At 67.3% G+C, this 45,390-nt stretch carries 41 protein-coding genes and 1 pseudogene (1 of these 42 running past the window's edge); 20 read left to right on the top strand and 22 right to left on the bottom strand.

Annotated features, from left to right (window positions below; all coding sequences use genetic code 11):
- Position 1: 1 nt before the first annotated feature.
- Positions 2-88 (top strand): IS3 family transposase, encoded by an 87-nt coding sequence (locus tag MHN80_RS25880; RefSeq protein WP_374206312.1) that lies wholly within the window; start codon positions 2-4, stop codon positions 86-88.
- Positions 89-168: 80 nt separating this feature from the next.
- Here MHN80_RS25880 and MHN80_RS06340 read toward each other — a convergent pair whose 3' ends face one another.
- Together MHN80_RS06340 and MHN80_RS06335 are read right to left on the bottom strand one after the other, a co-directional pair.
- Positions 169-1,092, bottom strand: a complete 924-nt coding sequence (locus MHN80_RS06340) for a hypothetical protein (protein WP_239400324.1) — start codon at positions 1,090-1,092, stop codon at positions 169-171.
- A 126-nt stretch (positions 1,093-1,218) separates the two neighbouring features.
- The gene (locus tag MHN80_RS06335) at positions 1,219-1,989 is read right to left on the bottom strand and encodes an SDR family oxidoreductase (RefSeq protein WP_239400322.1); all 771 of its coding nucleotides are present in this window, start codon (positions 1,987-1,989) and stop codon (positions 1,219-1,221) included.
- A 189-nt stretch (positions 1,990-2,178) separates the two neighbouring features.
- On the opposite strand from MHN80_RS06335, the gene MHN80_RS06330 reads away from it, so the two are divergent.
- From MHN80_RS06330 to MHN80_RS06300, 7 genes and pseudogenes are all read left to right on the top strand, one after another.
- On the top strand, positions 2,179-3,102 hold the full coding sequence (locus MHN80_RS06330) for a diiron oxygenase (protein WP_004020056.1): 924 nt from the start codon (positions 2,179-2,181) through the stop codon (positions 3,100-3,102).
- On the top strand, positions 3,102-4,721 hold the full coding sequence (locus MHN80_RS06325; protein WP_101820373.1) for an FAD-dependent oxidoreductase: 1,620 nt from the start codon (positions 3,102-3,104) through the stop codon (positions 4,719-4,721). The genes MHN80_RS06330 and MHN80_RS06325 overlap by 1 nt, the downstream gene beginning before the upstream one ends.
- 83 nt (positions 4,722-4,804) lie before the next feature.
- A complete protein-coding gene (locus MHN80_RS06320; protein ID WP_239400320.1) occupies positions 4,805-5,158 on the top strand; it encodes a DUF2834 domain-containing protein in 354 nt (117 codons plus the stop codon).
- Between the two features lie 110 nt (positions 5,159-5,268).
- Positions 5,269-5,616, top strand: coding sequence for a hypothetical protein (locus MHN80_RS06315; RefSeq protein WP_033203836.1), 348 nt, complete (start codon positions 5,269-5,271; stop codon positions 5,614-5,616).
- Positions 5,616-8,126: a nitrite reductase large subunit NirB gene (nirB, locus tag MHN80_RS06310; protein ID WP_239400318.1), complete on the top strand. Its 2,511-nt coding sequence runs from the start codon at positions 5,616-5,618 to the stop codon at positions 8,124-8,126. Before MHN80_RS06315 ends, nirB begins: the two co-directional genes overlap by 1 nt.
- On the top strand, positions 8,123-8,458 hold the full coding sequence (locus tag MHN80_RS06305) for a Rieske (2Fe-2S) protein (RefSeq protein WP_239400316.1): 336 nt from the start codon (positions 8,123-8,125) through the stop codon (positions 8,456-8,458). Before nirB ends, MHN80_RS06305 begins: the two co-directional genes overlap by 4 nt.
- A gap of 343 nt (positions 8,459-8,801) precedes the next feature.
- Positions 8,802-10,020, top strand: a pseudogene (locus MHN80_RS06300) (IS110 family transposase).
- A 121-nt stretch (positions 10,021-10,141) separates the two neighbouring features.
- Here the strand turns inward: MHN80_RS06300 and MHN80_RS06295 are convergent.
- Positions 10,142-10,432, bottom strand: coding sequence for a SelT/SelW/SelH family protein (locus MHN80_RS06295; RefSeq protein ID WP_239400314.1), 291 nt, complete (start codon positions 10,430-10,432; stop codon positions 10,142-10,144).
- Positions 10,433-10,493: 61 nt separating this feature from the next.
- Between MHN80_RS06295 and MHN80_RS06290 the strand changes: the two genes are divergently transcribed.
- Positions 10,494-11,390: a phosphoribosylaminoimidazolesuccinocarboxamide synthase gene (locus MHN80_RS06290; RefSeq protein ID WP_239400312.1), complete on the top strand. Its 897-nt coding sequence runs from the start codon at positions 10,494-10,496 to the stop codon at positions 11,388-11,390.
- Entirely contained in the window at positions 11,390-13,573 is a 2,184-nt protein-coding gene (locus MHN80_RS06285) for a S9 family peptidase (RefSeq protein ID WP_064569216.1), read from the top strand. The genes MHN80_RS06290 and MHN80_RS06285 overlap by 1 nt, the downstream gene beginning before the upstream one ends.
- 69 nt (positions 13,574-13,642) lie before the next feature.
- Here the strand turns inward: MHN80_RS06285 and MHN80_RS06280 are convergent, their stop codons facing one another.
- Together MHN80_RS06280 and MHN80_RS06275 are read right to left on the bottom strand one after the other, a co-directional pair.
- Complete coding sequence (locus MHN80_RS06280) at positions 13,643-15,190, bottom strand: DHA2 family efflux MFS transporter permease subunit (protein ID WP_239400310.1); 1,548 nt, start codon at positions 15,188-15,190, stop codon at positions 13,643-13,645.
- A gap of 139 nt (positions 15,191-15,329) precedes the next feature.
- Positions 15,330-15,836 (bottom strand): MarR family winged helix-turn-helix transcriptional regulator, encoded by a 507-nt coding sequence (locus tag MHN80_RS06275; protein WP_239400308.1) that lies wholly within the window; start codon positions 15,834-15,836, stop codon positions 15,330-15,332.
- Between the two features lie 126 nt (positions 15,837-15,962).
- On the opposite strand from MHN80_RS06275, the gene MHN80_RS06270 reads away from it, so the two are divergent.
- The 4 genes from MHN80_RS06270 to MHN80_RS06255 all read left to right on the top strand — a co-directional run bounded on the left by MHN80_RS06270 (position 15,963) and on the right by MHN80_RS06255 (position 18,777).
- On the top strand, positions 15,963-16,445 hold the full coding sequence (locus tag MHN80_RS06270; RefSeq protein WP_004020747.1) for a glutathione peroxidase: 483 nt from the start codon (positions 15,963-15,965) through the stop codon (positions 16,443-16,445).
- A 95-nt stretch (positions 16,446-16,540) separates the two neighbouring features.
- Positions 16,541-16,780, top strand: a complete 240-nt coding sequence (gene purS, locus MHN80_RS06265; protein WP_004020746.1) for a phosphoribosylformylglycinamidine synthase subunit PurS — start codon at positions 16,541-16,543, stop codon at positions 16,778-16,780.
- Between the two features lie 9 nt (positions 16,781-16,789).
- The gene (purQ, locus tag MHN80_RS06260) at positions 16,790-17,470 is read left to right on the top strand and encodes a phosphoribosylformylglycinamidine synthase subunit PurQ (RefSeq protein ID WP_004020745.1); all 681 of its coding nucleotides are present in this window, start codon (positions 16,790-16,792) and stop codon (positions 17,468-17,470) included.
- Between the two features lie 14 nt (positions 17,471-17,484).
- On the top strand, positions 17,485-18,777 hold the full coding sequence (locus tag MHN80_RS06255; RefSeq protein ID WP_239400306.1) for a M18 family aminopeptidase: 1,293 nt from the start codon (positions 17,485-17,487) through the stop codon (positions 18,775-18,777).
- A 300-nt stretch (positions 18,778-19,077) separates the two neighbouring features.
- Here the strand turns inward: MHN80_RS06255 and MHN80_RS06250 are convergent, their stop codons facing one another.
- Both MHN80_RS06250 and MHN80_RS06245 read right to left on the bottom strand, forming a co-directional pair.
- Positions 19,078-19,842, bottom strand: a complete 765-nt coding sequence (locus MHN80_RS06250; protein ID WP_239400304.1) for a lytic transglycosylase domain-containing protein — start codon at positions 19,840-19,842, stop codon at positions 19,078-19,080.
- Between the two features lie 215 nt (positions 19,843-20,057).
- A complete protein-coding gene (locus tag MHN80_RS06245; RefSeq protein ID WP_004020742.1) occupies positions 20,058-21,368 on the bottom strand; it encodes a hypothetical protein in 1,311 nt (436 codons plus the stop codon).
- Between the two features lie 117 nt (positions 21,369-21,485).
- Here MHN80_RS06245 and MHN80_RS06240 point away from each other — a divergent pair, with 117 nt between their 5' ends.
- Positions 21,486-21,959, top strand: coding sequence for a DUF1772 domain-containing protein (locus MHN80_RS06240; RefSeq protein ID WP_239400302.1), 474 nt, complete (start codon positions 21,486-21,488; stop codon positions 21,957-21,959).
- 238 nt (positions 21,960-22,197) lie between these two features.
- Here MHN80_RS06240 and MHN80_RS06235 read toward each other — a convergent pair whose 3' ends face one another.
- The 3 genes from MHN80_RS06235 to MHN80_RS06225 all read right to left on the bottom strand — a co-directional run bounded on the left by MHN80_RS06235 (position 22,198) and on the right by MHN80_RS06225 (position 25,037).
- A complete protein-coding gene (locus tag MHN80_RS06235; RefSeq protein ID WP_239400300.1) occupies positions 22,198-23,529 on the bottom strand; it encodes a VOC family protein in 1,332 nt (443 codons plus the stop codon).
- On the bottom strand, positions 23,526-24,020 hold the full coding sequence (locus MHN80_RS06230; RefSeq protein WP_275447472.1) for an RNA polymerase sigma factor: 495 nt from the start codon (positions 24,018-24,020) through the stop codon (positions 23,526-23,528). Before MHN80_RS06230 ends, MHN80_RS06235 begins: the two co-directional genes overlap by 4 nt.
- 132 nt (positions 24,021-24,152) lie before the next feature.
- Complete coding sequence (locus tag MHN80_RS06225; RefSeq protein WP_239400296.1) at positions 24,153-25,037, bottom strand: alpha/beta fold hydrolase; 885 nt, start codon at positions 25,035-25,037, stop codon at positions 24,153-24,155.
- Positions 25,038-25,105: 68 nt separating this feature from the next.
- On the opposite strand from MHN80_RS06225, the gene MHN80_RS06220 reads away from it, so the two are divergent.
- Positions 25,106-25,708 carry a TetR/AcrR family transcriptional regulator gene (locus MHN80_RS06220; RefSeq protein ID WP_239400294.1) on the top strand — a complete coding sequence of 201 codons (603 nt, stop codon included), beginning with the start codon at positions 25,106-25,108 and terminating at the stop codon, positions 25,706-25,708.
- Here MHN80_RS06220 and MHN80_RS06215 read toward each other — a convergent pair.
- The 5 genes from MHN80_RS06215 to MHN80_RS06195 form a co-directional block, all read right to left on the bottom strand.
- Positions 25,705-27,276 carry a GMC family oxidoreductase gene (locus tag MHN80_RS06215; RefSeq protein ID WP_239400292.1) on the bottom strand — a complete coding sequence of 524 codons (1,572 nt, stop codon included), beginning with the start codon at positions 27,274-27,276 and terminating at the stop codon, positions 25,705-25,707. The two genes, MHN80_RS06220 and MHN80_RS06215, sit on opposite strands and share 4 nt — an antisense overlap.
- Positions 27,273-28,796, bottom strand: coding sequence for an aldehyde dehydrogenase family protein (locus MHN80_RS06210; protein ID WP_239400290.1), 1,524 nt, complete (start codon positions 28,794-28,796; stop codon positions 27,273-27,275). The genes MHN80_RS06215 and MHN80_RS06210 overlap by 4 nt, the downstream gene beginning before the upstream one ends.
- Positions 28,793-30,934, bottom strand: coding sequence for a choline BCCT transporter BetT (betT, locus tag MHN80_RS06205; protein ID WP_239400288.1), 2,142 nt, complete (start codon positions 30,932-30,934; stop codon positions 28,793-28,795). The genes MHN80_RS06210 and betT overlap by 4 nt, the downstream gene beginning before the upstream one ends.
- Before the next feature lie 71 nt (positions 30,935-31,005).
- Positions 31,006-31,758 carry an enoyl-CoA hydratase/isomerase family protein gene (locus MHN80_RS06200; protein WP_239400286.1) on the bottom strand — a complete coding sequence of 251 codons (753 nt, stop codon included), beginning with the start codon at positions 31,756-31,758 and terminating at the stop codon, positions 31,006-31,008.
- Positions 31,755-33,209, bottom strand: a complete 1,455-nt coding sequence (locus MHN80_RS06195; protein WP_239400284.1) for a 4-hydroxyphenylacetate 3-hydroxylase N-terminal domain-containing protein — start codon at positions 33,207-33,209, stop codon at positions 31,755-31,757. The genes MHN80_RS06200 and MHN80_RS06195 overlap by 4 nt, the downstream gene beginning before the upstream one ends.
- Positions 33,210-33,633: 424 nt before the next feature.
- On the opposite strand from MHN80_RS06195, the gene MHN80_RS06190 reads away from it, so the two are divergent.
- A complete protein-coding gene (locus MHN80_RS06190; RefSeq protein WP_064569247.1) occupies positions 33,634-34,488 on the top strand; it encodes an NAD(P)-dependent oxidoreductase in 855 nt (284 codons plus the stop codon).
- 77 nt (positions 34,489-34,565) lie between these two features.
- Here MHN80_RS06190 and MHN80_RS06185 read toward each other — a convergent pair whose 3' ends face one another.
- The 3 genes from MHN80_RS06185 to MHN80_RS06175 form a co-directional block, all read right to left on the bottom strand.
- Complete coding sequence (locus MHN80_RS06185; protein ID WP_239400282.1) at positions 34,566-35,936, bottom strand: MFS transporter; 1,371 nt, start codon at positions 35,934-35,936, stop codon at positions 34,566-34,568.
- A 220-nt stretch (positions 35,937-36,156) separates the two neighbouring features.
- Positions 36,157-36,813 (bottom strand): TetR/AcrR family transcriptional regulator, encoded by a 657-nt coding sequence (locus MHN80_RS06180; RefSeq protein ID WP_239400280.1) that lies wholly within the window; start codon positions 36,811-36,813, stop codon positions 36,157-36,159.
- A 28-nt stretch (positions 36,814-36,841) separates the two neighbouring features.
- Positions 36,842-37,723: a TetR family transcriptional regulator gene (locus tag MHN80_RS06175; RefSeq protein WP_239400278.1), complete on the bottom strand. Its 882-nt coding sequence runs from the start codon at positions 37,721-37,723 to the stop codon at positions 36,842-36,844.
- Positions 37,724-38,021: 298 nt separating this feature from the next.
- On the opposite strand from MHN80_RS06175, the gene MHN80_RS06170 reads away from it, so the two are divergent.
- Positions 38,022-40,562, top strand: coding sequence for an ATP-dependent Clp protease ATP-binding subunit (locus MHN80_RS06170; RefSeq protein WP_004020727.1), 2,541 nt, complete (start codon positions 38,022-38,024; stop codon positions 40,560-40,562).
- Between the two features lie 137 nt (positions 40,563-40,699).
- Entirely contained in the window at positions 40,700-41,566 is an 867-nt protein-coding gene (locus MHN80_RS06165) for an enoyl-CoA hydratase-related protein (RefSeq protein ID WP_064569226.1), read from the top strand.
- A 4-nt stretch (positions 41,567-41,570) separates the two neighbouring features.
- Here the strand turns inward: MHN80_RS06165 and MHN80_RS06160 are convergent, their stop codons facing one another.
- Positions 41,571-41,945 (bottom strand): hypothetical protein, encoded by a 375-nt coding sequence (locus tag MHN80_RS06160; RefSeq protein ID WP_064569227.1) that lies wholly within the window; start codon positions 41,943-41,945, stop codon positions 41,571-41,573.
- Between the two features lie 356 nt (positions 41,946-42,301).
- On the opposite strand from MHN80_RS06160, the gene MHN80_RS06155 reads away from it, so the two are divergent.
- Entirely contained in the window at positions 42,302-42,799 is a 498-nt protein-coding gene (locus tag MHN80_RS06155; protein WP_004020724.1) for an HNH endonuclease, read from the top strand.
- Between the two features lie 30 nt (positions 42,800-42,829).
- On the opposite strand, the gene MHN80_RS06150 is transcribed toward MHN80_RS06155, so the two are convergent.
- The 3 genes from MHN80_RS06150 to MHN80_RS06140 all read right to left on the bottom strand — a co-directional run.
- Positions 42,830-43,489, bottom strand: coding sequence for a DUF305 domain-containing protein (locus tag MHN80_RS06150; RefSeq protein ID WP_239400276.1), 660 nt, complete (start codon positions 43,487-43,489; stop codon positions 42,830-42,832).
- The gene (locus tag MHN80_RS06145) at positions 43,486-44,961 is read right to left on the bottom strand and encodes an LVIVD repeat-containing protein (RefSeq protein WP_239400348.1); all 1,476 of its coding nucleotides are present in this window, start codon (positions 44,959-44,961) and stop codon (positions 43,486-43,488) included. The genes MHN80_RS06150 and MHN80_RS06145 overlap by 4 nt, the downstream gene beginning before the upstream one ends.
- Before the next feature lie 247 nt (positions 44,962-45,208).
- Positions 45,209-45,390: the 3' portion of a hypothetical protein gene (locus MHN80_RS06140; RefSeq protein ID WP_239400275.1), read on the bottom strand. 145 nt of this gene lie beyond the right edge of the window; the window shows 182 of its 327 coding nt (coding positions 146-327); its start codon lies off the right edge, out of view; its stop codon occupies positions 45,209-45,211.

Below are 45,390 nucleotides of genomic sequence, written 5' to 3'. Positions count from 1 at the left end.
CATCCAGTGGTACAACCACAACCGCACCTCCGAACGCCTCGAGGGTCTAAGCCCGGTGCAATACCGGACTCAGACCCTCGTGGCGTAACCTCCCGAATTACCAGTCCAACTCCTGGGGACCAGTCCACCGAGTGCGGTGGGTTTGCGGAAAACGGGTGGGTCTGCCGGTCACTCGAATCCGCCGAGTCGAAGCGCCTTCGTGATCTGCTCGTAGAAGCGGGCCTTGTCGGCGAGGTCCGGCCAGGTCCACCGGACGACGATGTACCCCTGCGCGCGGAGCTTGTCCTCACGCGCCTTCTCTTTGACCACCGTCTGCCAGGCGGGCTCGTTGCCCACGCCGCCGCTGTACTTGATCATGCCGTCGAACTCGCCGATCACCCTGGTGGTCAGCAAGAAGTCGACGCGAGCGATGAACCTGCCGTGGTCGTCGACGATCTCCACCTGTTGTCGCGGTACCGGTAGGTCGGGGAACTCGAGCATGACTGCACGACTGAGGGACTCGCCGACGCTTTCCGACGACGCGTTCGCGTGCGCCATCGCTCGGCGAAGCATCTCGACCCCCTTGAATCCTCGGCACGAGTCGAGGATCTGTCTCATCCGGTCCGGATCGGCGTCGCGTCGAAGGGCGGCATCGAGCACCGCGAGGGCCTGCCGGTTGGTTCCCAGTCGGGCGACATCGCACGCCGTGCGCTCGATGGACGTCACCGTGACCCCGTCGATGACCTCGATGTCCTGGGGGTCGACGGCGGCCTGATGTCTGACGATGTTCCTGGCCCGTTTCCCGACTCTCGGCGACGTCACATGAACCTGCGACAGGTCGGGCCACAGCATCGGCAACCGGTGCATGGCAGCGGCGGAAGCGTGACTCACGACCCGACCGGGTCGTCCCGCCCTGGCCGCAGCGATGACGGTCAAGCGGTATTTCTCGATGGCGTGGAGTTCGCTCACCGCGGTGAAGTCGGCCATCGCACCCGGCCAGAGCCGCGTTAGAGCTTTGGTACTGACCATGCGCTGCAGCTGTTCATCGCTGATGTGGGTGCCGGCAGTCTCGCTGCGGAGGATCAGGCCGTACGGGTCGGTGGGTGGGTCCATACGTGTCAGACGCACGAACGCCCCGTCCGGACCCAACTTCCGACAAACCCACCCCTTTTCCGTGAACCCACCAGGTTTAAGCGCGGTGGGTTTCTGGAAAAGGGGTGGGTTTGCGGGGGTGCGGGACTACTGGGCGATGTACTTGTTGACGGTCCGGTTGAGGAAGTTCGGGATGAACTTGGCGGCGTTCTGGAGGACGAGGGTCTGCGTGCCGACGGAGTAGCTGGTGCGATGCAGCAGCTTGTCCTGGCGGGTCGGGTGCACCGACTCCCAGATCTTGTCGGCGACCTGCTCGGGGGTGATACGGATGCCCAGCGTCTTCGTCGACTTCGCGCCGCCGGTCGCGAGCGCGGTCTTGGCCCAGAGCGGCCAGATGCTGACGACGCGGATGTCGTCGTGCTCCCACTCGAGCTCGAGTGCCTCGGTGAGGCCGGCGACGAAGAACTTGGTGGCCGAGTAGACCGCGATGCCGGGCTGGCCGTAGATGGCCGACGCCGATCCGATGTTCACCAGATGCGCGCCCGGCGTCTTCTTCAGGTACGGGTACGCGGCCTGAGCGCCGAGCGCGACGCCGAGGGCGTCGATGTCGATCTGACGCTTGATCTGATCCGGCGAGATGTGGTCGATCTGGCCCTCGTGGAGGATGCCGGCGTTGTTGTCGAGGACGTCGAGTGTGCCGCCGGTGTGCGAGGTGAACTCGGCGAGGGCCTCGGCCCACTGCTCCGGTTCCCGGACGTCGATGGTGCCGGTGATGAAGTCGGGATGGTCTGCCTTCACCTTCGCCAGCGCGTCGACGTCGACGTCGTAGACGCCGACGGTCCATCCTTCGCGGCCGAAACGTTCCGCGGTGGCGAGACCGATTCCGGCGGCGCCGCCGGTGATGAAGATGGAAGGCATGCGAACTCCTAGTCGGTGAACAGAACAGTTGGACGTCGATGACCTGCGACGATTGTGCTCGGTGTCGAACTTACCGGTGAGTATATTCGTCGATTCGTTTACTCGGTCACACGGCGGTGCTATCTTGACAACACGCATTGTCATTACATCGATCATTGTCACGATCGACGACCGGGAAGCGAGTGCTCCATGACCGCCGCGATGGAACGATCCGAGAACGTCATCAGTCTGCGTGACCAGGGAACCGAAGAGGTCTCGGCACGGTTGCTGGCATCGGCCGCCCGGTTGTCACGCAACGCGATGACCGAGATCGACTGGTCCAAGCCGATGGACCCCACCAAGTACGGGTGTAGCCCGGAGTGGTCCTCGCTGTACGGAACCGCGTACTGGGACGAGTTGACCGAGGAGCAGCGCATCTCGGTGACGCGCCACGAGTTCGCGTCGATCATGAACATCGGGATCTGGTTCGAGATGATCCTGCAGGAGATGGTCATCCGCGATCAGTACCTCGGCGACTACCACGGGTCGGAGTTCCAGTTCGCGCTCACCGAGGTCGCCGACGAGTGCCGGCACTCGCTGATGTTCGCCAAGGCGTCGGAGAAGATGGTCGGCGCCTCTTACCACCCGTCGAAGAAGGTCTCGCGCCTCGGCAAGATCTTCATGCAGACCGCGAAGAACGAGGTCGCCTACGCCGGCATCCTGGTCGCCGAAGAGGTCTTGGACGTCTTCCAGCGCGGCTGCATGCGCGACGACAGGGTGCTCGACTTCATCCGCACCGTGAACGAGATCCACGTCCTCGAAGAGTCGCGCCACATGAAGTTCGCGCGCGAAGAGGTCCGTGACTCCCTGGAGGGCGTCAGCTGGGCGCGCCGCCAGTTCAGCGCATTCGCGGTCGCCGTCGGGGCCTACTTCATCGTGACGAGTCTGGTGCAGCCCAAGGCCTTTGCCGACGCCGGACTCGACGTCGACCGTGCTGTCCGGGAGATGCGCAGCAATTCGCACTTCCACTCGATGATCCGCAGCAGCTGCGCCCACCTCATGGAATTCCTCGACGAGGTGGGACTGCTCACCAAGCCGGCCATGCGGTACTACCGGAAAGCGCACATGCTCTGATGTTCGTCATCACCCAATCATGTTGTAGCGACGCGGCATGCGTCGCCGTGTGCCCGGTCAACTGCATCCATCCGACGCCGGAGGAGCGCGGCTTCGGCAGCTCCGACATCCTGCACATCGATCCCGAGGCGTGCATCGACTGCGGCGCCTGCGCCGACGCCTGCCCGGTCGACGCGATCTATCCCGCCGACAAGCTCGGCACCCGGGACAAGGTCTTCATCGACATCAACGCGGACTTCTACAAAAACAACCCGGATGTCCGGTCGGGCTGGGCGCCCATCGGCGAGGACTCGGAGTCGACGGTCACCTATCCGGACGTGCCGAAACTGCCTGCGGGACTCCGCGTCGCGCTGGTCGGCACCGGGCCCTCCGGCGGTTACGCGCTGCGCACGCTGCTCGATCGGACCGAGGCGCGGGTCACCGTGATCGACAAACTCCCGACGCCGGGCGGGCTCGTGCGCGCCGGGGTCGCCCCGGATCACCCGGGCACCAAGGGCGTGCTCCGCGGCTTCGACCTGCTCTACCGCGATCCCCGGGTCACGATGCTCACCAACGTGACCATCGGCGACGGTCGAGACCAGATCACGCCCGCCGAACTGGCCGAGCACTTCGACGCCGTGTTCTACGCGGTTGGCGCGAGTGAGTCACGGCGACTGGGCATTCCGGGCGAGGACCTTCCGGGCTCGACCTCGGCCACCGATCTGGTGGCCTGGTACAACGGGGTGCCCGGCGTCGACGCCGGGCCGCCGTTGCGTCGCGGAACCTCCGACGACCCGGCGATGGGCCGCGCGGTCGTCGTCGGTACCGGCAACGTCGCTCTCGACGTCGCGCGCATCCTGGTGTCGCCGCCGGAGCTGTTGGCCACCACCGACATCGCCGACCGTGCGCTGGACCTGCTGGCCGAGCAGAACGTGCACGAAGTGGTTCTGCTGGGTCGTCGCGATCAGGCCTCGGCGGCCTACACCGCGGCCGAATACCGTGCGCTGTCGGAGATCCCGGGCGTCGAGGTCGAGGTCATCGACGAGGTCGACGGTGCCGACCTCTCCAGGTTCCGTGAGCCGGCCGATCCGAATCGCCGCCGAATCGTGTTCCTGTTCCACAGCAGCCCCGAAGAGATCACCGGTGATTCGCAGGTCGAGTCCGTCACGGTCCGCACCGGCGAGGGACGTCACCACATCGCGACCGATCTCGTGGTGCGCTCGATCGGCTATCGTTCGACCCCGATTCCCGGGCTCACCTTCGACGATGCGCGTGGAGTCTTCAGCAACGTCGACGGCCGCCTCGTCGACGAGACGGGCGCGATCATCCCGGGCGGTTATGTGCTCGGCTGGGCCAAGCGCGGACCCAGCGGCGGGATCGGCGCCAACAAGATGTGTGCCACGCGAACCGTCGAGGACTTCCTCGCCGATGCCGCGGCGGGACGTCTCCGACGCACCGAACGCGAACCCGGTGCGTTCGGCGCCCTGGTCCGCAAGCGCGTCGCGACGGTGATCGGCTACCGCGGAATGCGTGCCATCGATCGACGTGAACGGCGTCGGGGCCTCGAGCAGGGGCGGCCGCGGGTGAAGTTCACCCAGGTCGCCGAGATGGTCGGCGCCGCCGGGTGGCGCCGGACCTGAGGTCCATCGTCGGCGCGGAATCCCTCCGCGCCGACGCTCGACCGTGGCACGATCGGGGTTCGGTGCATGTCGAGGGAGGCGCGATGACGACGACCGATACCGACCAGAAGTGGCGCGAGCGATCGTTGCTCGTGGTCTTCGTGGCTGCGCTGGTGACCCAGAACGCCATCGCGATTCCCTACGTACGAAGTAACGGTCCCGAGTCGGTGAAGGACTTCTTCGTCGGCGACATCCTGAGGACGACTCCGGGCCGGTTCGCGATGGTGGACCTCACCTTCGTCGTCATCGGCTTTCACCTGTGGGCCTTCGCCGAAGCCCGCCGGCTCCGCATACTGCCGTGGTGGGCCGCGTCGGTGGTGCTGACCTTCGGGGTGGGTATCGCCACCGCGATCCCGTTCTTCTTCCTCGCGCGGGAGCGTGCACTGGTTTCGCGGTAACGCCCGTCCCGTCGACGCTCTCCTCGTCGGTCCGGCTCGGTGAGAACCAGACAACGTCGCCGTAACACCGAGGCAAGTCGCATTTCATGCGCCTCGCGGATAGTGGCGACATGTCGAGCACTCCACGTTTTTTGCAGGGTGTCCATGCGTTCGCCGGCTCGGGTCTGTCCAAGCCGGGGCCGATCGACGCGTCACTGACCTTCGTCGTGCCGTCGGGAATGACGGCTCAGCCGTTGTACTTTCGCGGCGGTAACAGCTCCGACGAACTCATCTGCGTGACCCTCGTGCGCGACGGCACCCCGATGCGGATGTTCCCCATGGGGGCGAAGTCGTCGGTCAATGTGCCGTTGCGGGTCGTCGAGGACGTGGAACCCGACAGCACACTGGAACTCCTGCTCGCCGCGCCCGAGGGGGCGAGCGGCGAGGTCGTCGTCGACTTCGGGATGGTCGTCTTCTGATGGGCGGCGAGAACGCGACGCCTGACCGGGAGGCGGTCCGCAGGCTGGTGGTGGTCGGCAACGGCATGGCCGGCGCGCGCACCGTGGAGGAGATCATCTCCCGGGGAGGCCGGGATCAGTTCGACATCACCATGATCGGCGATGAGCCGTACGGCAACTACAACCGGATCATGCTCAGTCACGTGCTGGCCGGTGAGGCCGCGGTCGACGACGACGATCTGATGCTCAACCCGATGGCGTGGTACCGGGAGAACGACGTCACTCTCCACTCCGGTGATCGTGCCGAGTCGATCGACCGGTTCGCCAAGACGGTGACCTGCGCGAGCGGACGGATCATCGGATTCGACGTGCTGATCGTCGCCACCGGGTCACACACGTTCTTCCCGAACATGGACGGGCTGCGCGAGTCCGACGGACGGCTCGCGCGCGGGGTGTTCGGCTTCCGCACCATCGAGGACACCAACGGCATGATGCAGATGGCGGCGTCTCGTGACGACGTGCGCGCGGTGGTGATCGGCGGTGGACTGCTGGGACTCGAAGCCGCTTATGGCCTTCGGACGCAGGGGCTGGCCGTCGACGTCGTCCACTCGCCCGGGCATCTGATGAACCAGCAACTCGACGAGCGCGGCGGCAAGGTGCTGCGCAACCAGATCGAAGCGCTCGGGGTCGGTGTCCACACCGGCAAGCGGACCACCGCGGTACTGCGCAACGACGACGGGACCGTTGCCGGCGTCGGTTTCACCGACGGGGATTCGCTGCCCGCCGACATGATCGTCGTGACCGCCGGCATCCGCCCCAACGTCGAGATCGCCCGCGGCGCGGGCCTGGTCGTCGAACGCGGAATCGTCGTCGACGATCAGATGCGTTGCGAGGACGAGGCGTTCATCTACGCGGTCGGCGAATGCGCGCAGCACCGCAGCGAGGTGTACGGACTGGTCGCGCCGCTGTGGGAGCAGGCGGTGGTGCTCGCCGACGTGCTGACGGGCGCGAATCCGGCTGCGGAGTACCATGGTTCGCGCCTGACCACCAAGCTCAAGGTCGCCGGCGTCGACGTCGCGGCCATGGGTGTCAAGGGCCCCGAACGCGAAGACGATGAGTTCGTCCAGTTCTACGAACCGCGCAACGGCGTCTACAAGAGTGTCGTGGTCCGCGACAACAAGCTCATCGGAGCGATGCTGCTGGGGGACATCTCGAAGGTCAATTTCCTCACCCAGGCATTCGACGACAAGGTCCCGCTGCCGGACGAGCGCATCTCGATGCTGTTCGACCTGGGCACGCCCAGCGCCGAGACCGGGGCGGCCGAACTCGCCGACGACGTGCAGGTGTGCAACTGCAACGGGGTCACCAAAGGTGACATCGTGGCCTGCGTCGCGTCGGGGTGCACGAGCGTGGGGGATGTGTGTGCGAAGACCCGCGCCGGCAAGGGTTGTGGGTCCTGTAAGGGTCTCGTCGCCGACATCGTCGAACTGGCCGCGGGCGACGCGCTCACCGCCGACGCTTCGGCCGACTGGTACGTACCGGCGATCCCGTTGACGAAACCCGAACTCATCGCCGCCATCCGACGGCAGAACCTCCGGTCGGTCAGCGAGGTGTTCGACAAACTCGCACCCGATGGTGAGGACGCGACGGCCAAGATGCCGCTCGCATCGCTGTTGCGGATCATCTGGGGCTCGGACTGGAAGCGCGAACCCGGTGCACTGTTCGTCAACGACCGTGTGCACGCCAACATCCAGCGCGACGGCACGTTCTCGGTGGTTCCCCAGATGAAGGGCGGGGTGACCTCGCCCGATCAGTTGCGCAAGATCGCCGACGTCGCCGAGAAGTACTCGATACCGATGATCAAGGCGACCGGTGGACAACGACTGGACCTGCTCGGCGTGAAGAAGGAAGACCTGCCGAAGGTCTGGGAAGATCTCGGCATGCCGTCGGGGTACGCCTACGGCAAGAGTTTCCGAACCGTGAAAACCTGTGTCGGAACCGATTACTGCCGATTCGGACTCGGCGATTCGACGCAACTCGGCATCGACATCGAGACCCGGTACCAGGGGCTGGAGTCGCCGGCGAAGCTCAAGCTGGCGGTGACCGGCTGTCCGCGCAACTGCGCGGAAGCGCTGTGCAAGGACTTCGGTGTGGTCGCGATCGGTGACGGCAAGTGGGAGATCTACGTCGGTGGCGCTGCCGGCGCGCACATCCGCAAGGGCGACCTCCTTGCGACGGTGGAGTCTGCCGCCGAGGTGATCCGCCTGTGCGGCCTCTTCATCCAGTACTACCGCGAGCAGGGCAAGTGGCTGGAGCGCACATACGCATTCGTGCCGCGCATCGGCATCGACGAACTCCGCGCGATCATCGTCGACGACCGTGACGGACTGGTGGCGGGGTTGCAGGAGGGGATCGACGCCGCAGTCGAGGCCTACGTCGATCCCTGGCTCGATCGCGCCGAGCCGAAATCACCCGCGCAGTTCACGTCGGCGCTGCCGCTGCTTCCGCTGCCCCAGGTGCCGGTCCGATGACCAGCGTGTCGGTGGACGCCGGCGTCGTCGTCGGTCCCATCGCGGATCTGCAGATCGGCGAGGGTCGGGCATATGCGCTGCAGGACAGACAGGTCGCGGTGTTCCGGCTGACCGACGGGTCCCTGCGCGCCACCGACGCCGTCTGTCCTCACCGGGGCGGACCGCTCGCCGATGGCCAGTTCGATCTGGGCAGGGTCGTCTGCCCGTTGCACCAGTACGCCTTCGGCCTCGCCGACGGTCGATGTATCACGGACGGAATCGGTTCCGTCGGCGCGTACCGGGTCGAGGAGCGGGACGGGGACATCGTTCTGTGGTTGGATAGCGCTCCCTGACCCCACTGCTCCCTGAGGTGCGAGGAGCGATAGCGACGAGCCTCGAAGGGTCTGGCGACTCATCTCACCAAGACCCTAATGGGGGTGGATCGGTGTCCTGGAGGGGATGCTGGTCGTGTGAGCCTTCCTGGTCGGTGACCACTGCCAGGCCCTGAAACGGTGTCGGATTTCTACTCGAAGACCGTGGCCCGGCCGGGAGGGATCACCCGCTCGAACGCTTCTGGGATGTCGTGCCCCCGAAACATCTGGGTGAGCACTGATCCATTAGGCCGCGTCCAGGGTGACTCCCGCAAGGTTCACATCGAGATCGTCGAGACGACCGAAGACGAGGTGAACGACTGTCATGATCTTTGTGGGCAACGACTGGGCCTCAGATCATCACGACGTGTGCGTGATGGATGAGCACGGCACCACCCTGGCCACCCGCCGAATACCCGAAACCGCTGCCGGTGCCACCGCGATGCACGAACTACTCGCCCGGTATGTGCAGGATCCTGCCGAGGTGGTGGTGGGTATCGAAACCGATCACGGCATGTGGGTCACCGCCCTGGCCGCCGCGGGCTATCAGGTGTTCGCGATCAACCCGTTGTCAGTGTCGCGCTACCGCGACCGCCACCACGTCGGGGGCACCAAATCCGACAAGGCCGATGCGAAAACCCTTGCTGATCTGGTGCGCACCGACCGACACAACCATCGCCTCGTCGCCGCCGACACCGTCGCCGCCGACGCGATCACGGTGATGGCCCGCACCCACCAGAACCTGGTGTGGGCGCGTTCAGCGCAACAGAATGTGTTGCGCTCCCAACTCGGCGCCTACTACCCGGCCGCGGTCGATGCCTTCGGCGACGACCTCGCCCACAAAGACTGCCTGGCGGTGTTGCGGCGCGCACCAACGCCCCGACAGGGCGCGGCACTGTCGGTCGCAGCGATCCGATCGGCTCTGAAAAAGGGCGGCCGCCAACGCAATATCGACACCCGTGCCCGCGACATCCAGCACGCCCTACGCGGTAGCGGCCACCTGGGTGCACCCGAGGCGCTCACCGCAGCCTATGCCGCGACCGTGACAGCGACCGTGGAAATGCTGGCCGCGCTCAACACCCAAATCGGTCAACTCGAAACCAGTCTGTCCCAGTCTTTTAGAGCGCATCGCCGACGCCGCGATCTACCTGTCCATGCCCGGAGTCGGTGACATCACCGGCGCCCGGATGCTCGGCGAGTTCGGGGACGACCCCGAACGCTATGCCACTGCCAAGTCTCGCAGAAACTACGCCGGCACCTCACCACGCACCATCGCCTCGGGCAAAGGACACGTCGTGTTGGCCCGCCATATCCGCAACACCCGACTCAACGACGCCGCCCTACGGATGGCGCAAAGTGCCCTGACCGGTAGTCCTGGCGCCCGCTCCTACTACGACAGCCTCCGCGACCAGAAGAAGTCCCACAGCCAGGCACTGCGTGCAGTCGCCAACCGGCTCATCGGCATCCTCCACGGCTGCCTCACCCACCGCACCCTCTACAACGAACACACCGCCTGGAACCACCGCACCACCCTCGCCGCTTGACACCATGCACCCCTGGGATGTCTTCGAGGCTCGTCGCTTGCGCTCCTCGCACCTCAGGGAGCAGAGGGGGGGCCGCTTCTTTCGGATCAGGGAGCAGTGGGGCGTTTCTGTCGACTGCGGGTCACTCGGGGGCGGCGGCGGCGTCGGAGTGGCCGAGATTCCAGTCCGGGAGCGCGGTGTCGCGGACCCGTCGCTTGAGTTCGGGAGCGCCGGGGAAGCCGCCGTCGCGCTTGCGTTCCCAGATCTGGGTGCCGTCGACCTCGATGACGAACACGCCGCCGGTGCCGGGGACGAGTGTCACCGAGCCGATCTCGGTGCCGAAGGTGTTCAGCAGTTCCGAGGCCATCCACGACGCCCGCAACAGCCAATTGCACTGTGTGCAGTAGGTGATGGTGATGTGGGGTGCAGTCATCGGTCCAGAATGTCAGAGCCTGCCGCCGCAGGCGCCCCGGTGACCCTCTAGGGTCGAGTCCATGCGTCCTGAACTGCAGACCTACCGTCATCTGGCGTCGGGGAAGGTCCGCGAGATCTACGAGATCGACGCCGACACCCTGCTGCTGGTGGCGTCCGACCGGATCTCGGCCTACGACCACATCCTCAGTCCCGCGATCCCAGATAAGGGGCGCATCCTGACGGCGATGAGCTTCTACTGGTTCGACGAGCTCGGGGTACCCAACCACCTGGCCGGCGGTCCCACCGACGACCGCATCCCGGCACCGGTCGTGGGTCGTTCGATGGTGGTCCGCCGTCTGCCCATGGTGCAGGTCGAATGTGTGGCCCGCGGCTATCTGACCGGGTCGGGCCTGCTCGACTATCAGTCGACCGGATCTGTGTGCGGCGTCGAACTGCCCGCGGGTCTGTCGGAGGCGAGCAAGCTTCCCGAGCCGATCTTCACCCCGGCGACCAAGGCCGAGCAGGGCGAACACGACGAGAACATCAGTTTCGAGCGGGTCGTCGAACAGGAGGGGGAGGAGCTGGCGCAGGCACTGCGGTCGGCAACCCTCGACATCTACGCGCGGGGCGCGGCGGTCGCCGCCGAGCGCGGGATCATCCTCGCCGACACCAAGTTCGAGTTCGGCCGCGGGACCGACGGCGAGCTCGTGCTCGCCGACGAGGTGCTCACCCCCGACTCGTCCCGGTACTGGGAGGCCGCCACCTATGAGGCGGGCAGGGTGCAGCCGAGCTTCGACAAGCAGATCGTGCGGAACTGGCTGACGAGCGCGGAATCCGGATGGGACCGGGCGTCCGACATCGCGCCGCCGACGCTGCCCGACGACGTCGTGGAGCGTACGAGACAACGGTATATCGATGCCTACGAATGGATTTCGCAGAAGTCCTTCGCCGACTGGCCCGACGCAGAGGTGATCTGATGACCGACGAGAAGCAGGACGCGACCGCTCCGGTGGTGACCCCGCCGGTCGCCAAGAAGGTGCCCGCCGAGCGCACCCACCATGGTGACACCTTCGTCGACGACTACGAATGGTTGCGCGACAAGGACGATCCCGAGGTGATCGCCTACCTCGAGGCACAGAACGCCTTCACCGAATCGCAGACCGCCCAGCTGGCGGACCTGCGCACCCAGATCTTCGGCGAGATCAAGAGTCGTACCAAGGAAACCGACATGTCGGTGCCCAACCGGCGCGGCCGATACTGGTACTACGGGCGAACCCATGAGGGCAAACAGTATTCGACGTCCTGCCGGTGTCCGATCCGGTCCGACGACGACTGGACCCCGCCGGAGGTCGGCGACGACCCGCTGCCCGGCGAGGAGATCCTGCTCGACGCCAACGTCGAGGCGGAGGGCCATGACTTCTTCAGCCTCGGCGCGCTGACCGTCAGCGACGACGGGAACTGGCTCGCCTACAGCATCGACGTCGTCGGAGACGAGCGATACACGCTGCGGGTGAAAGACCTTCGGAGTGGCGAGTTGCTTCCCGACGAGGTGCGCGACACCTCGGGCGGGGCGGTCTGGTCGGCGGACGCCCGGCACGTCTTCTATTCGACGGTCGACGCCGCGTGGCGTCCGGACACGGTGTGGCGCCACGACATCGGCGCCGGGACATCGGACGTCAAGGTCTTCCACGAGCCGGACGAACGGTTCTGGGTCGGGATGGGCACCACGCGGAGTGACAAGTTCCTGGTCATCGGCGTCGGTTCGAAGATCACGTCGGAGAGCTACCTGCTCGCCGCCGACGATCCCACCGGCGAATTCCGCAGCGTCGCACCACGAGTGGAAGGCGTCGAGTACAGCGTCGAGCATGCCGTCATCGACGGTGCCGACTACCTGGTCATCGTCCACAACGGAGTCGGGGCCGGGGAGGACCGCGACGGCGCGAAGGCGGAGAACTTCGCCATCGATCTCGCGCCGGTTGCCGACCCGTCGGACCGGCGACCGCTCATCGCGCACGATCCGCAGCGCCGGATCGAGGACCTCGACGCCTTCGCGGACTACCTGGTCCTGTCCTACCGCCGGGATGCGCTGCCGCGGTTGGCGATCGCCGACCTCAGACAGATCGACGGCATCCCGGCCGAGTCGGACTTCCGGGAGGTCACCTTCGATCAGGAGCTGAGTTCGGCGGGCCTCGGGGCCAACCCGGAATGGCGTGCCCCCAAGCTGCGCATCGGGTACGGCAGTTTCATCGAGCCGGCCGAACTGTTCGAACTCGACGTCGCCTCCGGTGAGCGGACCCTGCTCAAGCGGCAGCCGGTGCTGGGCGGTTACGACCCGGCCGATTACGTCCAGTCCCGGGAGTGGGCCGTCGCCGACGACGGCACCCGGATCCCGCTGTCGGTGGTGCGCCGCAAGGAGACCGACGCCGCCACACCCGCGCCGTTGCTGCTGTACGGCTACGGCTCCTACGAGGCGAGCATCGACCCGTACTTCTCGGTGGCGCGACTGTCGATGCTCGACCGCGGCATGGTGTTCGTCCTGGCCCACATCCGTGGCGGTGGCGAGATGGGTCGCCACTGGTACGAGAACGGCAAGGAGCTCAGCAAGCGCAACACCTTCACCGACTTCGTCGCGGCGGCCCGCCATCTCGTCGACGCCGGGTGGACGACGCCGCAGCAGATGGTCGCCGAGGGCGGGTCCGCGGGTGGGTTGCTGATGGGCGCGGTGGCCAACCTGGCGCCCGAGCTGTTCAACGGGATCCTGGCGTCGGTGCCGTTCGTCGACGCACTCAACTCGATCCTCGATCCGTCGCTGCCCCTCACGGTGATCGAGTGGGACGAATGGGGTGACCCGTTGCACGACCCCGAGGTCTACCGGTACATGAAGACCTACACCCCCTACGAGAACGTCGACGCCAAGCCGTACCCGCCCATCCTCGCGCAGACGTCGCTGAACGACACCCGGGTGCTGTTCACCGAGGCGGCGAAATGGGTTGCGCGGCTCCAGGAGAAGACGACCTCCGACAATCCGGTCCTGCTCAAGACCGAGATGTCGGCCGGTCACGGCGGCGTCAGCGGACGCTACAAGCAGTGGGAAGAGGTCGCGTTCGAGCTGGCGTGGATCCTCCAGCAGTCGGGTGCGCTCGACACCTCCGCTGGTTGAGCTTGTCGAAACCACACAAAGCCCCGTTCGACTTCACGTCGGACGGGGCTTTGTGATGTCAACCAGAGATCAGTGCATCATGATCGGCCCGCGGTCCAAGTCCTCTTCGGTCAGCTGGGAGGCGATCTTCTTGCGGGGCAGGAAGAACGCGGGGATCAGCGTGAGCACGATCAGGACAACCGAGATGGTGAACGTGTTGGAGAACACGTCTGCGGCTGTCTCGAAGAACGACTGCGGCAGCGGGTCCGGCACTCCCGGCGGCAACGGTGCGTCGGAGGTGTTGGCCATGATCGCCAGTCCCGCCTCGGGGCGGCTCGCGAGGCTGCTGGCCAGGATCACCGAGATCACCGCGGTACCGATCGAGGTCGCCGACTGCTGGATCACGTTGAGCAGCGTCGAGCCGTCGGGAACCTGGGAGTTCTTCAGGGTGGCCAGCGCCGAGGACATGATCGGCATCATCGTCATGCCCATGCCGAGACCCTGCACGAACAGCGACCCGCAGATCAGCCAATAGGACGTGTCCGCGCCGAGGAACATGAACGTACTCAGGCCCAGCACGATCAGGACGATGCCGGCGAGTACGAACTTGCCCGGCCCCATCTTGTCGGTGAGGCGGCCGGCGATCGGCATGGTGAGCATGGCGCCGATTCCCTGCGGTGCCAGCAGCAGGCCGGCGGCCAGCGTGGACTCGCCGCGCACGCCGATGAAGTACTGCGGGAACAGCAGCGCCGCACCGAAGAACGCGATCATGAACAGCACCATGGTGACGACCGAGATGCTGAGTGTGCGGTTGGCGAACAACCGCAGGTCGAGCAGCGGGTTCTTCTTGCGCAGGGCGTGGAAGATGAAGGCGCCGATGAGGATCGCGCCGACGATGGTCGGCACGAGGACCGAGGCCGTCACGAAGGTCCGGTGCTCGGCGCTCGAGGAGATGCCGAACAGGAAGAGTGCGAGGCCCGGCGACAGCAGGAGCAGGCCGACGACGTCGATCGAGGAGCGCTTGGTCTCGGCGTCGTCGCGCAGGACGATCCAGGAGAAGATCAGGGCGCCGATGCCGATCGGGACGTTGATCAGGAAGATCCAGTGCCAGCTGAGCTGCTCGATGAGGACGCCGCCCAGGATCGGGCCCGAGATCGGGCCGAGGAGCATCGGGATACCGAGGACGGCCATGACCGAGCCGACCCGTTCGGGTCCGGCGGCCTTGGTCAGCATCATCATGCCGATGGGCATCAGCATGCCGCCGCCGAGGCCCTGGATCACGCGGAACGCGACGAGCATCCCGATGTTCGGTGCCAGCGCGCACAGCACCGATCCCAGGGTGAACAGGACCAGGGAGACGAGGTAGACCTTCTTGGTGCCGAAACGCGAAGCGGCCCAGCTCGACAGCGGGATCACCGCGGCCAGCGCCAGGGTGTAGCCGGTCGCCGTCCAGGCGGCGCCCGCGGCATCGGTGCCGAATTCCTGCTGGAAGGTGTTCTGCGCGACGGCCACCACGGTGACGTCGAGGATCGACATGATCGCACCGAGCACGACCACGCCGGCGACCATGAGGACGTGTCGGTCCAGCTTGGTGTCCGGTGGGCCCTCGTGCAGGTGGCCACCTATGGATGAAGTCATTCGGGTGTTCCTATCGGTCGGACGAGAGATGAGCGTGCCGCGGTCACCCGCGGGGTGATCGTCTGTCGGGCTCGATCGACCCGTGCGGGGGTCGAGTGAGGCGGTCAGGGGATCAGTGGGTCGATGTCGAGGCGAGGGGTCATGAGGCCTGCCGTCCATCGGAGGGCAGACAGAAATGGTCGACGGCGTCGTCGACGATCGGACGCAGGGCCGTGCAGAGGTTGTCCCGCATGTCTGTCGGCAGGTTGGCGACGAAGTGCCGGATGGTCCCGCGCTTCACGGCCAGGTGGGTCTCGAGGTAGCGCCGCCCCGCGTCGGTGAGGGAGATGCGCTTGACCCGTCGGTCGGATGGGTCCTCGCGACGGTCGACCAGATCGCAGCCGACCAGTTTGTCCACTGTGCGGCCCGCGGCTGCGAGGGACAGCTGTACCTGATCGGCGATGGCGTTCACCGACAACGGGCCGGGCTGGCAGGCGAGTGCGGAGAGGATGCGCAACTGAGAGAACGTGATGTCGGTGGCTGCCAGGCTCTCCAGTGTCTCCGGCCGGCCCAGGTCGATGAGCCGCTCGAGAAAGGCGTTGAGCGCCGTCGATGCAGCGTTCACCGACTCGTCGGCACCGCTGTACGACCTGCAATCTCCGGACACCCGAAGATGCTAACCCGAATGCAACTATTGCAGAAACGCAATTAAGCGTGACCTTGCGCATACGTCACGACGTCCTGTGACCCACGTCTCCGGATGAACCGGCGGGCGCCGTCTAATCTGGCGTCTATGGCCAACATCAAGGACATCCCGGTTTCCGCCCTCGACGGCTCCGACGTCTCGCTGAACGACTTCGGCGGACCGCTTCTCGTTGTGAACGTCGCCAGCAAGTGCGGACTCACCCCGCAGTACGCCGGCCTCGAAGAGCTCGCGAAGACGTACGGCGACAAGGGCCTCACCGTCGTCGGAGTGCCCTGCAACCAGTTCATGGGACAGGAGCCCGGCACCGCCGAGGAGATCGCCACCTTCTGCTCGGCGACCTACGGTGTGACGTTCCCGCTGCTGGAGAAGACCGACGTGAACGGCGACGACCGCCACCCGCTGTACGCCGAACTCACCCGGCACGCCGACGCCGACGGCGAGGCGGGTGACATCCAATGGAATTTCGAGAAGTTTCTCGTCAACGCCGACGGGGAGGTCGTCAACCGCTTCCGTCCGCGCACCGAGCCCACCGACCCGACGGTCATCGCCGCCATCGAATCCGTGCTCTGAGGCGATTTGGCGCACCCGGTAAGCTGACCGGCGTGAACTGATCGGAAATCACCGATCAGGCGACAACCGACCAGCAGACATTTGAGGAGCGGTCCATGGCGCGAGTGGTGGTCGACGTGATGCCCAAAGCCGAGATTCTCGACCCCCAGGGCCAGGCCATCGTCGGCGCCCTGGGCCGGCTCGGGTTCAGCGGTATCGGCGACGTCCGTCAGGGCAAGCGATTCGAACTCGAGGTCGACGACTCGGTGGATGACACGACACTCGAGCGCATCGCCGAAGAACTCCTGACCAACACGGTCATCGAGAACTTCAACGTCTCGCGCGTCGCGGAGTAGAGGACAGCCATGACAGCTCGTATCGGGGTCATCACCTTCCCCGGAACCCTCGACGACGTCGACGCGGCCCGCGCGGTCCGGCTCGCCGGTGCCGAGCCGGTGTCGTTGTGGCACGGCGACGCCGACCTCAAGGGAGTCGACGCGATCATCGTGCCCGGCGGCTTCTCCTACGGCGACTACCTGCGTGCGGGTGCCATCGCGCGGTTCGCGCCGGTCATGGGTTCGGTCGTCGAGGCAGCGGGCAAGGGGATGCCGATTCTCGGTATCTGCAACGGTTTCCAGGTGCTCTGTGAGGCCGGGCTGCTGCCGGGTGCCCTCACCCGCAACGAGGGGCTGCACTTCATCTGTCGCGACGAGTGGCTGCGCGTCGAGTCGAACACCACCGCGTGGACGACCCGCTTCGAGCAGGGCGCGGAGATCCTGATCCCGCTCAAGTCGGGCGAGGGTCGTTACGTGGCCTCGCAGCGCAAGCTCGAGGAGCTCGAAGGGGAGGGCCTGGTCGTGTTCCGGTTCCCGGAGCGCAACCCCAACGGCTCGGCCCTCGAGATCGCCGGGATCTCCAGCCCCAACGGACGGATCGTCGGCCTGATGCCGCACCCCGAGCACGCCACCGAGCCGCTCACCGGTCCGAGCGACGACGGTCTCGGACTCTTCTACTCGGTGATCGACTCGGTTCTCGCCTCGGTGTGAGCGCAGCTTCGCCGATGAGTGCGTCCGCCCGGATCCCGACCAGCGCGACCGCGCGTGGGCTCGGAGAATTCGTCGATGCGTCCCCGTCGCCGTTCCACGTCTGCGCGACGGTGGCTCGGGAACTCGAGAACGCCGGCTACACAAGGCTTTTCGAGGACCAGGAGTGGGCGGAAGCCGACCTGAGCGCGCCGTCGTCGCGGCATTACGTGATCCGCGGCGGCTCCATCATCGCGTGGGAGACCGGGCAGGCCGGAGCCTTCCGCATCGTCGGCGGGCACACCGACAGCCCCAACCTGCGGCTCAAGCAGCATCCGGACCGTTCGTCGGCCGGGGTTGCGATGATCGCGCTCGAGCCCTACGGCGGCGCCTGGCTCAACTCGTGGCTGGACCGCGATCTGGGCCTGTCCGGCCGCCTCGCATACCGGTCGGGAAACTCGGTGGCGCACACGCTGGTTCACGTGACCGAGCCGATCGTGCGGGTGCCCCAGCTCGCGATCCATCTGTCCGAGGATCGCAAGGGTGTCTCGCTCGATCCGCAGCGGCACGTCGACGCCGTGTGGGGGATCGGCGACGAGGTGCCCGACGTCCTGGGCTGGGTGTCGGAGTATGCGGGGATCGATCCCGATGCGCTCCTCGGCTGGGAACTCATGACCCACGACGTGGCACCGTCGGCGATCATCGGTGCCGACGGAAACCTGCTCAGCGCACCCCGATTGGACAACCAGGGCACCTGCTACGCGGGTATGCGGGCCCTGCTCGACGCCAGGTCGTCGACGAATACGAAGATGCTGGTGCTGTTCGACCACGAAGAGGTCGGCAGCGGTTCCGAGCGCGGCGCGGCGTCGGACTTCCTGGGTTCGATCTGCGAGCGAATCATCCTGGCGCGGGGCGGATCACGTGCGGACTTCCTTCGGGCGATGGCGGCGAGCGTCTGCCTGTCCGGGGACATGGCCCACGCGACCCACCCGAACTATCCCGAACGGCACGAACCCGGCCACCGCATCTCGATCGGCGGCGGCCCGGTGCTCAAGGTGAACCAGAATCTGCGCTACGCGTCGGATGCGATGGGCGAAGCCATCTTCGCGCTCGCCTGCGATGCAGCGGGGGTGCCGATGCAGCGGTACGTCCACCGGGCGGATCTGCCGTGCGGCTCGACGATCGGGCCGATCACGGCATCACGCACGGGCCTCACGACGATCGACGTCGGCGCGCCGCAACTCGCGATGCACTCCGCGCGCGAGCTCATGGGCGCCGACGACGTGCCGATGTATTCGGCTGCGCTGCAGGCGTTCCTGACACAGGACTGACGGGCGAAGGCTGTACCTGCGGCCTGGCGGCCGTCGTGGTACACGAACGAACCGCCAGCTGGCGCCGAGTTATTCTGCTCCCTGAGGTGCGAGCGGAGCGAGCCACGAAGGGTTCCGCAAGGTATCTCACCAGGCCCTTCGTGGCTCGTCGCTTACGCTCCTCGCACCTCAGGGAGCAGTGGGGGCGTCGGTCACGCTCCTCGCACCTCAGGGAGCAGTGGGGGCGTCGCTATCGCTCCTCGCACCTCAGGGAGCAGTGGGGGCGTCGGTTACGCTCCTCGCACGTCCGGGGTGGCGCGATCAGTATTCGCGGGCGAACCCGAGGACCTTGTTCACGTAGTCCATCGAGTTGTTGTACCGCAGCACGGCAGTCACCAGCGAGGACGAGTCCCGCAGGTCGAGGTCTTCGTCGCACAGGTAGTTCGCGGTGGTCAGCGCGGCGTCGAAGATGTTCTGCGGGTCGGACTTTCCGTCGCCGTTGCCGTCGGCGGCGTACATCTTCCACGTCGACGGCAGGAATTGCATCGGGCCGACCGCGCGGTCATAGACCGGGTCGCCGTCGAGCTCGCCGCGGTCGGTGTCCCCGATGACCTGGTTGCCGGCGAGGGAACCGTCGAGGCGCGGGCCGAAGATCGCGCTGCGCAGCACCCCGTCGGGGTTCACGTTGCCCTGATCGGCGTGATGGGACTCGACGCGACCGATTCCGGCGATGACCTTCCAGTCGATCCCGCAGCGCGGATGAGTGCTCGTGACGGCCTTCGCAGCGGACTCATAGGCGTCGTAGTTGGTCACCGGGACCGCACCGGTCGTCACGCTGGCCGGGCGGACCGGTGGCGGCGGGGGAGTCGGAGCGATCGGGTGCGCTCGGACGGCCGGCGTCACCGACGGGGGCGCGGTGGTGGCCTCGGGCGCGGGCTGGGGTGCCGACACCGGCGTCGGCGCCAACGTGTGACCGGAGAGCTCGGCCCCGGCCGTGGCCGCGCCGGCGAGAACGCCCACCGGCAGGAGGGCGGTGGCCCACAACGGTGTGCGTGACCTCTTCCGTGGCTTGGAGTGCTTACCCAAAACTGATCGACCTCGCGTGTACATCTCGTGGTTCGTGCTTGCGGAACCGAGCCGACCGTACACGCGGCCGTGAGCAAAGCGTTACCTTGTCGTGATCAATTCAGGTCTGGACTCGTCGGCACGTTTGTGTCGTTGCAGGTGAGCGATGGGCCGAAAGTCCTCTGTGAGACGGCCCACAGAGACGGTTGACGATGCAACGATCGGGGCAAAAGCGGTCAGTTCGGCCGCAGCACCGACAACGTGCTGCCCTCGCTGACGGCGATGTATCCGTCGACGACCCGGACGAGACCGGGAGACGACAGACCGCGCTCCCAGGCGGCGGTGTTGGCCGGGGTGAGGCCGGTCAGTACTCCCTGATTGACGAGGACCATGGTGGTGCCGCTGGAACCGACGCACCGCGGGTTGGCGAGGATCGGTTGTTGCGGACCGGGCGGCGGCCCGCTGCCGACGTGTGTGCCGTCGGCGAGTGCATACGTCGTGCGCGAACCGTCGAGGCGGCCGAAGTTGACGAGGGAGCCGCACGCGACGGCATTGGCCTTGGACAGTTCGCCGTCGCGGATCTGCCACAGCGCGCCCGGGCGCGCCGGATCGCGGACCTCGTACTGGCCTTCCGCGGCGAACACCCGGTTCGCGGCGTTGAGGACGGGCAGGGTCGACGGCCCCGGCAGCACGCGCAGGCCGTCGGCCTCGGCGACCGGATCGGCGTCGACCCGCCCGTTCACGGTCGCGTAGGTGACGACCTTCTCCTCGCCGTACGCCTGATGGTCGACGGTCACCCCATTCGGGTAGAGCCTGATGGAGCACTGGTCGCAGCCGATGCGGTCCTCCCCGGTGGCCGGGTTGACCAGATGCTGACTGGCGTCGGCGGTCTTGATGATCACGATGTCGCCGGTGACGTCGATGCCGACGATCGGCGCCGCGAACGTCCGCGCCCAGATGCTCTTGCCGGCCGGGGTGTTGAGCGTGACCTGGTGCCCGACCCGGTTGACACGCAGGAAGTTGGTGCCGAGACCCTCGACGGCCTTGGTGTCGAGGTACTCCGCCGTGCGGGTCGGGAGCCCGGCGTCGTCGACGAGGTAGAAACCGTCCTCGAGCGGGGTGCCCAGCTGTACCGCGCAACCGACCTGGCCCGCCTCGTTGACCGCGCAGTCGCCCTGCCCCGCGTTGATCGGGTTGTCCCACAGCAATTTTCCGGTACGGCGGTCGACCATCACGAACGAGCGTCCCAATCCGGACGGGTACGTGATGAGCCACCCCTCGTCGGAGGTGTCGGCGATCTCGATGGTGACCTCGCCGGAGTAGTCGGGCAGGTCCTCCTGGCCGACGATCGTCCACGCCGTTCCCGGTTCGCGTTCGTATCCGCGCAGCTCTCCGTACGCGTACTCGCCGTCGTCGGTTCGGGCGTCGCCGCTCGCGAGCACCACGCCGCCGGTCAGGACCAGCGCGGCGCACAGGACGACGACGATGGTCCCGATGCCGAACGGCAGACGCGCGGACAGGGCCCGGACGCGAGAGCGAGAGGACATGGATAAGAGTCAACCATGACGGTGGTGGCCGGTCCGGAGTCGGGAGTCGGACGACGGAGCAGGAAATCCGCCGGTCCGGTCATGGTTTTCCGGCGTGTGACGCGCTGGACTGTTCCCATGGACGTGGTGCGCGACGTGATGGTGACCCTGGCGATCGTGACCACCGGACTCAGCGCCGGTGTGCTGGCGGGATTCGGCTATGCCGTGATCCCCGGTCTGACCCGGGCCGGTGCCGACGTGGCGGTCGCGGGGATGCAGCGGATGAACAGTGCCATCCTCAACCCGATCTTCGCGGTCATCTTCGGCGGCGGCGTGGCGTTCGGGGCTCTGACCGTCTGGGCCGGCTGGGGATCGGGCCTTCGCTGGTGGGCCCTCACCGCGACGATCCTCACCGCACTCGGCGTCGTCATCACGATGGCCGCCAACGTCCCCGCCAACAACCGCCTCGACGCTGCCGGTGCGGTTCGCGGTGACGAGGCGGTGCGGATCTGGACGCGATTCACCGCCGTCTGGGTGCCGTGGAACATCGTGCGTTCCGTGCTGACCACCGCCGCCGTGGTGGTGCTGGTCGTCGGGGTGCTCGTGGGGTGACCTTCTGCTGGTTGCGTGGCGACTTTCTGCTGGTTGAGCCGGCCCCGAGCGAAGCCGCCGGGCCGAGCAAGCGACGAAGGAGCGCGTCGAGGTCGAGGCGCCGTGTCGAAGCCACTAGGTGACCTCGACTCGGTGACCTCGACGAGCGCGGCGGCCTCGCTGCGCTCGGTCGACGCTGCTCGGCCAGCGTGGTGGTGTCTTCTGCTGATGGCGCCGTGTCGAAGCCACTCGCCGGAACTCAGAACAACTGCCCGAGGTAGAACTGTGCGCCCTGGTCGTCGGTGCAGCGCGCCGAGATGCCGTACGGTGCGGTGTTCGGTTCCTCGAGCACCGTGCCGCCGGCGGCACGGACGCGCTCGACCGCGGCGACCACGTCCTCGGTCGTCCACATCGGCACCGCCACCGAGCTCTCTGCGCCACCGGCGAGACCGACCTGCGGCCGGGAGTCGTCCACTTCCCAGCCGTCGTCGATGCGTCCGCCGTGGAATGTCCAGCCGAGCACCGACCCGTAGAACGCGCGGAAGCGTCCGCTGTCGGGAGTCAGCACCGTCAGATAGGTCATGGCCCCGGGATCGCGCGGGTGTGTCTGCGGCCGGACGTCGCCGGGCTCGGGGGCGTAGACCGCGAAGCGGACGCCCTGGTCGTCGACGGCGTCGACGACGCGGTGACCGTCAGGACTGGCGCCGAACTCACCCTGTCCGCCTGCCGCGACGATGCGCCCATGGGCCGCGTCGAGGTCGTCGACGGCATACGCGCAGAACATCGTCGGCGCACCGTCGGTCTCGAAGATGCCGAGTCGGTGGCCCACGTTGGTGACGCGCCTTCCCTCGACGTCGAACTCCCAGCCGAGGACGTCGCCGTAGAAGCGCCGGGCGCGGGCGGCGTCGGGCGTGTTGAGGGACATGTAACCGATGTCGCCCTGGTGGACCGTTTCGGCGGTCGTGATCTTCGACGGTCCGCTCAGCATCCACCGGTGTCCGAACGGATCGACGATGACCGCCGTGCGGGCGCCGTGGGCCTCGTACGGTTCGCGGGTGACCGCGGCCCCGGCGCGGGCGGCCGTCGAGACCGCGTCATCGGTGTCGTCGACGGCGACCATCAGGCTGACCGACACCTGCCCGGGTGCGGGTGCCCGGAGTCCGAGGTCGGGGAACTCGGCGGCGAGATAGATTGCACCCCCGCCCAACTCGAGTTCGGCATGACCGATCACGCCGTCCGACATCACGATCGGCTCGCCGCGCAGCCGGGCGCCGAACGCGTCGACGTACCAGTCGATCGCGGCCTGCGGTTCGGCGACGACGAGATAGGGGAGGGCACCGGGACGTTCGACGGTCGGTTCCGTCTCGACCCCGGTACCGGCCGACGTGGTCTCGGGTACGTCGAATTGTGTTGCGGTGGCCATGACGACTCCTTCGGGTAGTGTCACCCCGCGCTCGAGGCGATCACGCAGCGCATCGGCGAAATCGCGGTCGGGACGGACCGGATCGTCGAAGCCCGGGGTGCTCGCCGCGTTCAGGACGTGCAGCGGATCTCGTGTCGCGTCGAAACGCGAGCTGTTCCGGGTACTCATGCGTGACCTCCCCTCCCGCTGGGCTGGGGTTGTGTCTCGGGATAGGCGGCACGGAACGCGCGCTTGGCCCTGGTGAGAAGCGCCTCGGTCGCGCCGACCGTGCGGCCCAGGATCTCCGCGCACTCACCGACGGGGAGATCGTCGACGTAGCGCAGGGTCAGGACCGATCGATGGACCGGCGACAGCTGGCCGAGGGTGTGATGGGCGACCATCCGGTCGAGTTCGGTGTCCCAGGGGTCGTCGCCGCGGTCGGGTAGGTTGTCGACGGGCTCCGGGGTGCGCTGGGCGCGTCGCCAGTGGTCGGCGAGCTTGTGCCGGGCGATCCCGATCAGCCACGGGGTGGTCGGTTCGGTCTCGCGGCGTCGTCGGACCGAGTCCATCGCGGCCAGAAAGGTCTCCGACGTGACGTCCTCGGCGGTTCGACGATCCGTGCAGCGGCGCACGACGAAGCCGTACACCTCCGGCAGTGCCTGGTCGTAGACGGCCAGCAATCCCTCTGGTCCCCGGGCCGAAGGCACCGATTGGTCGCTGCTCACATCTCTATCGTCGCGGCCCGGCACCGAAATCCGACGCCGGTGGCGGAAATTCTTTCGACCGCTCGACTTCGAGCACCGTCCCGACGGTCAGGGCGAGGCGAGATCGCCGACGGTGAGCTCGGCGATCTGGTCGGCGAGGGCCACCGGTTGATCGAGGGACACGAAGGTCCGCGCGTCGGGAACTTCGATGAACTGCGCGCCGCCGGGGAAGGCCGCGGCCAGCCGGCGTCCGTGCGCCGGGGTGAAGCATCGGTCGTCGCGTCCCCAGACCAGGCGGACCGGGAGGTCTACACCCGACATCCGCGGGGTGATCTCCGCCAGTTCGGCCGGACTGATGCCTCGCAGGAATGCGATGAAGTCGTCGCGGATGCGCGCGTCGTCCTGCAGGGGTTCGAAGACCGAGCCGGTGAGTTCGGGGTCGGGATCGTTCAGCAGCAGGCCGACCCCCAGTGCCGAATGGCGCAACGCGCGCAGTCGCATCGCGACGGCCAGCGGCTTCAGCAGCCATCGTTTTCTCATCAGCGCGAAGTACAGGCGGAACGGCTGCGGCGGGAAGAGATCGAACGCATCGCAGTTCGTGAACACCAGCCGGCTGACGAATCGTGGGTCGTCGTCGAGGGCGAACTGGGTGATGGCGCCGCCGGAGTCGTTGGCCACGAGGGTGGCGGTGGACAGGTCGAAGCGGGCGACGAACTCACGCAGGAGCCGGCTCATCCCGCGCGGTGACCGGTCCGCTCCGGGCCCGAGCGGAATGTGATGAGACCCCAGGGGCATGAGGGGGACGAAGCACCTGAATCCGCGTTCGGCGAGCAGGAGTGCGGTCGGTTCCCACAGGCGATGGTCGACGACGGCACCGTGGACGAAGACGACGGGCGGGTGCCCGGAGTCGGCGGGTCCGTAGGTGGCGTACTCGATGACGCCGGACGGCAGCTCGACGGTCGGCAACTCGGAGGCCGGCGGTGCAGTTGTCATGGCGAGACCCGCTTCTCGTAGACTCGGTAACTTACGAACACTGAGTACGAAAGTTACGTGCAAACTGTATGAAAGTCAATCGTCGTACCCAGGCCGAGCGGACCGCGGCCACCCGCGCGGCGCTCATCGCCGCCGGACGCAAGCTCTTCGGCGAGCGCGGCTTCGCCGACGTCGGGACCCAGGAGATCGTCGCCGAAGCCGGTGTCACGCGCGGTGCGCTCTATCACCAGTTCGATGACAAGAAGGGCCTGTTCGTCGCCGTCTACGACGACGTGGAGCAGTCGATCGTGGCGCAGATCGCGACGGCCGTGGGGGAGCGCGCCGGCGAGGATCCGCTCGCCGCACTGAAGGCGGGCATGCGCCTCTTCCTGCGGCTGTGCACCGAGCCGGAGGTGCACCGCATCACCCTGGTCGAGGCGCCATCGGTGCTGGGCTGGAGCGAATGGCGCGCGCGCGGTGAGGAATTCGGATTCGCGCTGGTCGAGGGGCTGATCGCGGCGGCGATCGCGACGGGGCAGGCGGTCGAGCAGCCGACCCGCCCGCTGGCCCATGTCGCGATCGGCGCGCTCGACGAGGCGGCGCTCTTCGTCGCCGCGGCCGACGACCGCGAGGCCGCCACCGAGCAGGTCGCCGCGGTCCTCGAGCGGATCGTCGACTCGTTCGCGACCTAGTCTCGGATCTCCGCGCGCACCAGCTCGGCACAGCGTTCGCCGACGAGCATCACGGTGAGGTTCGGGTTCACCGTCGTGTGCTCGGGGAACACCGATGCATCGGCGACCCGCAGGCCCGCAACACCTTTCACACGCAGTTCGGGGTCCAGCGGCGACAGCTCGTCGTCGGGCGGACCCATCCGCACGGTGCCCACCGGGTGGTAGACGGTGTTGTGGGTGCGGGTGATGTAGTCGGCCAGTTCGGCGTCACTCGTGGTGTCGGGGCCTGGATACAACTCGCGCGCAATCCATTTCGCCAGTGGTGCGGCGGCGGCGATCTCGCGGGCCTTCCGCAGACCGGCGATCATGATCCGCATGTCGTAGCCCTCGACGTCGGTGAAGTACCGGGGGTCCACGCGCGGCTTGTCGCGGAAGTCGCGGGAGCGCAGCGCAACCGTGCCCCGTGACCGGGCGTGCGTCACATTCGGTGTCAGGCAGAAGGTGTTGTCGCTGGTCGGATAACCCTGACGCAGCGTGTGCATGTCGAACGGCACGCTGCCGTAGTGCATCATCAGATCCGGCCGGGTGAGGCCCGCATCGATGGTGGTGAAGACGCCCGCCTCCCACCACTGGGTCGACTCGCGGATCATCGGCTTCGTGGTCTCGAATCCGATCACCCCCTCGGGGTGGTCCTGGAGGTGTTCACCGACCCCCGGTGCGTCGACGAGGGCCTCGATCTCGTGCTCGCGGAGGTCGTCGGCTGGACCGATCCCGGAGAGCATCAACAACTTCGGCGAGTCGATCGCGCCCGCCGAGACGATCACCTCGCGCCGGGCCTCGATCCGTGTCGTGCGACCGAACGCGTTGTCGGTGATGTCGACGCCGACCGCACGCAGCTCACCGTCGACCCTCTCGATGACCACTCGCTTCGCCCAGGAGCCTGTGCGGACGGTGAGGTTCGGCCGATCGAGGTGCGGGTGCAGGTAGCTCACCGACGACGAGGCGCGGATGCCGTCGGGCCGTCGGTTGATCTGGAAGAAGTTGGCGCCGTTGACGACCGTCGTGCCGCTGTTGAATTCGACACGCGGGATACCGACCGCCTCGCATGCGTCGAGTACGGCGACGCCGCACGGGTCGTTCGGCGGCACGGTCATCAGGTGGACCGGTCCGTTGCGTCCGTGATGTGCGCCGGGTGCCTCGTTGGTCTCGATCTGCGGATAGAGCCGGTACAGCTCCGCCGAACCCCATCCGGCGCAGCCGAAGTCGCGTTCCCACGAGTCGAGGTCTTCGCGCGGCGCCCAGAAGGCGATGCAGCTGTTGTGTGAACTGCAGCCGCCCAGCACCTTGGCGCGGGCGTGCCGCATGAAGTCGTTGCCGTTCTCCTGCGGCTCGATGGGATAGTCCCAGTCGTACCCGGATTCGAGGAGTTCCATCCACCGGTCGAGCCGGAGGACCGCGTCGTCGCCGACGTCGGACGGACCGGCCTCCAGCAGGCACACCGAGATCGAGGGGTCCTCGGACAACCGCGACGCCACCACGGCACCGCCGGAGCCGCCGCCGACGATCACGTAGTCGTACGTCTCGCTCATCGCCGATCCTCCCGGCCGTCTCGGTCCTCGAACCACCCGGTGACCCCTGGTCGGAGGTTCTCGTAGACGTGCTTGGCCTCGCGATACTCCGCCAGCCCCGACGGACCGAGTTCCCGGCCGAAGCCGGATTGGCCGTACCCACCCCACTCGGCCTCGGGCAGATACGGTCCGAAGTCGTTGACCCACACCGTGCCGGCCCGGATCCGTCCGGCGATGCGGCGGCCGCGGGCGGCGTCCGCCGACCAGACCGCGCCCGCCAACCCGTAGACGGTGTCGTTGGCCAGGGTCACGGCTTCGTCCTCGGTCGTGAAGGTCTCGACGGTGACCGTGGGTCCGAACGCCTCGTCGTGTACGCAGGCCATCGAACGGTCGGCCCCGTCGATCACGGTGGGCAGATAGAACCACCCGTCGTCGAGGCTGCCCGATCCGTGATCGCCCGTGGCGAAGGCGCCACCGGTTCGGATGACGGCGCCGTCCGCACGGGCCTGCTCGACGTAGGCGTGCACCTTGTCGCGGTGTGCCGCGGAGATGAGCGGACCGGTCTCGGTGCCCTCGGCATAGGGGAGCCCCAGGCGGATGCGTTCCGCGCGGCGGACGAGTTCGTCGACGAAACGGTCGTGCGCGGACTCTTCGATGATGAGTCGCGCTCCGGCCGAACAGACCTGACCCGAGTGCAGGAACGCGGCGTTGAGCGCATTGTCGACTGCGGCGGCGAGCAGGTCGTCGGTGGCGCAGGCGTCGGCGAACACGACGTTCGGGTTCTTGCCCCCGAGTTCGAGCGCAACCTTCTTCACCGTCGCCGCCGCCTCGCGGGCGATGACCCGGCCGGTGACCAGTCCACCGGTGAACGAGACGAGGTCGACGTCGGGGTGCGCGGACAGGGGGGCACCCGCCGCGGCCCCCGCGCCCAGCACGAGGTTGCCGACGCCCGCCGGGAGACCGAGATCCTCGAGGACGCGCATCAGCAGGATCGACGTGTGCGGGGTCAGTTCGGCGGGTTTGAGGATGAAGGTGTTGCCCGCGGCGAGCGCCGGTGCGACCTTCCAGGCCGCTTGCAGCAACGGGTAGTTCCACGGGGTGATCAGTCCGCAGACCCCCACCGGCTCGTACACGATGCGGGAGTCGGCATCGGGTGATCCGGTGTCGACCACGCGACCGGCGTCGGTCGCGGCGAGCTTGCCGAAATATCGGAAGCAGTGGGCGATGTCGGTCATGTCGAGGTCGGATTCGTATGGCCGTTTGCCGGTGTCGAGTGTCTCGGCCCGGACGAATTCGTCTCGGCGCTCGTCGATCTGGCCGGCGACGCGGAGGAGAAGGTCGCCACGTTCGGCGGCCGGTGTGGCGCTCCAGTCGCCGGCGTCGAAGGCGCGCCGCGCCGCCGCGATCGCGTCCTCGGTGTCGGCCGCCCCGGCCTCGGCAACCACGCCGACGACCGAGTTGTCCGCGGGGCAGCGGATCTCGCGGGTCTGACCGGAGGCGGCGGACCGCCAGCGGCCGTCGATGTAGAGGGTCTCGCTCATCGAGCCGGTGCTCCTTCGGAACTGCTGTCGGGGATGTCCGTGTCGCTGTCGGGCACGCTACCGTCGCCGGCGCCCGGACCGGGTGCGGGCTCGTGGTGGTCGCCGGCCGCATCCCGCAGATGCAGGTAGCCGAGATGGCGTTCGTACTGGTCGAGGATGTCGCCGATGATCTGGTCGCGGGTGTACCCGGTGAGCGAGTAGCCCTGCGACCCCTCGGTGAGATACACCTCGCACCGGAAGTAGCGATCGTCGGATCGCTGGGTCCGCACCGCGTACGTCGGGGTCGGCGCCGAGACCGGCCACACGCAGTACTCGAAACGGGGGACCTCGGCGAGTTCGACGACGAGGCGCGGCGACGGCAACCCCTCGTTCTCGGCCGATTCGTCGACGGTCGCGGTGATCCCTTCGCGGCCGAACTGTTCGGCGACCTCGGTCATCGCCGGAACGACGTTGGCTCCGATGAACTTCCGCGTGGCGGCCGGGCCGGGGAAGCGGAGGGTACCGATGAGGCGCTGTCGCCAGCTGCCGTGTTCGGTGGGACCGCGTCCGACGGCGATCACCTTCGGCAACGTGGTCCGGAAGCTGTCGAGTTTCACCGACTCGTTGCGGACGGCGCGGAGCAACGAGATGCCGATGAGCCCGAGCACGAAGGAGAACGGCAGGCCCATGATCACCGTCGCGGCCTGCAGCGTCAGGATGGATCCGTCACCGCCGCCGGCGAACAGCATCGACAGCGTCAGCAGGCCGATCGCCACCGACCAGAAGATGCGAAGGGACCGTGCGCAGTCGGCCATCGGGTCGTCGAGTCGACTGGTGAAGTTACCCATGACGAGGGAGCCCGAGTCGGCGCTGGTGACGTAGAACAGCAGGCCGGTGATGGTCGCGATGCCGATGAGCAGCGTCGAACCGGGATATTGCTCGAGCAACGAATAGAATCCGGCTTCGGGTGTGGAGGCCGTCGTCTCGGCGAAGTCCGCATCGCCGCGGGCAACCTGCAGGGCACTGTTCCCGAAGATGGAGATCCACACCAGGATGAAGCTGAACGGGACCACCAAGACGCCGAAGATGAACTGGCGCAACGTACGTCCGCGCGAGATGCGCGCGAGGAAGAGTCCGACGAACGGCGCCCAGGCCACCCACCAGGCCCAGAAAAACAGGGTCCAACCGTCGACGAAGGCGCGGGCGTCGTTGCCGGGCGGTGGGTTCACCTGGTCCCAGGCGAAGGTGTCGAGCGTCCGGTCGGCGAACGTGGACACATAGTCTCCCGCGTTCTGGACGAGCCCGTTGAGCAGGAAGTCGGCGTCCTTGGCGACCGTGATGTAGACGAGCATGCAGATCGCCAGGATCACGTTGATCTCGGAGAGGCGCCGAATGCCCTTGTCCACGCCCGATGTCGCGGACGCGGTCGCGATCACCACCGCCAGGACGATGAGACCGATCTGCGCGGCCTTGCCCTGCTCGATCCCGAAGATCTCGTTCAGCCCGAAGTTGAGCTGGACGACACCGATGCCCAACGAGGTGGCGATGCCGAAGATGGTGCCGAGGACGGCCGCGACGTCGATCGCGTCGCCCCACCGACCTTCGACGCGTTTGCCGAAGATCGGATACAGCGCCGCTCGGATCGTCAGCGGGAGATTGTGCCGGAAGGCGAAATAGGCGAGCGCACCTCCCATGAGCGCGTACATCGCCCACCCGGTCACCCCGTAGTGGAAGACCGTCCATGTGACCGCCTCGCGCGCCGCCGCGTTGGTCTCGGCGAGTCCGGTCGGCGGGTTGAGGAAATGGGTGACGGGTTCGGCGACGGAGAAGAACATCAGGTCGATGCCGATACCCGCGGCGAACAGCATCGACGTCCAGGTGAAGAGGCTGTACTCCGGACGCGATTCCTCCGGCCCCAGCCGATAGCGCCCGTACTTGCTGAGGCCGAGGAACACCACCAGACCGACGATGGCGGTGGCGAGGATGAAATACCACCAGCCGAACCACCGGGTGATGAAGTCACGGACGTCGTTGATCGTCGACTCGGCCGCCGCCGGTGCCGCCAGCGCCCAGACGGCGAAGGCGACCACGATGACGCCCGAGGCGACGAAGACGGTCAGGTTGACCCGGTGCGACCGGGGTCGAGCGTCGCTCGTCATGGGCTACGACGCTAGTCCGATCACCGACGAATCGGGCGGTTTGGGCGAATCACCCCCTGCGGCTGGGCCCGTCACCCGAAACGCGCGAGCAGTGCGCCGGTCTCGGTGCCCGCACCAAGCCGCGCGATGGTGGCGGCCTCGTCGTCGAGATGATCGGCGAAGGTTCGGCCGAAGGACGCCCGTGCGAGGCGTCGTGCGTGCCCGATCGCGGCCGTGGGCCGGTCGAGCAGGAGCGCGACGACATCGTCGGTGGCACTCTCGAGTTGCTCCGCCTCGACGACCTCGTGGACGAGTCCCCAGTCCAATGCGGTTGCTGCGTCGATCTTCTCGTTCCGCACCAGCATGCGTAGCGCGCGCCCCAATCCGACGGTCCGGGGCAGATTGATCGATACACCGCAGTCGGGAGACAGCCCGATCGTGGAATACGCGGCCACGAACGACGTCTTCGGTGTCGCGATCACCACGTCGGCGGCGAGGACGAGACCCAGACCGCCGCCGGCCGCGGTGCCCTGGACCGCGGCCACGACGGGAACCGGCAGGCGGTCGAGCGCGATGAGGGATCGATGAACCGACCCGGCGAGTTCGGCGAGGAACCGTTCCCGGTCGGGCGCGGCGGCCATCCCGTGGACGTCGCCACCGCCCGAGAAGAGCCGACCGGCCGCGGACAGCCGGACGACACGGACGCCGTCGCGTTCGATGCGCTGCACCGCAGCGGCGAGCCCCTCGGCGACGTCCATGTCGAGGGCGTTCGCGGCGTCGGGCCGGTTCAACCGGATGTCGGCGACACCGCGGTCGTCGATGGCGAAGTCGAGGCCGTCGGTCATCGTGCTGCCCCCACCGGTACGTCGAGTTCGGTTCCGGGAATGGATGTTTCGGCAGCGGCACGCAGCACCGCGTCGACGGCCGCGCGCGCCCGGGTGCTGTCGTAGGCGCGCGCGATCTGCATCTTCTCGGCCTCCAACGAGCCCTCGGCATGGGTGGCCAGAACCGATTGGTAACCGCCCCACTGACCCGCGGTCAGATCGCCGATCAGGTGGATGAGCCGCAGGCGCTCCTCCGCCGGCCTCGCTGCGGCGAAGTACTTCTCCAGGACCGCACGGACTTCGGGGTCATCCCAGTCATGGCCGCCGGGTCCGGTGACCACGAGGCCGCCGGCAAGGTCGAGCAGGGTGGCCGCGGCCTGGTGGAACCCGTGCGCGAAGTGGTACTTCGCCATGTTGACCGCCAGCGGATCGGGAAGATGAATCCCGTTGCCGCCGTTGCGCGCGCGGACCGCGGCCAGCTCGGCGAAACCTCGCACCGTCTCGGCGTAGGTGATCAGTTCGGTCAGCTTGGTCTTGACGTGGCCGGCACCGGCGATGCCGTTGGCCTCCGCGATCCCGATGGCGGCGCCGACCAGCAGATCGAGGATGGGGAGTTTGTAGTTCACCGCGGTGAAGCGGTGGTAGTCGACGAAGGCGAGCGCAAGCGGGCCGGCGAGTTCGGGCTCCCGGTTGAGGAACACGCGCTCCTTCGGTACGCGGACCCGATCGAACACCGTCAGGCTCTCGAGCAGCTTGTGCCTGGACGAGATCGGGTGCTCGAAGGCGTGGTGGTCGCCGTGCAGGTACGGGGACACGTAGAGAGTCAGGCCCTCGGTGTCGACCGGGATCGCGAAGCTCACCGCCCAATCGCGGTCGGCCTCCGACATCGCGCGTGTGGGCAGCACGATGAGTTCGTCGGCGTTGGCGCTGAACGAGGTGTGGACCTTCGCGCCGGACACGGTGATCGAGTCGGCATCCTCGTCGACGATCCGCAGATAGTGATCGGGATCGGGCTGGCGATGCGGGGGGAGTGACCGGTCGCCCTTCACATCGGTCTGGGCCACCGCAAGGGCGACGTCGTTCTCGCAGCAATGTCGGTAGAACGCTTGGGCTTTGGCAAGGCTGTCGCCCGACAACGCGCGCAGGAGGGCGAACAGTGCGTCACTGCCCACCTCCTTCAGCACGATCGTCCCGGCGCCCATGCGGGACAGGGTCTCGATGAGGCGACCGCGATTGCTGATGTCCTCCGCGGTGCGCGGCACCCGGTAGAACGCGGTGTAGGGCCCGTCGCCGTCGTCGGCGACAGCGAGATCCGGCTCGGTGCGCGAGATCTCGTAGGCGAGCGACGAATGGGCGATGGCATCGGCGAATTCGTCGAACGCGGTGACGTCGTCGATCCTCTCGCCGCGGTAGACGACGCGCCTGTTGTCGCGGAGGCCCTCTCGATAGGCCTGCGGGTCCCGGATGGCCACAACTGTCCCCTCTCGGTTGTTCACCCGCCGTGAGCGAGCGATCGCTCGGACAAGCATGCCTCGTCACCCGCGGTGGGGTCAAATGTGTCCAGGCTCTGGGCGTGGGCACGGGTGGGCGATCGTGGTGTCGGACTCGTGTGTTCCGGGTGGGCGGCGCCTGTTGTGACGTGGTCATTGATTGCGCATGACCAGATTCGGACGCTACGCTCGGCGCAGCCGAACAGGGGTGGTCCAGGCCGGGGGGCGGCCGTGCCACCTCGGCGTCAGATGCATCTGGGAAAGCAATTTCCCGCGACGCCACCCTTCGTGCAGTGTTTAGTTAAATCAAACAGACGGCGTGTGAGCCAGGCCGAACGAGTCGGCCCTCCCCTCGCCGTCCCGAACGCTCACACCCTGACAGGTGTGGGCTCCGAAAGGACTCACCGTGACACCGACCCACACCCCCGACGATTCGCTGCAGGGCCGGACCCTGTTGATCTCCGGCGGCAGCCGAGGGATCGGCGAGGCCATCGCGGTGGCGGCCGCGGCGCGCGGCGCCAACATCGCGCTCGTCGCGAAAACCGCTGACCCGCATCCGAAACTCCCCGGAACCATCCACACGGCGGCGGCCGCGATCACCGAGGCCGGCGGACGGGCGCTCCCCATCGTGGGCGACGTCCGGAACGACGACTCGGTGGCCGAGGCCGTCAGCCGCACCGTCGAGCACTTCGGCGGCATCGACATCGTGGTCAACAACGCCAGCGCCCTCGATCTGACGCCTGCCGAGAAGATCGACATGAAGAAATACGACCTGATGCAGGACATCAACGCACGAGGCGCCTTTGCGCTGACGAAGGCGGCGATCCCGCATCTGCGGGCGTCGGAGAATGCGCATGTGCTGACGCTCTCGCCGCCGATCGATCTCGATCCCAAGTGGTTCGCTCAGATCGGCACCGCGTACACGATCTCGAAGTTCTCGATGTCCATGGTCACCATCGGCCTGGCCGCCGAGCTGAAAGCCGATGGCATCGCAGTCAATTCGCTGTGGCCGCGGACCACCATCAACACCGCGGCCGTGCGCAACATCCTGAGTGAGGAGCTCGTCGCCCGGAGTCGGAAGCCGAGCATCATGGCCGACGCCGCGATGAGCATCATCACCAAACCGGCCTGGCTGGCGACCGGGCAGTGCTTCATCGACGATGACGTCCTCGCACGAGACGGTGTCCGTGATTTCGAGCAGTACCGCGTCGTGCCCGGGGACGAGGAACTCGAGCTCGACTTCTGGATGAACTGGAACTGAACCACCACGACGGCGCCGGGTCATCAAGGACGATGACCCGGCGCCGCCGCGTTGTCTTGGTTGCCGGTCGTGGGTGACTATCGAACCGGCTGAGCCTGTGGCTGCGTGTCGTCGACGCCGGCCGAGGCCGGTGAGTCGAACTCGCCGTGATAGCGCTTCTTGACGATGACGTACAGGCAGAGCAACGACGCGGCGGCCAGCAGGGTCAGGAAGAGCCCGACGCGCCAGGCGTTGTCCGGGTTGCCGTTGATGATCGCGACCATCACGAACGGCGCGAACCCGCCGACGATCGCCGAGATCTGGTAACCCAGGGACGCGCCCGAGAAGCGGATCTCCGGTGGGAACAGCTCGGCGAAAAGTGTTCCCTGCGTGCCGGTCTGCAATGCCATCGCCACGACGCCGACGAGAACGGCGACTGCGAAGGGCCAGATGGACGTCGGCGAAGACGACCCGATCAGCAGCCACATCGGGATGGCCCAGATCATCATGGCCGCCGAGCCGATCGCGAAGACCAGTTTGCGGCCGACGCGATCCGACAGCCAGCCGAAGGCCGGAACCAGCGGGACCATCACGACGCAGGAGATCAGAATCCAGGTCAGCACAGTGGATCGCGCGACGTCGAGGTAGGTCGTCACGAACTGCACCGAACCGGTGATCATGATGTAGAAGAAGACGATTCCGATCGTGTTCGCGCCGGCGGCCATCAGGATGGTCCCCGGGTTGCGGCGGATGACGTCGAGCATCGGGGAGCGCTGCACGTCGGGTCTCTGTGCGATCTTGGCCGCGACTGCCTTGAATTCCGGTGTCTCCTCGAGGAACCGATGGATGGCGAACGCGACCGGGAGCATGACCAGGCTGATCCAGAACGGGATTCGCCAGACCCAGGACAGGAACGCGTCCGAACTCGACAGCCCGGTGGCGAGCAGGAACGCGACATTGCCCAGCACCAGGCCGATCGGCACGCCGAGCTGGGCGAAACTGCCGTAGAACCCACGCAGATGTGCCGGTGCGTTCTCGGTGGCGATCAGGACGGCACCTCCCCACTGTCCGCCCACGGCCAGGCCCTGGCAGATGCGGAGGATCACGAGGAGGGTCGGTGCCAACCACACCGTCTGGGTGTTGGGCACGCAGCCGATCAGGAAGGTGGCGACGGCCATCAGGCACACCGCCCCGACCAGAACGGGCTTGCGGCCGTAGCGATCACCCAGTTGGCCCGCGAGAATGCCGCCGATCGGCCGGGCGATGAAGCCGACGGCGACGGTGGCGAAGGAGTTGAGTGCGGACACGACGGTGCTGTCGGTGGCGAAGAACGTCACGTTGAACACCAGCGCAGCCGCGGTGGAATAGATGAAGAAGTCGTACCACTCGAGCGACGTCGAGATCGCGGCGGCGATCGACGCTCGAGCCGAACGGGGTGCCGGCCGTTCGCCGGTGTGATCTGTGGGCACGGAGATGCTCCTGGCTCAAGGGGGGTGCCCGGCCGACGGAATCGAGCCACGGCCGTTCTTCCGGGGGTCGCCGTGAGGTCGTCGAAGGTGCGGCCGTCGGGCCGGAGGGGTGTTCCCGGACACAGTCCGCGCCGAGTGTCGGTCACGTCCCAGCTCCGGGGTAGCTGGAGATTAGCCAACCCCGATCGAAACAGTCAACCCGTACTCTTACGGGTGGAGGTCAGACCTCGAGGAGTACGAGGGCAGTGTCCGTCCACTGCGGCAGATGGGGGTCGCGCCGCGGGTCCCGGTGATCGAAGGCGTAGGCGAGGGCGACCCCGCGCATGCTGGTGAAGAGGATCTCGCGCAACTGCGCGTAGCGCGGGTGGCCGACCAGCTCGGGGCCCCACATCCGGTCGATGCTCGATCGGATCACGCCCCCGAGGTGCCGCTCCACGGGAAGCAGCGCGCCGGCGATCCACTCGTTGGTCCTGGACGCGGTCCAGAGTTCGACCGCGGCCCAGAAATGTGGCTCGTGGAACGACATCCACATCATCTCGACGACGTTCGTGACCCTGGTGGAACCCGTGACATGGCCGTCGATCTCGGCCACCGCGCGCGCTGTGGTCGCCGCCACCCGTTCGGCGGCGAGGTGTCGGGCGGCCGCCACGAGCAGGTCCTCCCGGGAGGGGAAGTGATGCAGTAACCGGCCGCGCGAGACGCCCGCCCGTGCCTGGATCGCCGACGTCGTCGCCCCGGCGAAGCCGTGCTCGATCAGGCAGTCGACGGCTGCCTCGAGAATGCGTCGCTGGCTGGTGATGGTCCGCTGTTCGCGGCGAGTGGGCGCCGCCTCGGCAGGTGCTGCCGTGCCGGCCGGTGCCTCGGGTGAACTCACCATGCCAATATACAAGTCAGAGTTGACTTGTTCATGAGGTCGGCGGTTGGTATCGCATGATCCCCAGGGCGTAGTCCACGTATTCGGCTGCCAGTTGTTCCGGGGTGAGCCGACCGTCGGGCTGCCACCAGGTCGGCAGGGCGGTGCACATCGTGACGACGGCGCGTGCGGCGTCGTCGGGATGCGGTGGCTGGAAGTGTCCGAGGGCACCCGCGGCGTGTACCTGCTCGTCGACCAGCGCTTGTTGACGGTTTCGTCGCCGGCTGACGTTCCGCTGGTTGGACGGTTCGAGCGCTCGCACCTCGCTGGAACCGAGAAATCCGAGCCGGCGGCGGTGCGTGTGGTAGAGCGCGAGGTTCTCCACGAGCGCACAGAACTTCCCGACGGCGTCGTCCTCGCTCGCCGCCGCGGCCGCGGCTCGCCATTCGAGATCCGCCATCGTGCGGTCGAGGATGTCGACCAGGATGAGCTGCTTGCTCGGGTAGTAGTTGTAGATCCCGGGCACCGACATCCCGCACCGCGTGGAGATCCGTCGCATCGTCGTCCCGTGATATCCGACCGCCAGGAACTCCTCGACGGCGGCCAGCAGGATGGGGGAGAAGTCGAGCGGGCCGTACTGCCGCCAATCCCCGTGAACGACGGCCGCGGCCGGTGCGCCGGTCGCCCCACGCCGCGGCACCGTGCCCTCGATGATCTGGGTGACGCCGACCCCGAGAGCGGCCGCGATCGCCTCGAGCCGATCGACGCGCAGGCCCGTTCTCCCGTTCTCGATCTGGCTCAGCGTCGCGGGACTCACGCCGATGGAGGCGGCCAACGACCGTAGACTCACCCCGGCGGCCTCGCGCGCTCGCCGGACCCGCACCCCGGCGGCGGACCGGGCCGTACTGTCGTCGATCGGCTCTCCCCGGGACACGCACCGCAGTCTAGGTTCTCCGGATGGGCCCGGGCGAGGAGGTGCGGGCCCGTCGGCGCCGCGTTCGCTCTCGGCGTAGCCGCCCGGGAACACCGCCCCGGCCAGCGCAGTTGTACTGTGCACATCCCCGCCGCATCGGTGGATCCATGCACTCTGCGCAGGCGTTAACTGCAGGTGCACCCGAGACGACCTCTAGAGTGGAAGCAGGCTGGTCGTCGTCTATCCGCACCGGTGGTCCTCCGGGACCTCCGAGGTGGTCTCCGCGGCGGCCGGGGCGCTAGCAATGTGAGGGAGAACAATGTTCGAACGGTTCACCGACCGCGCGCGTCGGGTTGTGGTTCTGGCCCAAGAAGAAGCGCGCATGCTCAACCACAACTACATCGGTACCGAGCACATCCTCCTCGGCCTCATCCACGAGGGCGAGGGCGTGGCCGCCAAGGCGCTCGAGTCGCTCGGGATCTCCCTGGAAGGGGTCCGCAGCCAGGTCGAGGAGATCATCGGCCAGGGCCAGCAGGCACCGTCGGGACACATCCCGTTCACCCCGCGCGCCAAGAAGGTGCTGGAGCTCTCGCTGCGCGAGGCCCTGCAGCTCGGCCACAACTACATCGGTACCGAGCACATCCTGCTCGGCCTGATCCGTGAGGGCGAGGGCGTCGCCGCCCAGGTGCTGGTGAAGCTCGGCGCCGACCTCAACCGGGTCCGCCAGCAGGTCATCCAGCTCCTCAGCGGATACCAGGGCAAGGAGCCGCAGGAGGCGGGCACCGGCGGACGCAGCAGCGAGTCCGGCACCCCGTCGACCTCGCTGGTCCTCGACCAGTTCGGTCGTAACCTGACCGCCGCGGCCTCCGAGGGCAAGCTCGACCCGGTCATCGGCCGGGAGAAGGAAATCGAGCGTGTCATGCAGGTGCTCAGCCGCCGCACCAAGAACAACCCGGTGCTGATCGGTGAGCCCGGCGTCGGCAAGACCGCCGTCGTCGAGGGCCTCGCGCAGGCCATCGTCAACGGCAAGGTCCCCGAGACACTCAAGGACAAGCAGCTCTACACCCTCGACCTCGGTTCGCTGGTCGCGGGCAGCCGCTACCGCGGTGACTTCGAGGAACGCCTCAAGAAGGTGCTCAAGGAGATCAACACCCGCGGCGACATCATCCTGTTCATCGACGAGCTGCACACGCTCGTCGGCGCAGGTGCCGCCGAGGGCGCGATCGACGCCGCCAGCATCCTCAAGCCGAAGCTGGCCCGGGGCGAGCTGCAGACCATCGGTGCGACGACCCTCGACGAGTACCGCAAATACATCGAGAAGGACGCCGCCCTCGAGCGTCGCTTCCAGCCCGTGCAGGTCGGCGAGCCGTCCGTCGAGCACACCATCGAGATCCTCAAGGGTCTGCGCGATCGGTACGAGTCGCACCACCGCGTCTCCATCACCGACGGTGCGCTGGTCGCGGCTGCGACGCTGGCCGATCGCTACATCAACGACCGGTTCCTGCCGGACAAGGCGATCGACCTCATCGACGAGGCCGGTGCGCGGATGCGCATCCGCCGGATGACCGCGCCGCCAGACCTGCGGGAGTTCGACGACCGCATCGCCGATGCCCGCAAGGAGAAGGAAAGCGCGATCGACGCGCAGGACTTCGAGAAGGCCGCCAGCCTCCGCGACAAGGAGAAGCAGCTGGTCGCCGAGCGGGCCGAGCGTGAGAAGCAATGGCGCAGCGGCGACATGGACGTCGTGGCCGAGGTCGACGACGAGCAGATCGCCGAGGTCCTCGGCAACTGGACCGGTATCCCGGTGTTCAAGCTCACCGAGGAGGAGACCACCCGTCTGCTCCGCATGGAGGACGAGCTGCACAAGCGGATCATCGGCCAGGAGGACGCCGTCAAGGCGGTGTCGAAGGCCATCCGTCGTACGCGCGCAGGCCTGAAGGATCCGAAGCGTCCGTCGGGCTCGTTCATCTTCGCCGGCCCGTCCGGCGTCGGTAAGACCGAGCTCTCCAAGGCGCTCGCGAACTTCCTGTTCGGCGAGGACGATGCGCTCATCCAGATCGACATGGGCGAGTTCCACGATCGCTTCACGGCGTCGCGCCTGTTCGGTGCGCCTCCCGGATACGTCGGCTACGAAGAGGGCGGCCAGCTCACCGAGAAGGTGCGCCGCAAGCCGTTCTCGGTGGTGCTGTTCGACGAGATCGAGAAGGCCCACTCGGAGATCTACAACACCCTGTTGCAGGTCCTCGAGGACGGTCGCCTGACCGACGGTCAGGGTCGCACGGTCGACTTCAAGAACACCGTGCTGATCTTCACCTCGAACCTCGGTACCTCGGACATCTCCAAGGCCGTGGGCATGGGCTTCTCGTCGAGCGACGGCACCCAGTCGAACTACGAGCGGATGAAGCAGAAGGTCAACGACGAGCTCAAGAAGCACTTCCGGCCCGAGTTCCTCAACCGCATCGACGACATCGTCGTGTTCCACCAGCTCACGCGTGAGGAGATCATCCAGATGGTCGATCTCATGCTGACGCGCGTGGAGGGTGCGCTGAAGAACAAGGACATGGCGCTCGAGGTCACCGACCGCGCGAAGTCGCTGCTGGCCAAGCGTGGGTTCGATCCGGTGCTCGGTGCACGTCCGCTGCGTCGTACGATCCAGCGCGAGATCGAGGACCAGCTCTCGGAGAAGATCCTGTTCGGCGACATCGCTCCCGGACAGATCGTGCTGGTCGACGTCGAGAACTGGGACGGCGAGGGCGACGGCGAAGACGCCCGGTTCGTCTTCACCGGCTCGGAGAAGCCGCGCATGGTTCCCGACGCACCGGTCGAGCTCACCAAGGCCGGCGAAGCCGACGCGAGCTGACACCAGGTCCGTCTGAGCTGATCTGACACCACTGACGGCGGCGTCACCCGACAAGGGTGGCGTCGCCGTTGTGGTGTTTCCTGGGACGGATTGACACAGGCGACGTGGAGTGTCCCAGCGCCCGATAGCATCGACCTGTGACGAGCGATACATCAGAGGTCGGGCGCAAGTCCCGGCAGGACCAGCCCACCATCACCGTCGAGCGGGATGGCGAGATCGCGATCTTCCGGCTCAACCGGCCCGATCGGCTCAACGCCTTCACCCTGCAGATGGGTGAGGAGTTGCGCGCCGCGTTCGACGACACCGACGCCGATGACTCCGTCCGAGCGGTGGTGATCACCGGCAACGGACGCGCGTTCTGTGCGGGTGCGGATCTCGAGGCGGGTGGATCGTCGTTCGACGCCTCGTCTGCTGTCGAGTCCGATGAGATTCCCGCGGACGAGGGCGGCAAACTGACGCTGCGGATGTTCGCCTCGCTCAAGCCGATCGTGGTGGCCGTGAACGGGCCGTCGGCCGGTGTCGGCGTCACGATGACGCTGCCCGCCGACGTCCGCATCGCCTCGGAGGATGCGAAGTTCGGCTTCGTCTTCGCGGCGCGAGGCCTCGTACCCGAAGCCGCGTCGAGCTGGTTCCTGCCCCGGCTCGTCGGACTGCCGACCGCACTGCAGTGGACGATCGGCGCCAAGATGGTCCCGGTCGCCGAAGCCCACGAGCGCGGACTGGTCCAGCAGGTGGTGCCCAAGGAGCAGGTCCTCGACACCGCGATCGCCGTCGCCCGCGAGATGACCGCGAACAGTGCGCCCGTCTCGGCGGCCCTGACCCGGCAGCTGCTCTGGCGGATGGCCGGTGCGCCCAGCCCGCTTGACGCCCACCACGCCGACTCGAAGGCGATCTTCTACCGCGGGCAGTCCGGTGACGTGTACGAAGGCGTCATGTCGTTCCTGGAGAAGCGTCCGGCGACCTACCCCAACACCGTCTCGGACGATCTGCCCGAGATCTTCTGACCATTCAGTCGAGGGTCCCGGCCTGGCTGCCGATCTCGAGTACCACGAAGATCATCACCAGCTGGATGGCGCAGCACCACGCTGCGGCCGGCCACGCCGGGAGTCCTCGGCGCACGCGGCGGACGACGAGGGTCACCGACACCGCCAGCAGCACGATCGCGGACCCGATGCCCACCCCGACGGCCACCTCGGTCCAGACCGGACTCCCGCACGCCTCGTAGGCGCACGCGTCGGTGACGAATGCCGTCAGCGCCGCGGCGGCGACCGTGATCAGTGCCAAGACGGCGTGCACCAACCCCAGCGTCACCGACGCGAACGCGTCGAGGGTCGACACGGGTGGCGGCGGTGGGGGATTCTCGGCGGTCTCCTCGGTGGGCATCCGCCGAAGATAGCGTCGGACATTCTCCCGCGGGACCGGCTCGCGGTGAAAAAGTCCTGCAAACAGCCCGTGTGAACTGGGTGAACATCCGAACACGCCGGACATAAACGGTGGCAGTGCTCATCGACCGCGGTTATCGTGGCGACAGAGCAGGCCAGACCAACGAGAGGAGGTGACGCAGATGTCGATGGGTGACAAGGCTTTCGCCGGCGAGTGGCGGACGGCCCCATCCGAGCGTCGATGCGGACTGAAATCCGACGGCAGGCCCGGACCGATCACATCACGCGTCACCAGTTCCTGAGGTCATGAACCTCGGTGGTCGGCGCACTCACTCGCCCACGCATCGAGGAGCTGTCATGACCATCTTCGTCACCAATGCCGGACTGCAGATCCTGGCGCGCGTCACCTGGCGTCGTGCGGCCGTCCTGCTGACCACCGAGGTCGCGCGGAACGTCGAGGGCACCCCGCTGGTTCGCGTCGTCCATTCCCCGACGCTGTCGCTGCCCATTCACAAGGTGGTGGCGATCAAGCGAGATGCCTACCGCCCGTTCGCCGGTAAGACGATGGACTCGTATGCGTCGAACGCGACCATCCTGCGCCGTGATCAGTGGATCTGTGCGTACTGCGACGGACCGGCAGACACCGTCGACCACATCGTCCCGGTGTCGCAGGGCGGCCCGAGCACGTTCGGCAATCAGGTCGCGGCATGCAAGTCCTGCAACGGGTTCAAGGCCAACCGGACGCCACGCAAGGCGGGGATGGCCCTGCGGCACGCACCGTTCGTCTACGACCCCTGGGCGGCGGACCAGAAAGAGGTGTGGGAGATGTTCACCCTGCATCCGAAGACCGATTGAGGCTGACGCCGATTCGTTGACGACCCGTGATCAGGTCGGCAGCGGGTCGGCGCCGCGCTCCTTGAGCAGCATCGTCATCACCCCGATCTCGTCGCCCTGGTCCCCGATCATCATGAGCGCCAGATCTTTTGTCGCGGACCCCGAACGCGCGTCGTTGTAGGCCGCCTGGGCCATCGACATCCCGCCGCGATGGTGCCGGATCATCAACTGCAGGAACAAGATCTCCGCCTCGTCCGGTGGCAGCGTGGAGAGTCGGCCGACCTCGTCGATGCTGGCCATGCCCGGCATCGGCGGAAGCGAGTCGTCGGGTCCGGCGCCGTGGTGGGAGTGCCCGCCGGACATCCAGGACATCGGCTCCGTCGAGGTGATCGGCTGGTCGAACCACTGCAGCCAGCCTCGCATGGTCGCGGTCTCGGCGGTCTGCGTGTACACGATCCGGTCGGCGACACCGCGGATCTGCGGTGTGACCCCGAGTACCGCGCCGATCGTCCGCGACATCAGGATGGCCTGGTCGTGATGCGTCGACATGTCCTGGGCGAACCCGATGTCCGACAGGCTCATCGCGGACGAGTCGTGGTCGCGTCCCGGCCACACCGCACCGATGACGACGCCCATGGTGACGAGCAGGGCGGCGGTGACGCCGAGGACAGCCGCCCGCACCAGCGGGACGCCGGGCCGACGACTGCTCATCCGATCGAGGAGTTCTGGTCCGGCGGCGGGGTGTACACCGCGGGACTCAGCCGCAACACCTGGAAACCGCCGTCGGAACAGGTGACCCGCAGCTCGTTGCCCCGGAACTCCGGCGGGGACATGCACCAGTCGGTCGACATGTCGCCGCCGACGACCATTCCGCTACGCGGACCGACCATCTCGTTCAACCGGACCTTGCCGTTCGCGATCGACATCCCGAGACTGAGGAATTCGACGGCGGGCACACCCAGCAGCGAACCGACGACGTGCGGCGAGTTGGGTGTCTCCAGCAGGGTCGTGCCGGTACGGGCCGGCGGGTTGTAGTAGGCGATCTCGCGAATCCGGTCGAGGTCGCGGATGTCGAAGACGCGGATGCCCGACGACTCCCAGCCGCATGCCAGGGCGGTGGGATCGTTCGGCCGGTCGACCGCGCAGTAGTGCGGATTGCTGCTGAACAGCGAACCGCCGGTCGACGACCGCAGGTTGGTGTCGAGGTTCTCCGGGAGATTGATCTCGAGTTTGATCTGCGCGGTGTAGCGGGGTTTGTTCACCCTCGTCACGTCGAAGATCTTCACCCCGCCGGAGCCGGCCTCGTCCGCGGTGACGATGTGCGGCCGGCCGCGGTAGGTGATCGGGATCGAATGCTGGTTGAGCTGGCCGTCGGGCCACAGATACGCGGCGACGTGGGGGACCTGGGGGTGCGGCCGTCGGCGCTGGACGTCGCTGATGTCGAGCACGGTCACCCCGGCCATGTTGGACAGGAACATCCGATTGCCGTCCGGCGAGACGCCGAAGCCGTGCCCGAGAAACGAGTGGAGCCCCTGCCAGATGACGCGGGGCGACCGGGGATCGGCGATGTCGATCGCGCTGAGGTGACCGGGGAAGACGCCGGAGGCCCAGTAGGTGCGGCCGTCGGGGGAGAAGCCGCCCTCGTGCGAGGTGAACGGGAGTGGCGTCGACGTGCCCGGTCCCCTGTTGAGGAGTTTGGGGCGGGCGCAGTCGGAGATGTCGTACACGGCGAAGAAGCCGCCGCCCCACAGCAGCGGCACCGAGGTCGCGGCGAGGAGCTTGCGCTCCTTGTTGACCTTCAGGGTCTCCCAGGTGCCGCCGCGCATCGCCGGGTCGGTCAGCGAGCCGACCACTCGCGGTGCGCGGGGGTTCGAGGCGTCGATGACCTGAACGCCCGGCGGGTTCACCCAGTTGTTCCCGGGGAACAGGCTGCCGGTGTAGCTGCAGTGCTCGAAGTTCGCCGACACGATGCCACCGCCCGCGCCGCGCACCCCGCCGAGTCGCGTGATGTTGCAGCGGTAGCCGCGCATGCTGCGTCCGGACAGGCGATCCTCGGCGCTGACGTCACCCTGCAGGCCCGGTTCGGGTTGCGACCCGGGGCCACACTCGGCCTGGGGAACCGAGACCTCGGAGATGTCGGGGAACAGGTGGTTGGCCGCCTGTGCGGGTGCGGCCACCAGCATCGTGGCGAGGAGTGTCGCGCCGGCGGCGAGACACGTGACGGCGCGGGACCGTCGGCGCCATCGCCCTGCCGGGCGGGCCGAAACGTGCGCGTCGAATCGAACTGGCATCATCGCATCCCCCGATCGTGATCTGAGTCACGCTAGCGGGCGGGGTGAGACGACACGGCGGAATCGTCGAATCGGCCCCGACGCAGACAACCGGCCCGGGATCGCCGGACCGGCTGTCGATGGAGGGGATGGAACCCGGTCAGACGGCGTCGCCGCCGTCGATGCTGCCGAAGTCGCCGACCTCGACGTTGCCCTCGTCGTCGACGGCGGTGTCGAAGGTGCCGTCACCGTCGGTGTCGGCCACTGCGATGTCGGTGAGACCGTCGGCGTCGGTGTCGGCTTCGATGACGTCGATCTCGCCGTCGGCATCGGTGTCGTAGG

It is taken from the genome of Gordonia sp. McavH-238-E (genome assembly GCF_022348225.1).
Classification (GTDB): domain Bacteria; phylum Actinomycetota; class Actinomycetes; order Mycobacteriales; family Mycobacteriaceae; genus Gordonia; species Gordonia terrae.
This window is presented reverse-complemented; position numbering and strand designations above follow the sequence as displayed.

Excerpts from the sequence above, each read along its gene's own strand:
- nirB (WP_239400318.1), top strand. The coding sequence starts at position 5,616 with ATGGGCGGCGAGAACGCGACGCCTGACCGGGAGGCGGTCCGCAGGCTG.
- MHN80_RS06145 (WP_239400348.1), bottom strand. The coding sequence starts at position 44,961 with ATGCTGGTGGCCGCACCCGCACAGGCGGCCAACCACCTGTTCCCCGAC.
- MHN80_RS06180 (WP_239400280.1), bottom strand. The coding sequence starts at position 36,813 with ATGGTGAGTTCACCCGAGGCACCGGCCGGCACGGCAGCACCTGCCGAG.
- MHN80_RS06330 (WP_004020056.1), top strand. The coding sequence starts at position 2,179 with ATGACCGCCGCGATGGAACGATCCGAGAACGTCATCAGTCTGCGTGAC.
- MHN80_RS06320 (WP_239400320.1), top strand. The coding sequence starts at position 4,805 with ATGACGACGACCGATACCGACCAGAAGTGGCGCGAGCGATCGTTGCTC.
- MHN80_RS06160 (WP_064569227.1), bottom strand. The coding sequence starts at position 41,945 with ATGCCCACCGAGGAGACCGCCGAGAATCCCCCACCGCCGCCACCCGTG.
- MHN80_RS06340 (WP_239400324.1), bottom strand. The coding sequence starts at position 1,092 with ATGGACCCACCCACCGACCCGTACGGCCTGATCCTCCGCAGCGAGACT.
- MHN80_RS06295 (WP_239400314.1), bottom strand. The coding sequence starts at position 10,432 with ATGACTGCACCCCACATCACCATCACCTACTGCACACAGTGCAATTGG.
- MHN80_RS06305 (WP_239400316.1), top strand. The coding sequence starts at position 8,123 with ATGACCAGCGTGTCGGTGGACGCCGGCGTCGTCGTCGGTCCCATCGCG.
- betT (WP_239400288.1), bottom strand. The coding sequence starts at position 30,934 with ATGACGAGCGACGCTCGACCCCGGTCGCACCGGGTCAACCTGACCGTC.
- MHN80_RS06280 (WP_239400310.1), bottom strand. The coding sequence starts at position 15,190 with ATGACTTCATCCATAGGTGGCCACCTGCACGAGGGCCCACCGGACACC.
- MHN80_RS06245 (WP_004020742.1), bottom strand. The coding sequence starts at position 21,368 with ATGTCCTCTCGCTCTCGCGTCCGGGCCCTGTCCGCGCGTCTGCCGTTC.
- purQ (WP_004020745.1), top strand. The coding sequence starts at position 16,790 with ATGACAGCTCGTATCGGGGTCATCACCTTCCCCGGAACCCTCGACGAC.
- MHN80_RS06240 (WP_239400302.1), top strand. The coding sequence starts at position 21,486 with ATGGACGTGGTGCGCGACGTGATGGTGACCCTGGCGATCGTGACCACC.
- MHN80_RS06315 (WP_033203836.1), top strand. The coding sequence starts at position 5,269 with ATGTCGAGCACTCCACGTTTTTTGCAGGGTGTCCATGCGTTCGCCGGC.
- MHN80_RS06215 (WP_239400292.1), bottom strand. The coding sequence starts at position 27,276 with ATGAGCGAGACGTACGACTACGTGATCGTCGGCGGCGGCTCCGGCGGT.
- MHN80_RS06255 (WP_239400306.1), top strand. The coding sequence starts at position 17,485 with ATGAGTGCGTCCGCCCGGATCCCGACCAGCGCGACCGCGCGTGGGCTC.
- MHN80_RS06150 (WP_239400276.1), bottom strand. The coding sequence starts at position 43,489 with ATGAGCAGTCGTCGGCCCGGCGTCCCGCTGGTGCGGGCGGCTGTCCTC.
- purS (WP_004020746.1), top strand. The coding sequence starts at position 16,541 with ATGGCGCGAGTGGTGGTCGACGTGATGCCCAAAGCCGAGATTCTCGAC.
- MHN80_RS06325 (WP_101820373.1), top strand. The coding sequence starts at position 3,102 with ATGTTCGTCATCACCCAATCATGTTGTAGCGACGCGGCATGCGTCGCC.
- MHN80_RS06290 (WP_239400312.1), top strand. The coding sequence starts at position 10,494 with ATGCGTCCTGAACTGCAGACCTACCGTCATCTGGCGTCGGGGAAGGTC.
- MHN80_RS06220 (WP_239400294.1), top strand. The coding sequence starts at position 25,106 with ATGAAAGTCAATCGTCGTACCCAGGCCGAGCGGACCGCGGCCACCCGC.
- MHN80_RS06335 (WP_239400322.1), bottom strand. The coding sequence starts at position 1,989 with ATGCCTTCCATCTTCATCACCGGCGGCGCCGCCGGAATCGGTCTCGCC.
- MHN80_RS06225 (WP_239400296.1), bottom strand. The coding sequence starts at position 25,037 with ATGACAACTGCACCGCCGGCCTCCGAGTTGCCGACCGTCGAGCTGCCG.
- MHN80_RS06155 (WP_004020724.1), top strand. The coding sequence starts at position 42,302 with ATGACCATCTTCGTCACCAATGCCGGACTGCAGATCCTGGCGCGCGTC.
- MHN80_RS06170 (WP_004020727.1), top strand. The coding sequence starts at position 38,022 with ATGTTCGAACGGTTCACCGACCGCGCGCGTCGGGTTGTGGTTCTGGCC.
- MHN80_RS06285 (WP_064569216.1), top strand. The coding sequence starts at position 11,390 with ATGACCGACGAGAAGCAGGACGCGACCGCTCCGGTGGTGACCCCGCCG.
- MHN80_RS06200 (WP_239400286.1), bottom strand. The coding sequence starts at position 31,758 with ATGACCGACGGCCTCGACTTCGCCATCGACGACCGCGGTGTCGCCGAC.
- MHN80_RS06270 (WP_004020747.1), top strand. The coding sequence starts at position 15,963 with ATGGCCAACATCAAGGACATCCCGGTTTCCGCCCTCGACGGCTCCGAC.
- MHN80_RS06235 (WP_239400300.1), bottom strand. The coding sequence starts at position 23,529 with ATGAGTACCCGGAACAGCTCGCGTTTCGACGCGACACGAGATCCGCTG.
- MHN80_RS06210 (WP_239400290.1), bottom strand. The coding sequence starts at position 28,796 with ATGAGCGAGACCCTCTACATCGACGGCCGCTGGCGGTCCGCCGCCTCC.